The sequence below is a fragment of the Bacteroides acidifaciens genome (assembly GCF_024623065.1).
Classification (GTDB): domain Bacteria; phylum Bacteroidota; class Bacteroidia; order Bacteroidales; family Bacteroidaceae; genus Bacteroides; species Bacteroides acidifaciens.
Genome location: NZ_JANJZR010000037.1, coordinates 1 through 40,701, shown reverse-complemented (window position 1 = coordinate 40,701; position 40,701 = coordinate 1). Strand labels below are relative to the sequence as shown.

The following is a 40,701-nucleotide window of genomic DNA, read 5'->3' as shown; positions in this document are numbered from 1 at the left end:
CATGACAAAGCCCTGGCTTGGGAAAGTCGGGGCTTTGTTTATACAAAAAAGAGGATGCATCGTTTCGACACACCCTCTTTCATTCAACAAGAATCTGATTCTTATTTAACGTCTTTTTTCCAAACTTTCATACAAACTCAAAGAGAAATGAAAAAATCACTGCGCACGCAGCCTTTTTAATTCTGACTTTGCTGCATTATCATTTCCGATACTATCTGTCTGTTGTTTGTTCTTTTCTTCCAGTTTCCGTTTATTGCGTAGCTTCCATTTATTCCAAAAGAACAGATCGCTCCATTTATTGAAATCTTTCTTATACATAATACCTACGCCTTGTGTAGTCAAGTTCGTTTTCGTATAGTAACGATCATTCGTTTCATTATACGCTTTTAAACGAATATCTCCCGAGCGGTTAATCAGCCATTCCGCTTCAAAGTCCCCAACAAAATTCGTATTCGCCATAGGATTGTCCCGATAGCCGAAGTTTCCATTAATCAACAATCTGTTATTCAATAATTGACCGGACAAAATACCTTCCACTTCCATATCCGTCCAACCTTTATCCCCCGTACTCAAGTTTGTTCCAATATTCCAATTATTTGTTTCAAAAACCTGTGATAAGGCGTTGTTTAGCTGACCGGAAAGGGTAGAAGAAAGTACCGATGACATCACATTGGAATTTTGATTATTATTCCGGGCATCTTCTGTATAGAACTTACCGATACCTAACAAATAAAGAATCTGCATGTTCATCTGCTCTTCCGTACTGATATAATTGCGTACCAATGTCTGCACCTCATCTCTTTCATTCGGAAGTTCGATACCTAGTTTAATAGTCGGGCGTACCAATATTCCACTTAGATTCATAATACAATTTACCCGCACATTAGGTTGTTGTATAATGACCGAAGCATCGGGTATCAAATCATTCAAAGAAGCGGAGTTTACAGTATATGAGGCTTGTATATCCATATTGGCATCCAAAGGAGTACCATTGAAAGTTATCGTACTTCCATCTTTGATCACAAAATCCTTGCGAATGACTTCTTGCAAACTAAACTTATATATCCCTTGAGTAATTCTATAATTACCGAACATCTTCACATCGCCTTTATTATAGAATTCAGTCCGGATATTTCCTGTACCCCTTCCACTGATATAATCTCCGGCAACCGGATCCATGATAATTCGCATAGTAGCATCGGGTGTTGCATCCACCAGTATATTCAAACGGATATCGGTCTCTTGTTCCTCTGTCTCCGCCTGGCGTTTCTGCTGTATCTGGTCATAGTAAGAGATGATTTGAACAGAATCTTGAATTGTGCGACGGGGAGTTTTATCCACAAACTTAATAAACTGATTGCTGGTAGCCGATGCTACACTACCATTTATATAGGTGAAGATTGTATTCCGGTTGGTAGTCATGGCAGCATTTACTTCCAATCCTTGAACAGCATTTCCGGAAAGCAATACATTGCCCGTACCATATACCGTACCATAGAAAGGCATATCGGGAGACTCCTTCGTATTCATCACAAGCATATTATTAGCTTGTATCTCAAAACGATAATTCAAGTTCTTAAAATGTTGAAAATGCAAATATCCATTTATTCTCCCGGTATGCCCTTCCATATCAGAGATATACATATTATTAAATGTCAATCCGGTAGGAGCTAGGTGAATCGTATCCTTAACTGCAAAATGAGTATTCAATATATCAAATTTCATGGAAGCGTCCGTCATGACTGCACCATCCAAATTCAATCCCTTGAATTTTCCATAGAAATGTACCTTTCCAGTTCCCCGACCTTTTATATCGGTAGCAATAGACTTCATATAATATTCAAGAAACTTCAAGTTCAGTCCATTCGCTTCAATATTCAAGTCAAGTCCACTCTCAGGTTTTAACGGGTAAATAATACCGGTGACACGTGATGGGGCAGGAGTTATGTCTTGAATAGATGCATCCAGGCGAATACCTCTATTTTCATTATCCCATTCACCATATATATCCAGGTCGCCCAAACGTCCTTCGTTAAGAGAGAAATTCTTCACGAACAAGCGAGTATTCATTACAGGCTTTTTTAGCACACCGCTTGCGTAAGCTGTTCCCGTAGCGTCACCTTCAAAGTTTACATCATCAGAGATACTTGCAATATCAAATACATATCCCATATTAATGTCCTTCAAATCGACTTTAACCGTATCTTGGGGATTATCGGAGAGACGCCCGTTGATACGCACATAGCGATCCTGATGACTAAAATAGAAATTATTCACGTCAACCTTTCCTGAGTCTACTATGACTTGCGAGGGATGAACCTTCCAAAGGGTATCATTTAAAATAATATCTGTTGGCTTCACATCCACCATTGCTTTCAACAGCGGCTTTTCTCCTTCGGTACGCAAGAATTTGGCTACGGCAGCCAATTGTCCGCTATATGTTACTGCCGCACTGTTCCCCCAATTCAAAGTCGTACTGACATTATCGTCTTTCGCTTGCGCATCCAATGAAAGATTCACTGCTCCTTTCTTTTTCAAACTGGTTAAACGAACCCGCGCACAAATATGGTCTGCCGGATTTTCACATAGAATCATACCAGACTCTATATAGTTATTCTTATATTGCAAACGCGGAAAATATCCTTCCACGCGCAAACGCTGCATAGGATCATTAAAATACCCTTTCAAAGTAGAATGAGTATATACTGTTAGTGGAATATCAAAAATAGTAGATAAGATATCTGTATTATATATATGAATATCAAACAGAAAATTATTATGTGTTTCAATCGGCTTTTTGGGGGGCAATATCAGAGAAGGAGTATACTTCCTCATGATATTCAGAATACTGGTAGGCAGCGTATGGTATTGGAATTTTCCTTCTACGCTTGCTGTCAGAAACTCGGAAGTCAGTCGTAGTTGATTCTCGTTATTTTGCCTTGTTGCCCGAATATTCATATTTTTCATGAAATACTTTTTATCCGGAGCTGTGAACCTCAAACTGTCTACATTAATTTCTCCAATCATCTCATCCACAGCCCCACCCGTAAAATTGGCTTTCAATTTCAAGGAAAATTCCGAATCCGGATACTTGGTAGTAAGATTCAGGTCATTTGGCCGCACCTTGTCAATTACCGCAAGAAAATTAAAGGTCGGAACTTTGGAAGCGACATTAACGTCTCCATTCAAATAAATGGAACCATTCGGGTCATCCAATGCGATCTTACCATTAAATCCGCCTCGTTTATATTCGCCATCCAGCGTTATATTCTCATATCTATATCTGCTATAATCTATAGAGGCAATCAATCCTTTTAATTCAACAACTGGAAGTCGGTCTGTAATGTGCCGGCTATGCACATCGAGATTGAACGTGATTTCTCCCAACTGCTCATTAGCCAATAGCTCCCCAAGTTTAAAATCTTCTGTTTTTACCGCACCGGAGTAAGCAAATAGTCCTTTACTCTTATCCGTACTTAACTTCAAGTCAGTCTTTACATTTCCCAAACTAGTACGCAATTGTCCATATGTGACCAGGTCTGTAAAATACCCGGAAATTTCCCCCCGGAAGTTAACATCACCCAATCGTTCAAGGACAGGAGGAACTCCATTATAATTTTGGTTCAAATTGCGTACCAAAAAACCGACACCACGAGTATTGGCTGAAAGTTCGGAAAGAGTGCCATATACATATGCATCCTGTGGATGTGACAAGTCCTGAAGCGACACATCTCCTCTAAGGCGAAATTGGCGGTCGTCTGCTGTAATTTCCAAACGCGAGCAAGTCAACTGGTCGACCGTACCTTTCACTTCCATATCCAAAGCTAGCGATTCCTTGAAATGCGACAAAACGGGTACAAATGCCGAAATATCTTTTAACGTAACTTGCGACGGTAGTGTGCGGAAAGAAAAACGAACCTGCTCCGCAAAGTGATTGAAAGCTTGCAGGCTATCATATACCAAATGTATGGTATCCATCTTTAAGGAAGTTTCAGGCAGTTCGATAACAAAATTGTCAATATTGGTCTGTTTATTATTGGCAACCAATTTCAAGCTCAACTTCTTTAAAGAGAATCCCGATGCCTTCTCATCAAGGCTCAATCGTTTGATTCCTAAATTCATGGAGTCCTTGCTCAATGCTTTCAAAGAAATATTAGCAATGATATTTTGAAGCTGGACATGTTTTGCATTAAACTTTCCCGGCGTTTCCTCTTCCGAAAGCACATGATAGGTCATCCGACCACGACGAATTAAAATCGAATTGATACGCAAATCAAGTGAACTCTCTTTCTTCACAGTATCCTTAGACGCAAAAGCATCCAGGACAAACTTAAAATTAGGCGGAGAATCCGGAGTATCTTTTTGAAGACTGATATTGAATCCGAAAAGCTGGACACTGCTGATGGAAATCTTTCCTTTAAAGAAAGGCATTATATCAAATTTGGCAGACAGACGGGTGACTTTGAGCATTTCCTGTCCGCTTTGATCGTCAAGCAATACATCGTCAATGATAATACGGTTCAGCAATCCAATATTAATTCTGCCGATCATGACTTTTGTTCCCAAAACTTCAGTAAGTTCTTTTGCTATAAATGAACTCATTGCTTGCTGAATATTTGGTATATTCAGCAAGATAATAGCCCCTATATATACTCCCAGTACAATACCGACTACCCAGCGTACAGTTTTTTTCAGCGTTCTGATAAGCGATTACTTTTATTTTGCGAACAAAAATATAAAATAGTTCGTTATGAATCGTAGTTTTATGATTACTTTTGCACCGTTTAATAGTTTAAATACTTATGAGTGCAATAATATTAGGAATTGAATCCTCTTGTGATGATACATCGGCAGCCGTTATCAAGGATGGTTATCTGCTGTCAAATGTGGTATCAAGTCAAGCCGTACACGAAGCATACGGTGGAGTAGTACCCGAACTGGCTTCACGGGCACACCAACAAAACATTGTACCGGTAGTACACGAAGCATTAAAACGTGCCGGCATTACCAAAGAAGAATTGAGTGCTGTAGCTTTCACCCGCGGACCGGGTTTAATGGGCTCTTTGCTTGTCGGTGTCTCTTTTGCTAAAGGATTCGCACGTTCATTAAATATTCCTTTGATTGATGTTAACCATCTGACAGGTCATGTTTTAGCGCATTTTGTTAAAGTAAAAGGAGAGGATAATAAACAACCCCGGTTCCCGTTCCTTTGTCTGTTAGTGTCCGGTGGAAACTCACAAATTATATTGGTAAAAGCATATAATGATATGGAAATTCTTGGTCAGACGATTGATGACGCTGCAGGTGAGGCGATTGATAAATGTTCGAAGATTATGGGATTAGGCTATCCGGGCGGTCCAATTATTGATAAGTTGGCACGTCAGGGGAATCCGAAAGCTTTCACATTCAGCAAACCGCATATCCCAGGTTTGGATTATAGTTTTAGCGGGCTGAAAACTTCATTTCTGTATTCATTGCGCGATTGGATGAAAGAGGATCCTGATTTCATCGAACACCACAAAGTGGATTTGGCGGCATCGCTGGAAGCAACGGTTGTAGACATTCTAATGGATAAGTTGAGGAAAGCAGCCAAAGAATATAAAATTAAAGAAGTGGCAGTAGCAGGAGGAGTTTCTGCAAACAATGGGTTGCGTAATTCGTTCCGGGAACATGCTGATAAATATGGTTGGAACATATTTATCCCCAAATTCAGCTACACGACTGACAATGCAGCCATGATTGCCATTACTGGATATTTCAAATATTTGGATAAAGATTTCTGCTCCATTGATCTTCCAGCTTATTCTCGCGTTACACTATAAGTTGTTTTCGCATACCTATTATAATATATATTAAAATAGAGCAGGAAAATATGTTTGCTGAGATTGTAACTATTGGTGATGAACTGTTGATTGGGCAGGTCATCGATACTAATTCCGCCTGGATGGGGCAGGAATTGAACAAAATAGGTATTGAAGTTCTTCGTGTCGTTTCAATCCGCGATCGGGAGGAAGAGATTCTGGAAGCGATTGACAATGCGATGAAAAGGGTAAATATCGTTTTAGTGACCGGAGGACTTGGGCCTACTAAGGATGATATAACCAAACAAACTCTTTGCAAGTTCTTTCATACAGAACTGATATTCAGTGAAGAAGTATTCGAAAATGTAAAACGAGTATTGGCGGGAAAAATTCCAATGAACGCACTCAATAAAAGCCAGGCGATGGTTCCTAAAGACTGCACGGTAATCAACAATCCTGTGGGAAGCGCCTCTGTCAGTTGGTTTGAAAGGGATGGAAAGGTACTTGTTTCCATGCCGGGAGTCCCGCAGGAAATGACTGTCGTCATGACTGAAAGCGTATTGCCTAAGTTGCACGAAAGATTTCACACAGACGTAATCATCCACCAAACTTTCCTTGTGCAGAATTATCCGGAATCAGTGCTGGCGGAAAAATTAGAGCCTTGGGAAAATGCTTTGCCGGAATGTGTTAAATTGGCATATCTGCCCAAACTTGGAATCATTCGCTTGAGGCTGACCGGACGCGGACAAAAAAGAGAAGAGATAAAAACCCTTCTTGACCGTGAAAAAGTAAAACTAGAGGAGATATTGGGTGAAGACATTTTTTGTGAGGAAGACACACCGTTGGAGATTATCGTAGGCGAACTTTTGAAAAAGAAAAAATTGACCGTTTCCACCGCAGAAAGTTGTACCGGTGGAAGCATTGCCGCACGATTGACATCCATCGCCGGAAGCTCGGAATATTTTAATGGTAGTGTGGTAGCTTACTCTAATGACGTAAAAACAGGACTTCTACACGTGGCTTCCGAAACATTGGAACGCTATGGCGCTGTAAGTGAAAAGACTGTGATTGAAATGGCAAAAGGCGCGATGAAAGCATTAAAAACCGACTGTGCTGTCGCGACATCGGGAATAGCCGGCCCGGGTGGCGGCACTCCGGATAAACCCGTGGGGACTATTTGGATAGCTGCTGGTTATAAAAACGAAATTCGTACTTACAAGCAAGAAACGAATCGCGGAAGAGCCATGAATATTGAAAGAGCAGGCAATAATGCGCTACTAATGCTTCGGGATTTACTCAAATAAAGAAAAATAGCTGCTTATAAGTGAATTATTTTAAGAAATCCTTGTTTTATATGGATAAAAGTGCTTACTTTGCGTCCTGTTTGAAATAAGTATAGATATAAAACTATAAAAATAAGATAGAAATGTCGAAGATTTGTCAAATTACCGGAAAGAAAGCCATGATTGGCAACAATGTTTCACACTCAAAGAGAAGAACTAAAAGAACCTTTGATTTGAACTTGTTTAACAAAAAGTTCTATTATGTAGAACAGGATTGTTGGATCAGCCTTAGTATTTGCGCTAACGGGCTGCGTATTATCAACAAAAAAGGGCTGGATGCCGCGCTGACCGAAGCTGTGGCTAAAGGTTTCTGTGATTGGAAAAGCATTAAAGTAATCGGCTAAACGTAGAGGAGAAAACTTACAATGGCAAAGAAAGCAAAAGGTAACAGAGTACAGGTGATTCTGGAATGTACAGAACACAAAGACAGTGGAATGCCGGGAACATCTCGTTATATCACGACTAAGAATAGAAAGAATACTACAGAAAGACTTGAGTTGAAGAAATACAACCCGATTCTGAAGAGAGTTACAGTACATAAGGAAATTAAATAATAAAGAAGTATAACCCATGGCAAAGAAAACAGTAGCAAGTTTGCACGAAGGTTCTAAAGAAGGTCGTGCTTATACCAAGGTTATCAAAATGGTAAAATCTCCGAAAACCGGAGCATACGTTTTTGATGAACAAATGGTGCCGAACGAAAAAGTACAGGACTTTTTCAAAAAATAATTGAAATAGCATACACGCTATAAATCCAAAATCCTCTCATTGTTTATCAATGGGAGGATTTTTTATTGCTTCTTTTTTTACTTTTTCAATCCTTTGTTATATCTTTGTAGCATAATGTATTATACAAACAACCGTAAATATGGGATTTTTTAGTTTTTTTTCAAAGGAAAAGAAGGAAACTTTAGATAAAGGATTATCTAAAACCAAAGAGAGCGTATTTAGTAAAATAGCTCGTGCCGTGGCTGGTAAGTCAAAGGTAGATGACGAAGTATTGGATAATCTCGAAGAAGTGCTGATCACATCTGACGTAGGTGTAGAAACCACTCTGAACATAATCAAGCGCATAGAGAAACGTGCTGCTAATGACAAATATGTGAATACCCAAGAACTGAATCATATATTGCGTGACGAAATAGCCGCCCTATTAACCGAAAATAATTCAGATGATGTAGCTGACTTCGACGTACCCATCCAAAGAAAGCCTTATGTGATTATGGTAGTGGGAGTAAATGGAGTAGGTAAGACTACGACAATCGGCAAATTGGCATATCAGTTTAAAAAGGCAGGTAAATCCGTTTATTTGGGGGCTGCCGATACTTTCCGTGCAGCTGCAGTAGAGCAACTTATGATTTGGGGAGAACGGGTAGGAGTGCCGGTTATCAAACAGAAAATGGGGGCTGATCCTGCATCCGTAGCATATGACACGCTTAGCTCCGCTGTTGCCAACAATGCTGATATTGTTATCATTGATACAGCCGGACGACTTCATAATAAAGTCGGATTAATGAACGAATTGACAAAGATAAAAAATGTTATGAAAAAAGTAGTCCCCGATGCACCGGATGAAGTCCTGTTGGTATTGGATGGATCTACCGGCCAGAATGCTTTCGAACAGGCAAAACAATTTACTTTGGCAACAGAAGTGACCGCAATGGCTATCACAAAGCTAGACGGCACAGCAAAAGGCGGTGTTGTGATTGGTATTTCCGATCAGTTCAAAATCCCTGTCAAATACATTGGACTAGGCGAAGGTATGGAGGACTTACAGGTATTCCGTAAAAACGAATTTGTAGATTCCTTGTTTGGAGAGAATGCATGAAAAGAAAAAAAATTGATATCATAACTTTAGGATGCTCCAAAAATCTGGTAGATTCAGAACAACTGATGCGCCAGTTGGAGGAAGTGGGGTACAGCGTAACCCATGACACGGAAAATCCCCAAGGAGAAATAGCCGTTATCAATACATGTGGCTTTATCGGTGATGCCAAAGAGGAGTCTATCAAGATGATTCTGGAATTTGCCGAAAGAAAAGAGGAAGGTGAATTGAAGAAGTTGTTTGTTATGGGATGCCTTTCCGAACGTTATCTTAAAGAATTGGCGATTGAAATACCTCAGGTGGATAAATTCTACGGCAAATTCAACTGGAAAGAGTTATTGCTGGATTTAGGAAAAACATACCATGATGAATTGTATATTGAGAGGACACTGACTACGCCCAAGCATTATGCTTATCTGAAAATCTCAGAAGGATGCGACCGCAAATGCTCTTATTGTGCTATTCCGATTATTACGGGACGTCATATTTCCAAACCTATAGAAGAAATTCTGGACGAGGTTCGATATTTGGTATCACAAGGCGTGAAAGAGTTTCAAGTGATTGCCCAAGAATTGACTTATTATGGCATTGACCGCTATAAGAAACAAATGCTTCCCGAACTGATAGAACGCATTTCGGATATACCGGGAGTGGAGTGGATTCGCCTGCATTATGCATATCCGGCACACTTTCCCGCAGATTTGTTCCGAGTAATGCGTGAGCGCAATAATGTATGTAAATATATGGATATCGCTCTTCAGCATATCAGCGATAATATGTTGAAATTGATGCGCCGACAAGTTACTAAAGAAGATACTTACAAACTGATTGAGCAATTTCGCAAAGAAGTACCGAGCATTCACCTGCGAACGACTTTAATGGTTGGGCATCCTGGGGAAACAGAGGAAGATTTTGAGGAATTGAAGGAATTTGTGCGTAAAGTGCATTTCGATAGAATGGGAGCCTTTGCTTATTCTGAGGAAGAAGGTACTTACGCCGCAGAAGCCTACAAGGATACTATTCCACAAGAAGTGAAACAAGCCCGACTTGATGAATTAATGGATATCCAGCAGGGGATTTCGGCAGAATTGAGTGCAAAAAAAATCGGCAAACAGATGAAAGTCATCATCGACCGGCTGGAGGGGGATTACTATATCGGAAGAACTGAATTCGATTCTCCGGAAGTAGATCCGGAAGTTTTGATTAATCGGTCGGAGGAAGAGCTTGAAATTGGAAAGTTTTATCAAGTAAAAGTGACAGATGCAGACGATTTCGATTTGTACGCAAAGATAATAAATGACTATGAATAATAAGGAATTTACATCTGAACTAGCAGAGAGATTGGGGTACACCATTAAGGACACTTCTGAATTAATAGGTTCTTTATTGTCGGACATGACACAAAAATTGGAAGAAGGTAATATGATTGTCATACAGGGATTCGGCTCTTTTGAAGTAAAAAAGAAAACGGAACGTATTTCAATCAATTTGACAAGTAAACAACGCATATTGGTGCCGCCCAAGTTGGTGTTGTCTTATAAACCTAGCAATACCCTGAAAGATAAGTTTAAATAAATATCTCCCGTTATGAATGAAAGACTAACAATTCAAGACCTTACTGACTTATTGGCTGCCAAACATAGCATGACCAAGAAGGATGCCGAGGCGTTCGTAAAAGAGTTTTTTCTCTTGATAGAACAAGCCTTGGAGAGCGAGAAGACTGTAAAAATCAAAGGATTGGGAACTTTCAAACTTATTGATGTAGATAGCCGGGAAAGTGTCAAGATCAACACTGGTGAACGTTTTCAGATAAAAGGGTATACAAAGGTGTCATTTTCTCCGGATGCAAATCTGAGGGATACAATAAACAAACCTTTTGCGCATTTTGAGACTGTTGTATTGAATGAAAATACAATACTAGAGGATACCCCGGTAGAAGAAACGGAAGAGGAAGAGGAAGAAGAAGCAAGCGAGGAAATTCTGGTCCCAATAGTGGAAGATAACAATAAAAAGGAAATTCAAGAAAACACTCCTAATCTTATTATAGAAGAAACTCCGGCTGCCAAAGAAGAAGATTCTTCCAAAGAAGCAAATATAATCCAGGAAGAGCAAACAGCAGAACAGTTTGTTGAAGCAGAAGTTGTGGTTGGAGAACCGATTGTTACCGAAACTACAACCACAGAAGAAACGGTTGAACAACAATTGAAAGTACAGCCGTTGTCTGAAACGAACAAGGAAGAAAAAGTAGAGCAAAAGGAATTTGATAATGAAGAGAATCCTATTATTGAGCAATATCAACAGCCGGAACAACCGGTAAAAGAGAAAGAAAGAATTACGGCTGAACAGATAACTGAACAGGAACTTCTGAAAGCAAATCTGAAACCTGAAATACCTATAGTACTGCCTAAAGAGGAGAATACAATTCCTGTTAAGCCGGCACAAGCTGTTGTCCCAAGCTCTGAGAAGAAGACTCCTGCAAAGGAAACAAAGGAAAAATCACCTGTACCCTACTTGATTGTTGTTATTATCCTTGTTTTGTTGCTATGTGGTGGCGTTATCCTATTCATTTATTATCCGGATTTATTTTCTTCTTCATCCGATAAGAGTACTTTTGACATGCCACCTGTAACAACCCAATCGGTCCAGCCTGAAGCACAACTTTCTGATACAATCGAGTATAAAGATACAATAAAAAAAGTAACGCCCGATATATCTAAAACTGTTGTAACTTCACAACCTGTTGCAAAAAAAGAAGAGGTGACTACCCCAGCTAAAACAGAAAATAAAGCTGTGCAACAACCTTTAGCTTCTACTTATTCGGATTCGGCATCCTATAAGATAATAGGAACTAAAACCAAATACACAATCAAAGAGGGTGAAACTTTAACAAGAGTCTCTTTGCGGTTTTATGGTACAAAAGCGATGTGGCCGTACATCGTGAAACATAATCCGGGCGTTATCAAGAATCCTAATAATGTACCATACGGTACAACGATTCAGATACCGGAACTTGCTAAAGAATAAGTATAAAAATTCATTCACCCGGTCAAGCAAATCCTGTATTGACCGGGTAAAATGTTATGGATGTGCAAAAGCGTATGAAAGTACCTTAATCTAAAGATTTCGCATTGTTTTTTAATAAAAATTAGTTGCAATCGTTAATTATATGGCGTACTTTTGGGAGCAAAATAAAAAGCCCTATAATACAAGTGAGGCTTACATTAAATAATGGGAATTAAATATTAAAATATTAAGTATTTATGGCTGAATCAATTGATATCCGCGAGCTAAATGAGCGGATTGAAAGACAAAGTGCTTTCGTTACCAATCTTACGACAGGTATGGACCAAATCATTGTTGGTCAGAAACATTTGGTTGAATCACTGCTTATCGGATTACTTTCCGATGGTCACGTTCTTCTGGAAGGTGTACCAGGTTTGGCAAAAACTCTGGCAATCAAAACACTCGCTTCTCTGATTGATGCGAAATATAGCCGTATCCAATTCACACCAGACTTATTGCCTGCCGATGTTATCGGTACAATGGTTTACAGTCAGAAAGATGAATCTTTCAAAGTACAAAGAGGACCTATTTTCGCAAACTTTGTATTAGCCGATGAAATAAACCGTGCTCCGGCTAAGGTACAGAGTGCTTTGCTGGAAGCTATGCAGGAACGTCAGGTTACTATTGGTAAGGAAACGTTTGTGTTACCAGAACCTTTCCTTGTATTAGCAACCCAAAACCCTATTGAACAAGAAGGTACTTATCCGCTTCCTGAAGCACAGGTCGACCGTTTCATGCTGAAAGTTGTTATCGACTATCCGAAGTTGGAAGAGGAAAAATTGATTATCCGCCAGAATATCAATGGAGAAAAAAACAATGTGAAACCTATTCTGAAAGCTGATGAGATTATTGAAGCACGCAAGGTGGTTCGTCAGGTATATTTGGATGAGAAAATTGAGCGCTATATAGTAGATATTGTATTTGCGACTCGTTTTCCAGAAAAATATGACCTCAAAGAATTAAAAGATATGATCGGATTTGGTGGTTCGCCTCGTGCTTCTATCAACTTGGCTCTAGCTGCCCGTACATATGCTTTCATCAAACGTCGCGGTTATGTAATCCCAGAAGATGTACGTGCCGTTGCGCATGATGTTCTTCGTCATCGTATCGGATTGACATATGAAGCGGAAGCTAACAATATGACTTCGGACGAAATTATCAGTAAAATTCTGAATAAGGTTGAAGTACCCTAATTTGTAGTTATAATACAGTCAATAAGTAATCATGGTATTATAATACGCTTGACTACTTAGCTACTTACTACTTAACTACTGTATAAATGGAAACAAGTGAAATACTAAAAAAAGTTCGTCAGATTGAAATCAAGACACGAGGATTGTCTAATAATATCTTTGCAGGCCAGTATCACTCGGCTTTTAAGGGTAGGGGTATGTCATTCTCGGAAGTCCGGGAATATCAGTTTGGCGATGATATACGTGACATAGACTGGAATGTGACTGCGCGTTTTAACAAACCCTACGTAAAAGTGTTTGAAGAGGAACGGGAGTTGACAGTTATGTTGATGGTTGATGTTTCCGGAAGTTTGGAATTTGGTACTGTCAAACAGCTAAAGAAAGATATGGTAACGGAAATTGCTGCTACACTCGCTTTTTCTGCCATACAGAATAATGACAAGATCGGTGTGATTTTCTTTTCAGACCGGATAGAGAAGTTTATCCCTCCTAAAAAGGGACGTAAACATATTCTGTATATTATCCGTGAACTGATTGATTTTCAACCGGAAAGTCGTCGCACCAATATACGCCTTGCATTGGAGTACTTGACTAATGTAATGAAAAGGCGTTGTACCGCGTTCATTCTATCAGATTTCATTGACCAGGAAAGTTTTAAAAATGCATTGACTATAGCTAACCGGAAGCATGATGTAGTAGCATTACAAGTTTACGACCGGAGAGTTAGTGATCTTCCGCCTGTTGGATTAATGCGGATAAAAGACGCAGAAACTGGTCATGAGCAATGGATCGATACTTCTTCTAAAGCTGTACGCCGTGCGCATCACGACTGGTGGATACAGAAGCAAGCTGAACTGAATGATACATTTACCAAAAGTAATGTAGATTCTGTGTCTGTCAGAACTGACCAGGATTACGTGAAGGCATTGTTGAACTTATTTGCCAAACGAAATTAATGAAATCAAATATGAATAGAAATATTATTCTGATAGCATTATTAGGTTTACTATCTATCGGCAAAGTAACTGCACAATCTGTCACAGTGGAAGCAAAGATAGATTCACTGCAAATACTGATTGGTGAACAGGCGAAAGTACAATTGCAAGTAGCCATGGACGCCAAGCAGCGTGCTATCTTTCCAGCTTATACCGATACTTTAGTAAGGGGGGTGGAAATTATAGAAACTGTCAAACCTGATACTCAATTCTTGAATGATCGTCAACGAATGTTGATTACTCAGGAATATGTTATCACTTCTTTTGACTCGGCTTTATATTATTTGCCACCGATGCCTGTTACTGTAGACGGTAAAGAGTACAGTTCTAAAGCTTTGGCATTGAAAGTATATTCCATACCGGTCGATACATTGCATCCAGACCAATTCTTTGGACAGAAAACTGTAATGAAAGCACCTTTTGCATGGGAAGACTGGCATGGCTTGATTGCTTGTTCATTTTTAGCTTTACCTCTGCTAAGTTTGCTGATTTATCTTATTGTCCGCATCCGTGATAATAAACCAATTATCCGCAAGATAAAAGTTGAACCTAAGTTGCCGCCACATCAGGCTGCTATGAAAGAGATAGAGCGCATCAAAACCGAAAAGGTATGGCAGAAAGGACGGCCGAAGGAATATTACACAGAACTAACTGATACCCTTCGTACATATATCAAGGATCGTTTCGGATTTAATGCATTGGAAATGACTTCTTCTGAGATTATTGATAAACTACTGGAAATGAATGATAAAGAGGCTATATTCGATTTGAAGGGGCTCTTTCAGACTGCCGATTTAGTGAAATTTGCCAAACATGATCCTCAAATGAATGAAAATGACGCAAATTTAATTAATGCCATTGACTTTATCAACGAGACTAAGCAACCGGAAGAGGAAAATAAGAAACCGCAGCCAACAGAAATTACCATCATTGAAAAACGCTCTTTACGTGTTAAAGTAATGCTGATTTGCGGAATTACGCTTTTATCAGTAGCATTGATTGGTACTTTTATATATATAGGTATGCAGATATACAATCTTTTTGTATAAAGAATGTGTTACTTGAATACTAAATAGTAAACTGTTAAATCATAAATAAAATGGTTTTTGCCAATATTGAATATCTGTTTTTGCTATTATTACTTATACCTTATATTGTATGGTATATTCTGAAGCAAAGAAAAAGTGAAGCCACTCTTCAAATTTCGGATGCCAGAGTATATGCACATACTCCGAAAAGTTATAAGAACTATTTGTTGCATGCTCCATTTCTACTACGCATCATAGCGTTGGTATTAGTTATTTTGGTTCTTGCACGCCCACAAACGACTAATAAGTGGCAAAACAGCGAGATAGAAGGTATTGATATTATGCTGGCTATCGACGTCTCCACTAGTATGCTGGCCGAAGACTTGAAACCTAACAGGTTGGAAGCTGCCAAAGATGTGGCAGCAGAGTTTATTAATGGACGTCCAAATGATAATATCGGGATTACATTATTTGCCGGTGAAACTTTCACTCAATGCCCATTGACTGTAGATCATGCTGTATTATTGGATATGATTCATAATATTAAATGTGGTCTTATCGAAGATGGTACTGCAGTGGGGATGGGGATAGCGAATGCTGTAACCCGTTTGAAAGATAGCAAAGCGAAATCAAAAGTTATCATTTTACTAACGGATGGTACCAACAACAAAGGGGATATTTCTCCCATGACAGCAGCAGAAATTGCTAAAAGCTTCGGTATTCGTGTATATACCATTGGAGTAGGAACTAATGGAATGGCACCTTATCCTTATCCGGTCGGAAATACTATACAATATGTCAGTATGCCGGTAGAAATCGATGAAAAAACATTGACGCAAATCGCTGGCACCACAGATGGTAACTATTTCCGAGCTACGAGTAATTCGAAACTGAAAGAAGTGTATGAGGAAATTGATAAACTGGAGAAAACCAAACTGAATGTAAAAGAGTATAGTAAGCGGGATGAAGAGTACCATTGGTTTGCATTGGCTGCTTTCCTTTGCGTTTTGCTAGAAGTATTGCTACGTAATTCGATACTCAAGAAAATTCCATAAGGTGGTTTGTCAATTGTAATTTGTCAATCGTAAAATAGTAAAGAAGATGTTTCGATTTGGAGAACCTACATATTTATATTTATTGCTGCTATTACCATTTTTAGCAGCTTTCTACCTGTATTCTAATTACAAAAGAAGGAAGAATATTCGCCGTTTTGGAGACCCGGCTTTGCTGGCTCAGTTAATGCCTGACGTTTCCAAATATCGTCCAAATATTAAATTCTGGATACTTTTCGTTGCCATTGGCTTATTCTCTGTATTATTAGCACGTCCTCAATTTGGTTCTAAACTAGAAACGGTGAAGCGTAAAGGAGTGGAAGTAATCATCGCATTAGACATTTCAAACTCTATGCTTGCCCAAGATGTACAACCAAGTCGTTTGGAAAAAGCAAAAAGATTGATATCCAGATTGGTAGATGAACTTGATAATGATAAAGTCGGCATGATAGTTTTCGCCGGTGATGCTTTTACCCAACTGCCAATTACCAGTGATTATATTTCTGCTAAGATGTTTTTGGAATCTATAAACCCCTCATTAATATCTAAGCAAGGAACAGCGATTGGGGAAGCTATTAATTTGGCAACTCGTAGTTTCACTCCCCAAGAAGGAGTAGGGCGTGCAATTATTGTCATTACTGATGGTGAAAATCATGAAGGCGGTGCAGTAGAAGCTGCTAAAGCTGCTGCAGAAAAAGGCATCCAAGTAAATGTATTAGGAGTAGGTATGCCTGAAGGATCTCCTATACCAGCTGAAGGTACAAATGATTATCGGCGTGACCGGGAAGGTAATGTTATTGTTACCCGTTTAAATGAAGCGATGTGCCAGGAGATTGCCAAAGAAGGAAAAGGCATATATGTACGAGTTGATAATTCTAATTCGGCACAGAAAGCTATTAATCAGGAAGTAAACAAAATGGCAAAATCTGATGTAGAGTCAAAAGTCTACACAGAGTTTAACGAACAATTCCAAGCAATAGCCTGGATTATTTTGTTATTGCTTTTAGTAGAAATATTAATTTTGGATCGTAAAAATCCTTTATTTAAGAACGTTCATCTGTTTTCTAATAAGAAATAGTTATGCGCATGTTAAAAAGTAAATATATTCTATTCGTTGTGTTTCTGTTGTCAGCAGTCGCTGTTTCAGCTCAGAAAGCAGAACGCGATTATATCCGTAAAGGGAATCGGCTGTTTAATGACAGTATATTTGTAGATGCAGAGGTGAACTATCGAAAAGCCTTGGAAGTAAATCCCAAATCTACAGTATCCATGTATAATTTAGGAAATACGCTTTCGCAACAGCAAAAATTTCAGGATGCCATGGAACAGTATGTTTCGGCTAGCAATATAGAAAAAGATAAAATGAAACTGGCTCATATTTACCACAATATGGGAGTGCTCCTCCAAGCTGGTAAAGATTATGCCAAAGCTGTAGATGCGTATAAAATGTCGTTACGCAATAACCCTACAGATGATGAAACACGATACAACCTAGCTCTTGCACAAAAAATGCTGAAAGACCAGCAGCAGAACCAACAGAATCAAGACCAAAATCAAGATCAAAACAAAGATCAACAAAAGCAAGATCAAAATAAAGATAAACAGAACGATCAGAAGCAAGATGAAAAGAAAGATCAGCAACAACCGCCAAAATCTGAAAAACAAAACAACCAGATGTCGAAGGAAAATGCTGAACAATTACTGAATTCTGTGATGCAGGATGAAAAAGACGTGCAGGATAAAGTTAAAAAGCAACAGAAAGTTATGCAAGGTGGTCGTTTAGAAAAAGATTGGTAATATAAAGTGATGATATAAATTTCATAAGCAATGAGAAAACTGATTATTATATTGATGGCATTGATAGCATATAGCACTCAGGCGTTGGCCGACAAGGTGTCTTTTACTGCTTCTGCTCCTGACGCAGTGGTGGTAGGCGATCAATTTAGGCTGTCTTATACCGTAAGCACACAGAAAGTGAAAGACTTTCAGGCTCCGTCGATCAAGGGATTCGATGTACTAATGGGACCAAGTCGGTCACAGCAAAGTAGTACTCAAATTATAAATGGTAGTGTTACATCTACCAGTAGCATCACATTTACATATATATTAATGGCAAACACTGCCGGTGATTATACAATTGGTGGTGCTTCTATTGTAGCAGATGGCAATCAAATGGTATCAAACTCTGTAAGGATTAAAGTATTACCGCAGGATCAAAGCAACAATAGTACACAAAATTCTTCTGCGCATTCCTCGTCTAGTACAAGTGTTTCTAATCAGGACTTGTTTATCACGGCAAGTGCCAGCAAGACCAATGTATTTGAGCAGGAAGCATTTGTCCTGACATATAAAATATACACTAGAGAATCTAATTTGCAGCTTAACAATGCTAAACTCCCCGATTTCAAAGGTTTCCATTCACAGGAAATTGAAATGACAACAAATGCCAAATGGACTCCGGAACATTATCAGGGGCGTAACTACTATACAACAGTTTACCGTCAATTTGTTCTTTTTCCACAGCAATCAGGTAAACTTTATATAGACCCAGCTCAATTTCAGATGACAGTAGGAAAACCGGTACAATCGGCCGATCCTTTTGATGCATTTTTTAATGGCGGGAGTAGTGTAATTGAGATAAAGAAATCTATCGCTACCCCTAAAATAGCGATAAACGTCAATCCGCTTCCAGCCGGCAAACCAGCAGACTTTGCAGGAGGAGTGGGAGAGTTTACTATTTCGTCCTCTATCAATAGCAAAGAGTTGAAAACTAATGATGCTATTACAATTAAACTGGTTATTTCCGGTACGGGAAACTTGAAATTGATTTCCAACCCAGAAATAAAAATTCCGGATGACTTCGAAGTATACGATCCTAAAGTAGATAATCAAGTTAGATTGTCCCGGGAAGGGCTTACTGGCAATAAAGTTATTGAGTACTTGGCAATCCCTAGACATGCCGGAACATATAAGATTCCGGGAGTTTCTTTCAGTTACTTCGATATTCGTTCCAAATCATACAAAACTTTGAAAACGGAAGAGTATGTAGTGAACGTTGGGAAAGGTGCAGGAAATGCTGATCAAGTGATTGCAAACTTTACCAATAAAGAAGATTTGAAGGTATTGGGAGAAGATATACGTTACATCAAGCAGAATGAGGTATCTCTTCAACCTAGAGGAAGCTTTTTCTATGGTTCGACAACCTATTGGTTATTCTACATTATTCCGGCTCTTGCATTTGTTATCTTCTTTTTCATTTATCGCAAGACGGAAAATGCCAATATTGCTAAAGTACGGACAAAGAAAGCCAATAAAGTTGCTACCAAGCGAATGAAATTAGCTGGTAAACTACTTTCAGAAAACAAGAAAGATGCTTTTTATGATGAAGTATTAAAGGCATTATGGGGATATATTAGCGATAAGTTAAATATTCCGGTATCTCGTTTATCTAAGGATAATATCGAAGAAAAACTGAGAAATCATGGAGTGAATGAAGAACTTATCAAAGAATTCTTGAATGCACTGAATGAATGTGAGTTTGCCCGTTTTGCTCCTGGTGATGAAAATCAAGCTATGGACAAGGTTTATTCATCTTCAATAGAAGTGATAAGCAAAATGGAGAATTCAATAAAACATTAACCTAGAAGAGATTTTGTTATGAAAAAAATATTATTTCTTATATTAATATCAATGTCAATGACTTGTTTTGGACAGGATTCACAAAACATTGATTCTATACAAGTAAACGATTCTATCCATACAGGTTCTACCATTAATGCATCAGGAGATGTTACAAAAGCTGAAGGGGACTCCGCATATATAAAAGAGGATTATGCTGCAGCCATTCAAGTATATGAGACCCTACTAAAGAATGGAGAGGCTGCTGACGTTTATTATAACTTAGGAAATAGTTATTATAAAATTGGAGAAATAGCAAAAGCAGTACTCAATTATGAACGTGCCTTACTATTACAACCAGGCAATAATGACATTCGCGCTAACCTTGAAGTAGCACGTACTAAAACAATAGATAAAGTAGAACCTATTCCAGAAGTATTCTTTGTCTCCTGGACTAAGTCTTTGATAAATAGCATGAGCGTAGATGCATGGGCGACATGGGGAATTATTTCCTTTATTTTATTAATTGTCGCTCTCTATTTCTTCATATTCTCAAAACGGATTACATGGAAGAAAGCAGGTTTCATATCAGGAATCATCTTTTTGATTATTACCATATGCGCCAATCTTTTTGCTTCAGAGCAAAAAGAACACTTAATAAACCGGAATGAAGCGATAATAATGAATCCTAGTATCACAGTCAGAAGCACTCCGAGTGAAAGTGGTACTAGTCTATTTATTCTCCATGAAGGAAGAAAAGTAAGTATCAAGGATAACTCAATGAAAGAATGGAAAGAAATCCGCTTAGAGGACGGAAAAGTAGGATGGATACCCGCTTCTGCTATTGAGGTAATATAAGCTTAATGATAGATTTTATAAATTCAAGAAAAAAAGATAAGCAAATAATTTGTTTTATCTTTTTTTTTGCTTAAGTTTATAGCGTGATAAAAATCACATAGTATTAACCATTAAATTTACGAGACATGAGAACAATAACATTTAATGAACTTCGTAAGATTAAAGATTCATTGCCTAGCGGTAGCATGCATAGAATAGCAGACGAACTTGGTTTGCATGTAGACACTGTGCGAAACTTTTTCGGTGGTCATAATTTCAAGGAGGGAAAAAGTGTCGGAATACATCTTGAGCCTGGTCCGGACGGTGGACTGGTAATGCTGGATGATACGACCGTTCTTGATCGGGCTTTAAAGATATTAGATGAATTGAACATGAGTATGCAAAAAGAACAGGCTACCGAATCTGTGCAAGTTTAAAATATAGCAAAACCGAATCCCAATTGAACAAACAATTGGGATTTCTTATTTGTTCACCTTACAAAACTCGAGGAAAGGATCAAAAAGATATTGACTTGATTGGTAGTGTAACTGCCGAAGTTATCGATAGAAGCCGTACTACAGTGTTGGCTATTCCTGAGAATACACCATTCAAACAGTTTAGCGAGGTTAAACATATTGCTTTTATAACCAACTTCGATCAAAGGGACTTAATTGCATTTGAAACATTCTTCAATACTTGGAAATCATTTCATTTTTCAGTATCTTTGATACATCTTACTGAGTCCAAATACGCCATTACTTGTTATTAAGCCCTAAGATCAAATGAGATATAAAAAAGGCATTCACGATTAGGGAATAATCATTATTATGTTTAATAAACAAGAGGGGTAAATTAAAACTTTGCTCCTTTTCTTGTTTATTTACCATTCTAACTCAGCACACCTTTATAAACTTTATAAAATAAAAAGAAGGCCACTCGCAAGTAACCTTCTTTTTATTTTAATTTTGAGAAAATGATTATTTCATCAACTTATCAATTTCTTCAAATTCTGGTCCCATATTCAAGTTATAATAAACTCGATAAAGACCTTGCAACCAAAGGTCTTGTTGATCAGGTTTTAAAGCTCTAGCTTTTTCATAGAAAGGTTTAGCTTCTTCATAGAATTTCTTCACTACAGCTTGCGCTTCAGCATACTTAGGATCATTGATATCTGTTGTAGCTTTATCAGCATAATCCTGTGCTTTCATCAAATATACTAAACCTACGTTTGAATATGCTTCTGTATACTCAGGATCAGCAGCAATGGCTTTCTTGTAGTATTCGATAGCATTATCATACTCTTTCATATTATGATAAAGGTATGCTTTAACATACAAATACAACTTGTTATTAGGATCATTAGATAACATTCTATCAGCAAATTCCATTGCTTTAGAGGCTTGATTAGAACTATTATAATAGTCAACCAAGTTTGCAAAGAAATAATCGTTTCCTGGGAATTTAAGGATACCTTCTTCCAAAGACTTAATCCATGCTGCTGTATCTCCCTTAGTCTTATAAGCATCAGCCATTAACTGCATTGCAAATTTACCACCATCTTTATCAGCCAAAGCTGCGGGGGCATATTTAATGATTGCATCTTTATCACCTACTCTATCAGCAGCCAATGTTGCATAATAAGCTATTTGCGGAAGCAGAGTGTCGGTTTTAGCAATTTCTTTATCAGCCAACATCGGATAAGACGCTGATTCTACATATGTTGCAAAGAATTTCAGAGCTTCCTTATTCTTATCCAAATTGAAATACTGGATCCCACCATTAATCAAGTTAGGACGTTCAGCCAACATGCTAGAAGCGTTTGCTTTACGATATTTGTTTTTGATTTTGCCCTTTTCATTGGGAACTTGTGCCAAATCATCACATTTTGTATAGTACTCATACATTTTCAGAATACTATTGTAAACTTTCAATGTATCATACGGTTTTCTCAAAAAAGCATTTTTCATCTGCTCTTCGTTGATACGCTTCTGAATAAATCCAGCAACGTCCCATGTGTCAGCAAGATCCTTCGTTTCAGGATTCTTCATAGCTTCCTTAATAAGCTGTTCAGCCTGCTTAAAATTAGGTTTTACGTCATTGGCAATACTTTTTGCTTCTTTTACATTCTTCATCTGAGCGAATGAGAAGCTAACAGCCATCAATAAAACCATTGAAAATAATACTCTTTTCATGATTGTTGTTTGATTAATTATTAATATTATGTCTATTCCTCAATTTTATTGTTTTCATTTTCATTAACGTCCACTGAATTTTCAATATCAGCATCAGGAAAATCTGCATTCTGGTCACTTACAATAGTACCTTCTGCTTCTTCTGCCGGAATTTCATCTTCAAGACTCTCAGTCATAACCTTACATACCGAACCAATCTGGTCGTTACGTTTTTCAAGATTAATCAGACGAACACCTTGAGTAGCACGTCCCATGATACGGACATCTTCCACTTTCAAACGAATAGTAATACCAGACTTGTTGATAATCATCAAGTCGTTCTCGTCTGTTACAGACTTTATTGTTACCAGTTTACCAGTTTTTTCAGTGATATTTATGGTCTTGACCCCCTTACCGCCACGGTTAGTCTTACGGTAATCTTCGATTTCAGAACGTTTGCCATATCCCTGTTCAGAAACAACCATTACAGATTCTGTTTCCAAATCTTTAATACAAATCATTCCAACGACTTCATCCTGACCATCGTTATCCAATGTAACACCACGTACACCTGTTGCAGTACGTCCCATTACACGGACTGCTGCCTCATGGAAACGAATCGCACGACCATTACGGTTAGCAATGATAATCTCATTGTTTCCATTCGTCATACGAACTTCGATTACACTATCATCCTCACGAATAGTAATAGCATTCACACCGTTCTGACGAGGACGAGAATACTGTTCAAGCAGTGTTTTCTTTATCACACCTTTCTTTGTACAGAACAATACATAATGGCTATTAATAAATTCTGAATCTTCCAAACTCTTCACACGCAAGTATGCTGTTACATTATCATCAGAATCAATATTCAGCAAGTTTTGGATAGCGCGCCCCTTAGAATTTTTCGTTCCTTCAGGTATTTCATATACTTTTAGCCAATAGCACTTACCTTTTTGAGTAAAGAACATCATAGTATTGTGCATGGTAGCCGGATAAATATGCTCTACAAAGTCCTCATCACGGGTTTCTGTGCCCTTAGATCCTACTCCACCGCGATTTTGCGCACGGAATTCAGTCAATGGCGTACGTTTAATATATCCCATATGAGAAATAGTGATAATCATTTGATCGTCAGCGTAGAAGTCTTCCGGATTAAATTCTTCTGAAGAATAAACAATTTCAGAACGACGTTCGTCTCCATATTTTGCTTTTACTTCCAGTAATTCATCTTTCATCACTTTGCGGCACACTTCATCATCTGCCAGGATACTTTCCAAATAAGCAATCTGCTTCATTATTTCTTCGTATTCTGCATGAAGCTGCTCCTGCATCAGACCTGTCAATTGGCGCAAACGCATTTCTACAATAGCGCGAGACTGAATTTCCGTCAGGTTGAAACGCTCTATCAAGCCCGCTATGGCATCGTTGGGTGTTTTTGCAGCACGAATAATACGGATTACCTCATCAATATTATCCGAGGCAATAATCAAACCTTCAAGAATGTGTGCACGTTCTTTCGCTTTGCGGAGCTCAAACTGAGTGCGACGAATAACAACCTCGTGTCTATGTTCGATGAAATATTTAATTAAATCTCTCAGGTTCAAAGTCTTTGGACGTCCATGAACCAGAGCAACGTTGTTTACACCGAAAGATGTCTGCAAAGCTGTCATCTTATAGAGCTTATTCAACACTACACTGGCATTTGCATCACGTTTCACGTCAATAACAATACGCATACCGTCACGGTCAGACTCATCATTCGCATTTGAGATACCCTCTATTTTTTTATCATTCACAAGGTCAGCAATGTATTTAATCAATTCTGCCTTGTTCACATTATACGGAATCTCTGTCACTACAATTTTATCATGTGTCTGTCCGGTTTCTATTTCAGCTTTCGCACGCATAACCACACGTCCACGACCTGTCATATATGCTTCACGTACACCGCTTACACCATATATATATCCACCAGTAGGAAAATCTGGAGCTTTAACAAATTCCATCAACTCTTCAACTGTAATTTCCGGATTATCAATATATGCGTCACAAGCATCGATCACTTCAGAAAGATTATGAGGCGGCATATTGGTTGCCATACCGACAGCAATACCAGACGCACCATTTACCAAAAGATTTGGAATACGAGTTGGCATTACTTTAGGCTCAACCAAGGTATTATCAAAGTTAGGTTCGAAGTCAACTGTTTCCTTATACAAGTCATCCATCATTGCTTCACCTAACTTATTAAGACGAGCCTCAGTATAACGCATGGCAGCAGGGCTATCGCCATCTACTGAACCAAAGTTACCCTGTCCATCCACCAAAGGATAACGCATTGCCCATTCCTGAGCCATACGTACCATTGCAAGATAAACAGAAGAATCGCCATGTGGATGGTACTTACCAAGCACTTCACCAACAATTCTGGCTGATTTCTTATAAGGTTTATCTGAAGTATTACCCAATTCCATCATTCCGTATAAAATTCTACGGTGAACGGGCTTAAATCCATCTCTAACATCAGGAAGGGCACGTGAAACTATGACCGACATGGAGTAGTCAATGTACGATGACTTCATTTCCTCCTCGATGTTAATCTTTATAATTCTGTCTTGTTCAAGCATTTAAAATGATTATTAATTATACATTCTATGGTTTGTGAAAAACCACGCTAAAGTACTACTTTTCCCGGATATACGAAAGTTTTTAAGAAGAAAGTTTTATTAAGGACAGAACGATGACTGACTAAGCTTTAAAATACGAAAACAAAAGGAGAAAAACAATAAATATAAGATATAAAGATAGTATAACATCAGTAAAAAAGACCTGCATGTTTGTTATACCTTATATATATAATGCAAATACACCGTTTTATGGCACGCCATTTGTAGATATAAGAAATAAAGCAAATATTGCAATACAAACTTGATTTAATGCGTATATTTGCCAGTGAATAACCCTTAGAAGAAAAGGAAGAAGTATGAATAATCAATTCTCACAAAGAGTTTCCGACATTATCGTCTATAGCAAGGAAGAAGCGAACCGGTTGAGAAGTAGGTATATAGGCCCCGAACACCTGCTTCTGGGAATGCTCCGTGATGGTGAAGGAAAAGCTATTGAGATATTATCTAAACTCAACACCAATCTGACTATAATCAAGCAGCAGATTGAAGCTCAACTGAAGGCAGAAGCTGACGATATGTTACTGCCTGATGCCGAGGTGCCGTTGTCTAATGATGCGGCGAAAATATTAAAAATGTGTATTTTAGAAGCGCGTGGAATGAAAAGTAACATCGCTGATACAGAACATGTTCTGTTAGCAATTTTAAGAGAAAAAAAAAATATGGCAGCTTCCGTACTTGAAGCAAATGATATAAATTATGCAAAAGTACTGAAGCAGGCTACGTTTCAGCCTGATATAAATTCAGGAATGGGATTTACGGAAGACGATGATGAAGACGAAGAAATGTCTACTCCCCGTTCTGGCAGAGGTAGTTCCGAAGATCGTCAACAGGCACAAACCACTTCAAAAAAGCCGTCTAATAACACACCAGTACTCGATAATTTCGGTACGGATATGACAAAAACGGCAGAAGAAGACAGATTGGATCCTGTAGTCGGCAGAGAAAAAGAAATCGAACGCTTGGCTCAAATCCTGAGTCGTCGTAAAAAGAATAATCCGATTTTGATCGGCGAACCAGGTGTCGGAAAATCAGCCATTGTCGAAGGACTTGCTTTGCGAATCATTCAGAAAAAAGTATCACGGATTCTGTTTGACAAACGAGTAGTAGCCCTTGATATGACAGCTGTTGTAGCAGGAACTAAATATCGCGGGCAGTTTGAGGAACGTATTCGTTCCATACTGAATGAGTTACAGAAGAATCCGAATGTAATTTTGTTCATTGACGAAATTCATACGATTGTGGGTGCAGGTTCCGCAGCAGGCTCTATGGATGCCGCCAACATGCTGAAACCGGCATTAGCAAGAGGAGAAATACAATGTATTGGTGCCACTACCCTAGATGAGTATCGTAAGAATATAGAGAAGGATGGCGCTTTGGAGCGTCGTTTCCAAAAAGTGATAGTGGAACCCACTACTGCTGAAGAAACTCTTCAGATTCTGCGTAATATTAAGGATAAATACGAAGATCATCATAACGTATATTATACAGATGAAGCATTGGAGGCATGTGTCAAGCTGACAGGCCGCTATATCACAGACCGCAATTTCCCTGATAAGGCCATTGATGCTTTGGACGAAGCCGGTTCACGTGTACATCTGACTAATGTCAACGTCCCTAAAGAGATAGAAGAGCAGGAAAAACTGATCGAAGAAGCTAAAAACAAGAAAAATGAAGCTGTAAAATCACAGAACTTCGAACTTGCAGCCAGTTTCCGGGATAAGGAAAAAGAGCTCTCTCTCCAATTGGATGAAATGAAGAAAGAATGGGAAGCTAGCCTGAAGGAAAACAGGCAAACTGTTGATGCAGAAGAAATCGCTAATGTTATATCAATGATGTCAGGCATCCCAGTGCAACGTATGGCGCAAGCCGAGGGCATAAAGTTGGCAGGCATGAAAGAAGACTTGCAGTCTAAAGTCATTGCACAAGACACAGCCATAGAAAAACTGGTTAAAGCCATTTTGCGAAGTCGTGTAGGACTGAAAGATCCTAATAAACCGATTGGCACATTTATGTTCTTAGGTCCCACTGGAGTTGGTAAAACTCATTTGGCAAAAGAGTTGGCTAAATACATGTTTGGCTCTCCAGATGCACTGATCCGTATAGATATGAGTGAATATATGGAGAAATTCACCGTTTCACGGTTGGTCGGAGCGCCTCCGGGATATGTAGGATATGAAGAAGGTGGACAGTTGACAGAAAAAGTTCGCCGTAAACCATATTCTATCGTATTACTCGATGAAATAGAAAAAGCGCATCCGGATGTATTCAATATCTTGCTTCAAGTGATGGACGAAGGTCGTTTGACTGACAGTTATGGCAGAATGGTAGACTTCAAGAATACCGTTATTATCATGACTTCCAATATTGGAACCCGCCAGTTGAAAGACTTCGGACGAGGTGTAGGATTCGCGACACAAAGCCGTTTGGATGACAAAGAGTTTTCGCGAAGTGCAATACAAAAAGCCTTAAATAAATCATTCGCGCCTGAATTTATTAATCGTGTAGACGAAATAATAACCTTTGACCAACTCTCCCTAGAAGCTATAACAAAGATTATAGATATAGAGTTGAAAGGGTTGTATAACAGAATTGAATCTATTGGATATAAGCTCGTTATTGAAGATAAGGCAAAAGAATTCATCGCAAGCAAAGGATATGATGCACAATATGGCGCCCGTCCTTTAAAACGGGCCATCCAGACTTATTTGGAAGATGGGCTGTCCGAACTCATCATTTCTTCCTCTTTAAAAGAAGAGGATAGCATTTATGTCTCCCTTAATGAAGAAAAAAATGAATTGGAAATGAAAGTTGTTACAACAGAATAGAATTATTCTCAAAATAAGGGAAAATTTTAAATATGCCATAATGTCAGGCCTTCGGGTCTGGCATTTTTTTTGTCTCTATCTGAGCAAATATGAATTAAATTTAATCAATAGATAAACTAAAAATATACGTATTATGCAAAAAGGTAATATTGGGGTTACAACAGAAAACATTTTCCCTATCATCAAGAAGTTTTTGTACAGTGATCATGAAATTTTTCTTCGCGAGTTAGTATCCAATGCAGTAGACGCTACCCAAAAACTGAATACACTGGCTTCCATCGGCGAATTTAAAGGTGAATTAGGTGATTTGACTGTTCATGTTGAGTTAGGCAAAGACACTATTACCATCTCTGACCGTGGTATCGGTCTGACAGCAGAAGAAATTGAGAAGTACATCAATCAGATTGCGTTCTCTGGAGCTAATGACTTTCTTGAAAAGTACAAAAATGACGTGAATGCCATTATCGGACACTTTGGACTTGGTTTCTATTCCGCCTTTATGGTTGCGAAGAAAGTAGAAATAATCACTAAATCATACAGAGACGGTGCGCAAGCTGTAAAATGGACTTGTGACGGCAGTCCTGAATTCACGATTGAAGAAGTTGAAAAAGCAGATCGTGGTTCGGATATCATCTTATACATTGATGATGATTGCAAAGAATTCCTTGAAGAAGCACGTATTTCCGGACTCTTGAAGAAATATTGCAGTTTCCTTCCTGTTCCTATTGCATTTGGAAAAAAGAAAGAGTGGAAAGATGGCAAACAAGTAGAAACAACCGAAGACAATATCATCAATGATGCAACTCCTCTGTGGACTCGTAAACCTAGCGAACTGTCGGACGAGGATTACAAATCATTCTATAGCAAGTTGTATCCAATGTCTGATGAACCACTCTTTTGGATTCATTTAAATGTAGATTATCCGTTTCACTTGACTGGTATCCTCTACTTCCCAAAAGTAAAGAGCAATATTGAATTAAATAAAAATAAGATTCAATTATATTGCAATCAAGTATATGTTACAGATTCAGTTGAAGGCATTGTGCCGGACTTCCTGACTTTGTTACATGGAGTAATCGACTCACCGGATATTCCGTTGAATGTTTCCCGTTCATATTTGCAGAGCGATTCGAACGTGAAAAAGATTTCAACTTACATAACGAAAAAAGTTTCCGACCGCCTGCAATCCATCTTCAAAAATGACCGTAAGCAGTTTGAGGAGAAGTGGAATGATTTGAAAATATTTATCAATTATGGAATGCTCACACAAGAGGACTTCTATGATAAAGCACAAAAATTCGCCCTTTTCACCGATACAAATAACAAACATTACACATTTGAAGAATACCAGACCCTTATTAAAGATAATCAGACAGACAAAGATGGAAACCTTATCTATCTGTATGCTAATAATAAGGACGAACAATATAGTTACATTGAAGCTGCTACCAACAAAGGATATAATGTTTCGCTTATGGACGGGCAATTAGATGTAGCTATGGTAAGCATGCTGGAACAAAAGCTGGAAAAATCCCGCTTTACCCGTGTCGATAGTGATGTTGTTGATAACCTTATCGTTAAAGAAGACAAGAAAGGAGAAGTATTAGAAGCCGATAAGCAGGATGCTATCACAACAGCCTTCAAGAGCCAGCTTCCTAAAATGGATAAAGTCGAGTTCAATGTAATGACGCAAGCATTAGGAGAAAATTCCGCTCCGGTAATGATTACTCAAAGTGAATATATGCGTCGTATGAAAGAGATGGCAAATATTCAGGCGGGAATGAGTTTCTATGGCGAAATGCCTGATATGTTCAATTTGATACTGAATTCAGACCACAAGTTAATAAAACAGGTGTTGAGCGAAGAAGAAAGTGCTTGTCATGCTGAGGTAGCTCCGATACAATCCGAAATGGATAGTGTTAATAAGAAACGTAATGAATTGAAAGACAAACAAAAGGACAAAAAAGATGAAGATATCCCAACAGCTGAAAAAGATGAACTAAATGAGTTGGATAAAAAATGGGATGATTTGAAGAGTAAGAAAGAAGCTATCTTCATTGGCTATGCCGGCAACAACAAAGTAATACGTCAACTTATTGATTTGGCTTTATTGCAAAATAATATGTTGAGAGGTGAAGCATTGAACAACTTTGTAAAACGCAGCATTGAACTGATTTAAAATCGCCCCTTTAAATACATTGCATAACTCAAAAAGAGCATTCAACGTTAAACATACGTTGTAATGCTCTTTTTCATTTTAAAACGACCGGCAAAATATCGATAAATTGAAAAGTATTGTATATATTTGAACACTTAATAAACAGAAATAGCAATTGCTTGATTCAGGTTATGAGAAAAATTCTTTTAGGGTTAATTACTTTATGGCTGGCCATCCCTGCTATCCACGCTCAGAAAGTGGGACTTGTATTAAGCGGTGGCGGTGCAAAAGGATTGACACATATCGGTATTATTCGCGCTTTGGAAGAAAACAATATCCCCATTGACTACATTGCGGGGACTTCTATGGGGGCCATCGTCGGCTCCTTATACGCCATGGGATACTCCCCTGATGATATGGTGGAACTCCTAAAATCCGAAGATTTCAAACGATGGTATTCCGGAGAAGTGGAAGAAAAATATGTATATCATTTCAAAAAAAATCTCCCCACTCCTGAGTTCTTCAATATACGTTTTTCATTCAAGGATTCGCTAAAAAACCTGAAACCTCAGTTTCTGCCCACCAGTGTGGTAAATCCGATCCAGATGAATCTTGTTTTTGTAGACCTGTATGCACGCGCCACAGCTGCTTGCAAAGGAGATTTTGATAAGCTTTTCGTACCTTTTCGCTGTATTGCGTCCGATGTGTACAATAAAAAGCAATTAATAATGAGAAATGGAGACTTGGGAGACGCAGTCAGAGCTTCAATGAGTTTCCCATTCATGTTTAAACCTATTGAGATAGACAATGTATTAGCTTATGATGGTGGGATTTATAATAATTTTCCCACAGATGTCATGAAAGACGATTTCCATCCGGACATTATTATAGGAAGTGTCGTTTCAACCAACCCTACCAAGCCTAAAGAAGATGACCTTATGAGCCAAATAGAAAATATGGTGATGCAAAAAACCGATTATTCTATTCCTGACTCAGTGGGGATTTCAATGACATTCAAATATGACAATGTTAATCTTATGGATTTCCAACGTATTGATGAACTGCATGATATAGGATACAATCGCACCATCAGCATGATGGACTCAATCAAAAGTCGCATCCATCGATGTGTCAACTTTGATAATATACGTTTAAGAAGAATGGTGTACCGAAGTAATTTTCCCGAATTGCGCTTCAAGAATATCATTATTGACGGAGCTAATCCCCAACAACAAGCTTATATTAAAAAAGAATTTCATAAATCAGACAACAAAAAATTCACCTATGAGGATTTAAAGCAGGGATATTTCAGATTACTTTCGGATAAAATGATTTCTGAAATCATCCCTCATGCTATTTACAATCCTGAAGATGACACTTACGACCTTCATTTAAAAGTTAAACTAGAGAAAAACTTCGCTGTAAGACTGGGTGGCAATATATCCACTTCCAATTCCAATCAAATTTATTTAGGACTGAGCTACCAGGACTTAAACTACTATGCCAAGGAGTTTATTCTTGATGGACAACTTGGTAAGGTGTACAACAATGTCCAATTTATGGCAAAGATAGACTTTGCCACAGCTATTCCTACATCGTATCGCCTTATAGGTTCAATAAGTACTTTCGACTATTTTAAAAAAGACAAGCTCTTCTCAAGAAATGATAAACCTGCCTTCAATCAAAAAGACGAACGATTTTTGAAATTGCAGGTAGGTCTGCCTTTTCTTTCGAGCAAGCGAGCTGAATTTGGAATAGGAATTGCTAAAATAGAGGATAAGTATTTCCAGAAAAGCGTTATTGACTTTGGAAATGACAAATTCGACAAAAGCCGTTATGATTTATTTGGTGGTTCAATCAGTTTTAACGGAAGCACACTGAACTCTCGACAATATCCGACACGTGGATACAGAGAGGCTCTTGTTGCTCAAATTTTCGCAGGAAGAGAGCGTTTCTATCCAGGTGAAGGGAATACCGCTGAGGGAAGCAATAAAGAACATCATTCCTGGTTGCAATTATCCTACATGAAAGAGAAATATCATAATATGAGTGAACATTGGGTACTGGGATGGTACTTAAAGGCATTGTATGCGTCTAAGAACTTCTCAGAAAACTATACAGCAACAATGATGCAAGCTGGAGAATTTTCTCCTACACTGCACAGTAAAATGACCTATAATGAAGCATTTCGCGCTAATCAATTCGTAAGCGCCGGAATTCGCCCTGTTTATCGTTTAAACCAAATGTTCCATCTGCGAGGAGAATTTTATGGCTTTATGCCTATATATCCGATTGAAAGAAATTCGCTAAATAAAGCATACTATGGAAAAGCTTTCTCTAAATTCGAATATTTAGGAGAAATTTCTGTTGTGTGCCAACTGCCGTTTGGAGACATTTCCGCATATGTAAATCATTATAGCTCACCGAAAAGAGAGTGGAATGTCGGATTAAGCATAGGTTGGCAACTATTCAATTGTCGGTTCATAGAATAATTTTTCTACAAAAAAAAACATTGAAACGCTTGCTATTTCGGGAAAAGTCCGTATCTTTGCACCCGTTAAAACAAAACAATGGTCGCGTAGCTCAACTGAATAGAGTAGCTGACTACGGATCAGCCGGTTACAGGTTTGAATCCTGTCGCGATCACATATTTTGTTTAACAAAAAGGCCGCGTAGCTCAACTGAATAGAGTAGCTGACTACGGATCAGCCGGTTACAGGTTTGAATCCTGTCGCGGTCACTAAAGAAAATACGTATTGGGTCGCGTAGCTCAACTGAATAGAGTAGCTGACTACGGATCAGCCGGTTACAGGTTTGAATCCTGTCGCGATCACAAAATCCTCTGCATTTATTTGTAGAGGATTTTTTATTCCCCCATTTCATCGAAGAATTCAGGGGTAGCCCATTTTGACACCCTCATCGGCTTGGGTCGAAAATATTATTATTTTTTCTGGGGCAGAATATCAAGAATAAGGGAAGCTCAAAGGCTTCCCTTATTAAAGAAATAAAAAATACGTTTAATTCGTCAAGGATTAATATTTAAATCAGCATTTTATATTCAATTCATTCAAAATCTTACGTATTGCTTCAAATGTAGTAATACGGGTAGGAACCAGTGGTAATCGAAGTTTATTTTCAATCATTCCCATAGCGTTCAACATTGATTTTACTCCAGCAGGATTTCCATCTACAAATAACAGATTGAATAATTCAGTGAATCTGTGATGAATAGTCAGTGCATTAGCAAAATCTCCTTGAAGTGCCAAACGAGTCATACGGCTAAACTCACGGGGAAAAGCATTACCGATAACCGAAATAACGCCAACAGCCCCCAAAGTTATAAGAGGGAAAGTAATACCATCATCACCGGAGATTACATTGAAGTTTTCCGGCTTATTCTTGATGATATCATCCATTTGCGTGATGTTACCGGATGCTTCTTTTATAGCAATTACATTATCGAAATCACGTGCAATACGCAAAGTAGTCTCAGCGGTCATATTTACACCCGTACGCCCCGGAACATTATACAGCACGATAGGAAGCTCGGTTGCTTCGGCAATAGCCTTATAATGCTGGTAAATACCTTCCTGTGAAGGCTTGTTATAATATGGCACAACAGACAATATAGCGTCAACCCCCGTGAAATCATCGTTTTTCAATGTTTCTACAATAGCACGAGTATTATTACCACCTACACCCAACAGAATAGGAATCCTTCCATTAACGCGGTCAATCACCATCTTTTTTATGGTTTTCTTTTCTTCCTCAGTAAGAGTTGGTGTTTCGGCTGTAGTTCCCAGCACACACAAAAAATCCGCATTATTCTGTAATAGATAGTCCACCATGCGCATCAATGCGTCATAGTCAACGCTCTCATCCTCTTTGAAAGGAGTAATCAGTGCTACCCCCATTCCTTTCAATTTAGTCTGTATCATGAGTTTTAATTATAATCTCTAATTTATTAAGCCGCAAAAGTACGAATATTTTTCTTATCTTACGATATAAGTTTCAGAAATTCTTCTTCGCTTAGTATGGTTATTCCCAGTTTTTTCGCTTTTTCCAGTTTCGCAGGCCCCATATTATCTCCAGCAAGTATGAAACTTGTTTTTGCAGAAATACTTCCTACGTTTTTGCCACCGTTTTTCTCGATAATCTCCTTATATTCGTCACGAGAATGATGAGTAAACACACCACTGATAACGATAGACTTGCCTGCCAACTTATCCGTATATCCACTTAAATCTTCCTCAGTACGATAAAGCTGTAATCCGGCATCCCTCAGTCGCCCGACTAACTCACGATTAGACTCATTCTCAAAATACAAAAGGATGCTCTGCGCTATTTTTTCTCCGATTTCATCGATACTAATCAACCTTTCAAGATCCGCCTGCTGCAATTCATCTATATTTTCAAACGACTTTGCAATCTTCTTCGCCACAGTCTCACCAACAAAGCGAATTCCTAAAGCAAAGATCACACGCTCAAAAGGAACTGTCTTACTTTGAGCAATTCCTGTTATAATATTCTCTGCCGATTTTTCTCCCATACGCTCCAATCCCTTAATATCATCAGTTGTGAGATTATACAAATCGGCTGTATTTTTGATTAATCCCAAACGATAGAACATATCTACCGTTTCCGGACCTAATCCATCAATATTCATAGCCTTACGGCTGATAAAATGCTCTATTTTACCTTTATTCTGAGGAGGACATGCCGTTTCATTTGGACAGTAGTGAGCGGCTTCTCCCTCATACCTGACTAATTTACTGCCACATTCGGGACAATTAGTGATAAACCGGACTTTCTCGCCAAGCATAAAACTGCGTGCGTCCTTATCCACACCTGTGATTTTGGGAATAATTTCACCCCCTTTTTCCACATAAACCATGTCCCCAATATGCAAATCAAGTCCTTCGATAATATCTGCATTATGTAAAGACGCACGTTTCACAACTGTTCCTGAAAGCTGCACAGGATCCAAATTCGCCACAGGAGTGACAGCACCGGTTCTACCCACTTGATAAGTCACTTTATTCAAGCGCGTCAAAGCACGTTCGGCTTGAAACTTATATGCAATAGCCCATCGAGGAGATTTAGCCGTAAATCCCAGATTTTTCTGTTGCCGCAGACTATTTACCTTTAAAACAATTCCGTCTGTAGCAACCGGTAGATTCTTGCGCTCTACATCCCAGTAGTTGATAAACTCAAAAACCTCTTCCAATGTCTGGCATTTACGGGTCAAATCAGATATTTTAAAGCCCCATTTCGCGGCTTCCTGAAGATTTTCATAATGTCCGTCACAAGGCAGATTATCTCCCAGCAGATAATACAAATACGCATCCAGTTTACGGGAAGCCACAATGGAAGAATTCTGCAATTTCAATGTGCCGGAAGCCGCGTTTCTCGGATTAGCAAAAAGCGGCTCTTCGCGCGCTTCTTTCTCACGGTTCAATTCTTCAAACACTTCCCATGGCATAAGAATTTCCCCACGAATTTCAAAAACGGCAGGATAATTGTCACCATGAAGCACAAGTGGGATAGAACGGATTGTTTTTACATTATCCGTCACATCATCTCCTTTCTCACCATCGCCACGGGTAACGGCACGAATCAATTTTCCATCTTCATAAGTCAAAGAAATTGAAGTACCATCATATTTCATTTCACAGCAAATTTCAAAATCCTCATTGAGCGCCTTACGGACGCGCTCATAAAAGTCCGTCACTTCCGCTTCCGAATATGTATTGGCCAATGACAGCATCGGATATTTATGCGCTACCTGCGTAAAATTCTTATTCAAGTCACTCCCCACACGCATGGTAGGTGAGTTTTCGTCTTTATATTCCGGATGTGCCTGCTCCAAATCCTGAAGTTCACGCATCTTGTCATCAAACTCCTTATCCGATATTTCGGGAGCATTCAACACATAATAATTATAATTATGCCGATGAAGTTCGGCACGCAATTCCTCTATTTTTTCCTTTATATCCATATTTCTTCGATTGTTTAAGGCAAAAATACAGGTTTATCTTTGAATATTTGTACTTTTGCGAAAAATTAAAGATTATGCGTATTGATATTATAACAGTTTTACCCGAGATGATTGAAGGTTTCTTCAATTGTTCTATTATGAAACGGGCTCAGAATAAGGGACTTGCAGAAATACATATTCACAATCTGCGCGACTATACCGAAGATAAATACCGTCGTGTCGATGATTACCCTTTTGGCGGTTTTGCCGGAATGGTTATGAAAATAGAACCCATCGAGCGTTGTATCAACACTCTCAAGGCAGAGCGGGAGTATGACGAAGTAATCTTCACAACCCCCGACGGAGAACAATTCAACCAACCAATGGCCAACAGCCTTTCCTTAGCGCAAAACCTTATTATACTTTGCGGACATTTCAAAGGGATTGATTATCGCATCCGCGAACATCTAATCACCAAAGAAATAAGTATCGGAGATTATGTCTTGACAGGTGGCGAACTAGCCGCAGCGGTCATGGCTGATGCTATCGTGCGTATCATTCCCGGAGTTATCTCTGACGAACAATCCGCACTTTCCGATTCTTTCCAGGACAACTTGCTGGCAGCACCGGTATATACACGCCCTGCTGATTATAAAGGGTGGAAAGTCCCCGATATTCTATTGTCCGGTCACGAAGCAAAGATTAAAGAATGGGAGTTGCAACAGTCCTTGGAACGTACCAGAAAACTTCGCCCTGACTTATTAGATGAATAAAAACAGAATGGTAAATAAAAACAGAATGTAAATAAAAACGACGGTGATGATTTGCTTATTTCTCACCGTCGTTTTTATTATGTCCATCGCTTGAAAACTTCACTTGCCATTCTTTCCCCCTAACGAAAATTTCTTTTCAACCATTATCTTTCGGGCTGATTCCATCCTTCGATATTCAGAAAGAAAATAGCATTTTTCTAGCTAATTCCATGCGAATGGTTATTGTAAGTTTATCATTATACCTCAAGCGCACCAATAATATCCTTCACTGACTTATATCCGTGTCTATCTAAGTAATTATTTATACCATCTTCAACTTTGACAGTAACAGCCGGATCTATGAAATTTGCCGTACCAATCTGGATAGCAGATGCACCTGCAAGCATAAACTCAACCGCATCTTTCCAATCCATAATACCACCCAAACCAATGACAGGAATATTTACCGATTTAGCAACTTGCCATACCATACGTAATGCGATAGGTTTGACGGCAGCTCCAGACATTCCGCCTGTTACAGTCGACAAAATAGGGCGTCTACGCTCCGCATCAATAGCCATTCCCAGCAATGTATTGATTAATGACACACTATCTGCACCACTTTCTTCCGCTGCGCGCGCTATTTCAGTGATATCAGTGACATTCGGAGAGAGTTTTACGATAAGTGTCTTTTTGTAAGCAGCACGCACCGCTTTCACCACTTCTGACGCACCTTTTGCTGACACACCAAAAGCCATACCACCTTGCTTCACATTAGGACAAGAGATATTTAGTTCTATGGCAGGAATTTTGTCAAGTTCATTAATAATTTCGGCTGTTTTCACATAATCCTCGATAGCAGACCCCGAAACGTTTACAATCATATTCGTTTGTATGTCTTTTATGCGGGGATATATATGCTCTACAAAGTAGTCAACACCCTTATTCTGCAGTCCTACAGCGTTTAACATACCCGAAGGAGTTTCGGCCATACGCGGATAAGGATTTCCTTCACGTTTGTGAAGAGTAGTCCCTTTTACAATAATACCGCCTATTCGCGCTATATCAATGAAATCTGAGAACTCTTCACCATATCCAAATGTACCGGATGCTGTCATCACCGGATTCTTCATTTGTAATTCACCAATATTTACACTTAAATCTGCCATAGTAGTTTATTTATATTAAAAACAGGGCCCTCTTTACACACACACAAGTGACCTTCTGTCGTATTTTCCACACAACATAAGCATGCTCCGATACCACAAGCCATTGTATTTTCCAAAGAGACTTCACATTCTATCTGATTACTTTTGGCATATTTTGCCACCGCCATCATCATAGGTTTAGGACCACATGTGTAAATCTGCTCGAATCGTACCTTATTTAGTATAGAATGTTGGGTGACATATCCTTTTTCTCCATGACTGCCATCTTCCGTAGTAGTGTACACTTCACCATATTTAGCAAACTCCTCCAGTTGCAACAAGTCCTTATCGCTACGTGCCCCTAAAAGGAATGTAGGTTTATGACCATTTTTGACTAATTGTTCACCCAAATATAGCATAGGAGCCGTACCGACACCACCACCAACTAACAAAAGCTTATCAGAAGGCATCTGAGGCATCGTGTAGCCATTTCCCAATGGAAGTATGGTATTGATTACATCACCTGGCTTTATCTCTGCCAAGCGCCTTGTTCCGTCTCCAACCAATTGGATCAGAAACCATACTTCATTTCGTTGTTTATCGACAAAATTAATAGAAATAGGGCGACGCAGAAATGTGGTAAGCGATCCGTCCACCCGGAGTTCGGCAAACTGCCCTGGTAACATTTCGGGCAGTAACGATTGAGAGGTCAGTTTCAGCAATACATAATTGGCATGCAGTCTGATATTCTCAGTAACCGTCAAATCTAAAATAAATTTCTTCATGTATTGGATATAAAAAATATAAATTCGTATTCCGGGTGCAAAGATACAGGAATTTGCCCAAACCTGCGATTTTACCACTTATTTTTCAGGTCTAAACGTTTCATATGTATTATCATCGAAGAAAATTCTTATTTCAGTAATTTTCCTAGCAGGCTTTTCTATATATCTAATCTCCTGTTTTACAATCTCTTTAGGAGCATTTTCGGTACTTCTTAAAGCCATTTCCTTGCGATTTTCCAAAGTAATCGTCTCTTTGGACGGATTTACAGGATTCTCATCAAACAAAGAAGGTTGATAATCACCATTAGATGAAGTCAATGAGGATTCTTCAGTAGAAGTCAACATTTCACCTCTTCCATATAGCAACCATTCAAGATTTACGTAGTTATAAGTCTGATGTACTTTCATCACCACTTCCAGACTTGGTTTATTCCTATCATTTAAAATATGAGAAAGAGTAGACTGCTGAACTCCGATCGTTTCAGCAAAAACCCTGGGGGGAACTTTCTCCCTCTCCATAATCATTCTGATTCTGTCTTTTATTTCCATACTACCTTTATTGAGTCACAATTGTATGCACTAAATAGTGATTTCACAAAAATACATATAAATATAATCACTTTACAAAGATATATATTATGCTTCACAAAAACAAATCACAGATATAAAAATACAAATATCACAAATGTATTTACCTATTCACTATTCTAATATTACGTTTGTGCAATGAATAAAATCTTATATTGGTATGATAATATTTTATATTTAATAAAACACTATTATACATCTGATAATAAAAAGGTTATCATCAATATCTTACTTTAAAAATGAGAAGGTTTACAAAAGTATCGGATACATAAACCATTGATTTACAGTAAAGAGTCAAATAAATAGTATATATATCTGATATTCATAATAATAACATGTAAAAAATTGAATGTTAAACACCCTCCTACTACATTTATATATTGGTAATTTATTTATGTAAACTCAATACTATACATATGTAAATCAGTAACACATATTACATATATCATACGTTTACACTTGTATTAATCACAAATATACAATCACAAATACACAAACGTAAATATAAGAAGTTGCAGTTGCAATAAAATAAAGGATAAACTCTATTATTTACGAATGTATTTTGAGATATTATCAAATTATCTTTTACATTTCACTATAAAACTAGGAATCCTTGCAATATTTCCGGCCATTTACCCGATTCGCTGTTTTTTTTCAATTCTAGAAGGGCTATTTTAAGCATAACAAACTGAAATACAACTAAATACCGTATATTTTTCAATTACGTTATTTAGTTGAAATAGAAAAATGGCGCTAACACTCTTTTACTAATGAGGGTGTGTCAAAAGCTCAAAAACGCCCTCAATATAAATCAAAACTCGCAACTTTAGTGAAATACACTTAAGCTGC

The 40,701-nt window shown here is 38.4% G+C and carries 31 protein-coding genes, 3 tRNA genes and 1 pseudogene; 27 read left to right on the top strand and 8 right to left on the bottom strand.

Annotated elements, in window-relative coordinates:
• Nucleotides 1-180, top strand: a 180-nt coding sequence (locus NSB03_RS12110) for a hypothetical protein (protein ID WP_257466410.1), incomplete at its 5' end; no start/stop codon positions are given.
• Here the strand turns inward: NSB03_RS12110 and NSB03_RS12105 are convergent.
• On the bottom strand, nucleotides 157-4,602 hold the full coding sequence (locus tag NSB03_RS12105) for a translocation/assembly module TamB domain-containing protein (RefSeq protein ID WP_242358222.1): 4,446 nt from the start codon (nucleotides 4,600-4,602) through the stop codon (nucleotides 157-159). The two genes, NSB03_RS12110 and NSB03_RS12105, sit on opposite strands and share 24 nt — an antisense overlap.
• A gap of 200 nt (nucleotides 4,603-4,802) precedes the next feature.
• Between NSB03_RS12105 and tsaD the strand changes: the two genes are divergently transcribed.
• The 19 genes and pseudogenes from tsaD to NSB03_RS12010 form a co-directional block, all read left to right on the top strand.
• Entirely contained in the window at nucleotides 4,803-5,822 is a 1,020-nt protein-coding gene (tsaD, locus tag NSB03_RS12100; protein WP_024987719.1) for a tRNA (adenosine(37)-N6)-threonylcarbamoyltransferase complex transferase subunit TsaD, read from the top strand.
• A gap of 50 nt (nucleotides 5,823-5,872) precedes the next feature.
• Nucleotides 5,873-7,105 (top strand): competence/damage-inducible protein A, encoded by a 1,233-nt coding sequence (locus tag NSB03_RS12095; RefSeq protein ID WP_121766346.1) that lies wholly within the window; start codon nucleotides 5,873-5,875, stop codon nucleotides 7,103-7,105.
• 122 nt (nucleotides 7,106-7,227) lie between these two features.
• On the top strand, nucleotides 7,228-7,488 hold the full coding sequence (gene rpmB, locus NSB03_RS12090) for a 50S ribosomal protein L28 (RefSeq protein WP_024987718.1): 261 nt from the start codon (nucleotides 7,228-7,230) through the stop codon (nucleotides 7,486-7,488).
• 21 nt (nucleotides 7,489-7,509) lie between these two features.
• A complete protein-coding gene (gene rpmG, locus NSB03_RS12085; protein WP_002560155.1) occupies nucleotides 7,510-7,698 on the top strand; it encodes a 50S ribosomal protein L33 in 189 nt (62 codons plus the stop codon).
• A 16-nt stretch (nucleotides 7,699-7,714) separates the two neighbouring features.
• On the top strand, nucleotides 7,715-7,873 hold the full coding sequence (locus NSB03_RS12080) for a DUF4295 domain-containing protein (RefSeq protein WP_004295982.1): 159 nt from the start codon (nucleotides 7,715-7,717) through the stop codon (nucleotides 7,871-7,873).
• Nucleotides 7,874-8,012: 139 nt separating this feature from the next.
• Nucleotides 8,013-8,972, top strand: a complete 960-nt coding sequence (ftsY, locus tag NSB03_RS12075; RefSeq protein WP_024987717.1) for a signal recognition particle-docking protein FtsY — start codon at nucleotides 8,013-8,015, stop codon at nucleotides 8,970-8,972.
• Complete coding sequence (gene rimO, locus NSB03_RS12070; protein WP_024987716.1) at nucleotides 8,969-10,279, top strand: 30S ribosomal protein S12 methylthiotransferase RimO; 1,311 nt, start codon at nucleotides 8,969-8,971, stop codon at nucleotides 10,277-10,279. Before ftsY ends, rimO begins: the two co-directional genes overlap by 4 nt.
• The gene (locus tag NSB03_RS12065; RefSeq protein ID WP_024987715.1) at nucleotides 10,272-10,544 is read left to right on the top strand and encodes an HU family DNA-binding protein; all 273 of its coding nucleotides are present in this window, start codon (nucleotides 10,272-10,274) and stop codon (nucleotides 10,542-10,544) included. The genes rimO and NSB03_RS12065 overlap by 8 nt, the downstream gene beginning before the upstream one ends.
• Nucleotides 10,545-10,556: 12 nt before the next feature.
• Complete coding sequence (locus NSB03_RS12060; RefSeq protein WP_024987714.1) at nucleotides 10,557-11,993, top strand: HU family DNA-binding protein; 1,437 nt, start codon at nucleotides 10,557-10,559, stop codon at nucleotides 11,991-11,993.
• A 236-nt stretch (nucleotides 11,994-12,229) separates the two neighbouring features.
• Nucleotides 12,230-13,225 (top strand): AAA family ATPase, encoded by a 996-nt coding sequence (locus NSB03_RS12055; protein WP_024987713.1) that lies wholly within the window; start codon nucleotides 12,230-12,232, stop codon nucleotides 13,223-13,225.
• Between the two features lie 86 nt (nucleotides 13,226-13,311).
• On the top strand, nucleotides 13,312-14,181 hold the full coding sequence (locus NSB03_RS12050) for a DUF58 domain-containing protein (RefSeq protein WP_024987712.1): 870 nt from the start codon (nucleotides 13,312-13,314) through the stop codon (nucleotides 14,179-14,181).
• Entirely contained in the window at nucleotides 14,181-15,269 is a 1,089-nt protein-coding gene (locus NSB03_RS12045) for a membrane exported protein (protein ID WP_024987711.1), read from the top strand. Before NSB03_RS12050 ends, NSB03_RS12045 begins: the two co-directional genes overlap by 1 nt.
• A 50-nt stretch (nucleotides 15,270-15,319) precedes the next feature.
• The gene (locus NSB03_RS12040; protein WP_024987710.1) at nucleotides 15,320-16,303 is read left to right on the top strand and encodes a vWA domain-containing protein; all 984 of its coding nucleotides are present in this window, start codon (nucleotides 15,320-15,322) and stop codon (nucleotides 16,301-16,303) included.
• Between the two features lie 46 nt (nucleotides 16,304-16,349).
• Entirely contained in the window at nucleotides 16,350-17,378 is a 1,029-nt protein-coding gene (locus tag NSB03_RS12035) for a VWA domain-containing protein (protein WP_024987709.1), read from the top strand.
• 8 nt (nucleotides 17,379-17,386) lie between these two features.
• The gene (locus tag NSB03_RS12030) at nucleotides 17,387-18,097 is read left to right on the top strand and encodes a tetratricopeptide repeat protein (protein ID WP_024987708.1); all 711 of its coding nucleotides are present in this window, start codon (nucleotides 17,387-17,389) and stop codon (nucleotides 18,095-18,097) included.
• Between the two features lie 30 nt (nucleotides 18,098-18,127).
• Nucleotides 18,128-19,939, top strand: a complete 1,812-nt coding sequence (locus tag NSB03_RS12025) for a BatD family protein (protein WP_024987707.1) — start codon at nucleotides 18,128-18,130, stop codon at nucleotides 19,937-19,939.
• An 18-nt stretch (nucleotides 19,940-19,957) separates the two neighbouring features.
• The gene (locus tag NSB03_RS12020; RefSeq protein WP_024987706.1) at nucleotides 19,958-20,776 is read left to right on the top strand and encodes a tetratricopeptide repeat protein; all 819 of its coding nucleotides are present in this window, start codon (nucleotides 19,958-19,960) and stop codon (nucleotides 20,774-20,776) included.
• A 125-nt stretch (nucleotides 20,777-20,901) separates the two neighbouring features.
• Complete coding sequence (locus NSB03_RS12015; protein ID WP_004295969.1) at nucleotides 20,902-21,192, top strand: hypothetical protein; 291 nt, start codon at nucleotides 20,902-20,904, stop codon at nucleotides 21,190-21,192.
• Between the two features lie 65 nt (nucleotides 21,193-21,257).
• A pseudogene (locus tag NSB03_RS12010) lies at nucleotides 21,258-21,503 on the top strand (universal stress protein); the annotation flags it as partial.
• 229 nt (nucleotides 21,504-21,732) lie between these two features.
• Here the strand turns inward: NSB03_RS12010 and NSB03_RS12005 are convergent.
• Nucleotides 21,733-22,947 (bottom strand): tetratricopeptide repeat protein, encoded by a 1,215-nt coding sequence (locus NSB03_RS12005; RefSeq protein ID WP_024987704.1) that lies wholly within the window; start codon nucleotides 22,945-22,947, stop codon nucleotides 21,733-21,735.
• Between the two features lie 32 nt (nucleotides 22,948-22,979).
• On the bottom strand, nucleotides 22,980-25,559 hold the full coding sequence (gene gyrA, locus NSB03_RS12000) for a DNA gyrase subunit A (protein WP_024987703.1): 2,580 nt from the start codon (nucleotides 25,557-25,559) through the stop codon (nucleotides 22,980-22,982).
• A 356-nt stretch (nucleotides 25,560-25,915) separates the two neighbouring features.
• On the opposite strand from gyrA, the gene NSB03_RS11995 reads away from it, so the two are divergent.
• The 6 genes from NSB03_RS11995 (at nucleotide 25,916) to NSB03_RS11970 (ending at nucleotide 33,435) form a co-directional block, all read left to right on the top strand.
• On the top strand, nucleotides 25,916-28,444 hold the full coding sequence (locus NSB03_RS11995) for an ATP-dependent Clp protease ATP-binding subunit (protein WP_257466409.1): 2,529 nt from the start codon (nucleotides 25,916-25,918) through the stop codon (nucleotides 28,442-28,444).
• Nucleotides 28,445-28,577: 133 nt separating this feature from the next.
• Nucleotides 28,578-30,623, top strand: coding sequence for a molecular chaperone HtpG (gene htpG, locus NSB03_RS11990; protein WP_024987702.1), 2,046 nt, complete (start codon nucleotides 28,578-28,580; stop codon nucleotides 30,621-30,623).
• Nucleotides 30,624-30,793: 170 nt separating this feature from the next.
• Nucleotides 30,794-33,094 (top strand): patatin-like phospholipase family protein, encoded by a 2,301-nt coding sequence (locus NSB03_RS11985; RefSeq protein ID WP_024987701.1) that lies wholly within the window; start codon nucleotides 30,794-30,796, stop codon nucleotides 33,092-33,094.
• An 80-nt stretch (nucleotides 33,095-33,174) separates the two neighbouring features.
• A tRNA-Arg gene (locus NSB03_RS11980) sits at nucleotides 33,175-33,248 on the top strand.
• A 20-nt stretch (nucleotides 33,249-33,268) separates the two neighbouring features.
• Nucleotides 33,269-33,342 (top strand) — tRNA-Arg (locus tag NSB03_RS11975).
• 19 nt (nucleotides 33,343-33,361) lie between these two features.
• Nucleotides 33,362-33,435, top strand: a tRNA-Arg gene (locus NSB03_RS11970).
• 211 nt (nucleotides 33,436-33,646) lie between these two features.
• Here NSB03_RS11970 and dapA read toward each other — a convergent pair.
• Together dapA and ligA are read right to left on the bottom strand one after the other, a co-directional pair.
• The gene (dapA, locus tag NSB03_RS11965) at nucleotides 33,647-34,540 is read right to left on the bottom strand and encodes a 4-hydroxy-tetrahydrodipicolinate synthase (protein ID WP_024988709.1); all 894 of its coding nucleotides are present in this window, start codon (nucleotides 34,538-34,540) and stop codon (nucleotides 33,647-33,649) included.
• A 59-nt stretch (nucleotides 34,541-34,599) separates the two neighbouring features.
• Nucleotides 34,600-36,600 carry an NAD-dependent DNA ligase LigA gene (gene ligA / locus NSB03_RS11960; protein ID WP_024988710.1) on the bottom strand — a complete coding sequence of 667 codons (2,001 nt, stop codon included), beginning with the start codon at nucleotides 36,598-36,600 and terminating at the stop codon, nucleotides 34,600-34,602.
• Between the two features lie 74 nt (nucleotides 36,601-36,674).
• On the opposite strand from ligA, the gene trmD reads away from it, so the two are divergent.
• Nucleotides 36,675-37,352, top strand: coding sequence for a tRNA (guanosine(37)-N1)-methyltransferase TrmD (trmD, locus tag NSB03_RS11955; protein ID WP_024988711.1), 678 nt, complete (start codon nucleotides 36,675-36,677; stop codon nucleotides 37,350-37,352).
• A gap of 236 nt (nucleotides 37,353-37,588) precedes the next feature.
• Here the strand turns inward: trmD and NSB03_RS11950 are convergent, their stop codons facing one another.
• The 3 genes from NSB03_RS11950 to NSB03_RS11940 form a co-directional block, all read right to left on the bottom strand.
• Nucleotides 37,589-38,500: a dihydroorotate dehydrogenase gene (locus NSB03_RS11950; protein WP_024988712.1), complete on the bottom strand. Its 912-nt coding sequence runs from the start codon at nucleotides 38,498-38,500 to the stop codon at nucleotides 37,589-37,591.
• Nucleotides 38,488-39,264, bottom strand: coding sequence for a dihydroorotate dehydrogenase electron transfer subunit (locus NSB03_RS11945; protein ID WP_024988713.1), 777 nt, complete (start codon nucleotides 39,262-39,264; stop codon nucleotides 38,488-38,490). Before NSB03_RS11945 ends, NSB03_RS11950 begins: the two co-directional genes overlap by 13 nt.
• 78 nt (nucleotides 39,265-39,342) lie before the next feature.
• Complete coding sequence (locus NSB03_RS11940) at nucleotides 39,343-39,813, bottom strand: helix-turn-helix domain-containing protein (RefSeq protein ID WP_024988714.1); 471 nt, start codon at nucleotides 39,811-39,813, stop codon at nucleotides 39,343-39,345.
• Nucleotides 39,814-40,701: the final 888 nt, after the last annotated feature.

Excerpts from the sequence above, each read along its gene's own strand:
- NSB03_RS12105 (WP_242358222.1), bottom strand. The coding sequence starts at position 4,602 with ATGAGTTCATTTATAGCAAAAGAACTTACTGAAGTTTTGGGAACAAAA.
- tsaD (WP_024987719.1), top strand. The coding sequence starts at position 4,803 with ATGAGTGCAATAATATTAGGAATTGAATCCTCTTGTGATGATACATCG.
- NSB03_RS12095 (WP_121766346.1), top strand. The coding sequence starts at position 5,873 with ATGTTTGCTGAGATTGTAACTATTGGTGATGAACTGTTGATTGGGCAG.
- rpmB (WP_024987718.1), top strand. The coding sequence starts at position 7,228 with ATGTCGAAGATTTGTCAAATTACCGGAAAGAAAGCCATGATTGGCAAC.
- rpmG (WP_002560155.1), top strand. The coding sequence starts at position 7,510 with ATGGCAAAGAAAGCAAAAGGTAACAGAGTACAGGTGATTCTGGAATGT.
- NSB03_RS12080 (WP_004295982.1), top strand. The coding sequence starts at position 7,715 with ATGGCAAAGAAAACAGTAGCAAGTTTGCACGAAGGTTCTAAAGAAGGT.
- ftsY (WP_024987717.1), top strand. The coding sequence starts at position 8,013 with ATGGGATTTTTTAGTTTTTTTTCAAAGGAAAAGAAGGAAACTTTAGAT.
- rimO (WP_024987716.1), top strand. The coding sequence starts at position 8,969 with ATGAAAAGAAAAAAAATTGATATCATAACTTTAGGATGCTCCAAAAAT.
- NSB03_RS12065 (WP_024987715.1), top strand. The coding sequence starts at position 10,272 with ATGAATAATAAGGAATTTACATCTGAACTAGCAGAGAGATTGGGGTAC.
- NSB03_RS12060 (WP_024987714.1), top strand. The coding sequence starts at position 10,557 with ATGAATGAAAGACTAACAATTCAAGACCTTACTGACTTATTGGCTGCC.
- NSB03_RS12055 (WP_024987713.1), top strand. The coding sequence starts at position 12,230 with ATGGCTGAATCAATTGATATCCGCGAGCTAAATGAGCGGATTGAAAGA.
- NSB03_RS12050 (WP_024987712.1), top strand. The coding sequence starts at position 13,312 with ATGGAAACAAGTGAAATACTAAAAAAAGTTCGTCAGATTGAAATCAAG.
- NSB03_RS12045 (WP_024987711.1), top strand. The coding sequence starts at position 14,181 with ATGAAATCAAATATGAATAGAAATATTATTCTGATAGCATTATTAGGT.
- NSB03_RS12040 (WP_024987710.1), top strand. The coding sequence starts at position 15,320 with ATGGTTTTTGCCAATATTGAATATCTGTTTTTGCTATTATTACTTATA.
- NSB03_RS12035 (WP_024987709.1), top strand. The coding sequence starts at position 16,350 with ATGTTTCGATTTGGAGAACCTACATATTTATATTTATTGCTGCTATTA.
- NSB03_RS12030 (WP_024987708.1), top strand. The coding sequence starts at position 17,387 with ATGTTAAAAAGTAAATATATTCTATTCGTTGTGTTTCTGTTGTCAGCA.
- NSB03_RS12025 (WP_024987707.1), top strand. The coding sequence starts at position 18,128 with ATGAGAAAACTGATTATTATATTGATGGCATTGATAGCATATAGCACT.
- NSB03_RS12020 (WP_024987706.1), top strand. The coding sequence starts at position 19,958 with ATGAAAAAAATATTATTTCTTATATTAATATCAATGTCAATGACTTGT.
- NSB03_RS12015 (WP_004295969.1), top strand. The coding sequence starts at position 20,902 with ATGAGAACAATAACATTTAATGAACTTCGTAAGATTAAAGATTCATTG.
- NSB03_RS12005 (WP_024987704.1), bottom strand. The coding sequence starts at position 22,947 with ATGAAAAGAGTATTATTTTCAATGGTTTTATTGATGGCTGTTAGCTTC.
- gyrA (WP_024987703.1), bottom strand. The coding sequence starts at position 25,559 with ATGCTTGAACAAGACAGAATTATAAAGATTAACATCGAGGAGGAAATG.
- NSB03_RS11995 (WP_257466409.1), top strand. The coding sequence starts at position 25,916 with ATGAATAATCAATTCTCACAAAGAGTTTCCGACATTATCGTCTATAGC.
- htpG (WP_024987702.1), top strand. The coding sequence starts at position 28,578 with ATGCAAAAAGGTAATATTGGGGTTACAACAGAAAACATTTTCCCTATC.
- NSB03_RS11985 (WP_024987701.1), top strand. The coding sequence starts at position 30,794 with ATGAGAAAAATTCTTTTAGGGTTAATTACTTTATGGCTGGCCATCCCT.
- dapA (WP_024988709.1), bottom strand. The coding sequence starts at position 34,540 with ATGATACAGACTAAATTGAAAGGAATGGGGGTAGCACTGATTACTCCT.
- ligA (WP_024988710.1), bottom strand. The coding sequence starts at position 36,600 with ATGGATATAAAGGAAAAAATAGAGGAATTGCGTGCCGAACTTCATCGG.
- trmD (WP_024988711.1), top strand. The coding sequence starts at position 36,675 with ATGCGTATTGATATTATAACAGTTTTACCCGAGATGATTGAAGGTTTC.
- NSB03_RS11950 (WP_024988712.1), bottom strand. The coding sequence starts at position 38,500 with ATGGCAGATTTAAGTGTAAATATTGGTGAATTACAAATGAAGAATCCG.
- NSB03_RS11945 (WP_024988713.1), bottom strand. The coding sequence starts at position 39,264 with ATGAAGAAATTTATTTTAGATTTGACGGTTACTGAGAATATCAGACTG.
- NSB03_RS11940 (WP_024988714.1), bottom strand. The coding sequence starts at position 39,813 with ATGGAAATAAAAGACAGAATCAGAATGATTATGGAGAGGGAGAAAGTT.